Genomic DNA, 54,728 nt, shown 5'->3' with positions numbered 1-54,728 from the left:
CTCAGCGCGCTGCCGGCTCGTTCAGCTTCAGGGCGGTCAGCTCCTTGTGCTGGCGCCGATGGCCCCAGCTGCTGGGCTTGTCGTAGGTGCGCGGCACCCAGAGATCGTGATCGACCTCCAGGCCGCCCCAGCCATATTCGAGGCGGAAGCCGGACGGCGTGTACATGTAGAACGAAATCATGTGGTCGTTGCTGTGCCGGCCCAAGGTGGTCGTGATGGGAATCGCACGCTGCTCGCACAGGTCGTGCGCATGGCCGACGTCGTCGAGCGAGTTCACCTCGACCATCAGGTGCAGGAACGCCACTTCGCGGTTCGGCAAGGCGCTGATCGCCAGCGAATGATGGCGCCCGTTGATGTGATAGAAATGCGCTTCGAGCGGGCCATCGCGCACCGTGTCCGAGGGGTGAAAACCCATCACCTCGCGGTAAAAGCGGTCGCCCTCGTCCAGGTCGGTGACTGCGAGCACCACGTGGCCCAGGCCCTGCTCGCCCGTGCGAAAGCCCGAGATCGGCCGCCCCGGTTGGAACGCCGCAACCGTGTGGTATTGGCCCCAGCTCAGCTCGTGGCGAAAGCCGGACGGATCCTTGAACCAGTAAAAGCCCTCGACCTTGCGCTGCGCGCATTCCGCGGCGTTGGCGCGGGTCGCTTCGATGCCATGGGCCACGACCCGGCCGGCGATGGCCTTCGCGGCGGCCTCGTCCTGCACGCTCCAGCCGATGTAGGCGATCGCGTTGTGCGGGCCCGGGTGGATCGTGATGCGGTGTGCCGCCTCGTCCAGCCTCAGGTGTACGGCGCCGTCCGGTCCGCGTCCGGCAAGTTGCACGCCCAGCACCTCGGGGCCGAAACTTTCCCACTCCTCATAGTGGGGGGAATTTACTCCAAGATAAGCAAGTGACTTGATCACCAGTGTCTCCCATTTTTATTGAGCCTAGGCTCTGGAATATTGATTCAACGACGGCGCCAGCCTGCCGGGGCGCCGGCCTGTCGCTCAGGCGGCCGCTTTGGCGGCGACCGGGTTGCCCTCGATGAAGGAATCGATCACGCGGTTAAACTCGTCGGTGTGTTCCAGCTGCACCCAGTGGCCGCAACGGTTGACGATGTAGGCGCGCGAGTTGGCGATGGTGCGGGCCAGCACCAGGGCCGAATTGAAATGAACCGTACGGTCGTCACGGCCGTGCATCAGCAGGGTCGGCGCCGTGATCGTGGCCACGCGCTGCGGGTCGAGCCTGACCATCGGCTTGCCGTGGCCGCTCTTCCAGCCTTCGATGTGGTCGGGACGCGCCAGCGCGGCCTGCACCCGTTCGGCCAGCAGTTCGTCGGTGACATGGCGGGTGTCGAACGCCATGCCTTCGACGAACTTGCGCATGGTCTCGATCGACGGGTTGAAGTAGGCCGCTTCGAGCGCCTTGACGCCTTCGCTCAGGCCGGCCGGATCGAAGATGCCCGGCACGCCTGCCGAGGAACCCATCGTGATCAGGTGCGATACCAGTTCCGGCCGCTCGTAGGCCAGGCGGATGCAGGACGAACCGCCCATCGAGTTGCCGACGAAAGCCGCCTGGCCGATGCCGAGGGCCTCGAGGAACTCCGCCAGCGCGCCGCTGTTGTCGCGCTTGTCGTAGGTGACCGCCTGCGACTTGCCCCAGCCGGGCAGGTCGATCGCCAGCACGCGGTACTTCCTGGCCAGCGTGGCGATATTGGGGTTGTAATTGCTCCAGGCCGATGCGCCCGGCCCGCCACCGTGCACGAGGACCAGCGGATGGCCCTGGCCCGCCTCGTGATAGTGGATGTCCCAGCTCTTGGTCCTGATTCGCTTGCTTGTGTTTTCTTCGGTCACGATCGCCACGTCTTCCTCCATTTCAGCATCAATATCGATAGCCCGCTCGGCGCATCGAGAGGTGTTTTCAATGTTTTCACCCCTGTCCTTGCTCTACATCATGGCAATGCCTGCGCCAGCGTGGTAACACATATTAGCTGAATGCCCGTTCTAGAATCAATATTTTATTTTTGACGAAGCAACAGCTGTCGTGCGGCTGCGGACGCGCGTTACCAGCTGCGGCAAGCTGCCGCGGGCGGGGGGAAGGAAGGCGGCGCCGCGACCGGCGCCGGGACGTCAGGCCTTGGCCAGCGCGGCCTTGCGGCGCTTGCGCGCCGGGCCGGAAGCGGCCGCGGTGGCTAGCTCCGCCTGGGCCTGCCCGACCAGGTGCACCAGGCTCGAGGCAAGCATCGGACGGAACGCCTGGATCGATTCGCCCGAGGCGCCAGCGATCGCGTTGCCGTCCTGCAGGGCCAGCGTAAAACCGCTCAGGCGTTCCGGCAGGTCGGGATCGTGCTCGAGCAGCGCCGGAGGGAGGATGTTGCGCCACCAGGACGCGATCTCGGCACGCTGCAACTGGCGGATCTTGAGGAAGCGCTCGCGCGCGACCTGCTCGCGCACCGATTTTTCCACCGCCAGGATGACGCCAAGGCGCCAGAAGTCGGCCGCGTCGTACTGGCGGCCGGCGCCGGTGGTGCCGAACACGCGCCCGATATGCTGTTCGAAGGTCTCGCCCGGCACGGGACGGTGGGATGACGCGACCTGGGCATGCCAGCGCTCGAAGCTGGTCTCGATCAGCGCGGCCAGCAGCAAGTCCTTGTTCTCGAAATGCCAGTACACGCTCCCCACCGGCAGCTCGGCCTTCTTGGCGACCTTGGCCATGGTCGCGCCGCTATACCCCTCGTCGCAGATGACCTCGAAGGCAGCGTCGAGGATGCGCTCGCGCGAGGCGGCGCTGGTGCGATGTTCTCCGGAACGGCGGGGACGGTTCGTGATGGACATGGTCGGGTGGGCGCTCGGCTGACAGCGAATAGAAATGATAAGACGGGATATTGCAAGAAAACTCACTGCAGGGCAAGGCTGCCGGCCAGCGGCGCCGGCGCGCTGGCGGCGCCGCGGCCCGCCCCTGCTGCGGCGGCGCACATTGATGCCGCGGCAGCATAGCTGAAATGGCGGTTTTCGCGTTGCTCCGCTTGCCACGATCACAAAAAATAGCGTCACCCACCGGCTCTGCGTGCCGGGACAAGCGGCCGCCACAGCGGCGCGCGATGCCAGCTCGCGCGGCCCTGCCTCAACGTCAAGGAAACACATGAACAAACTGCAGCTCTCTGTGGCCATCGGCAACTACGACCGTTGCCGTCCCCTGATCGATGGCGCCGTCCAGATCGATGGCGTCGATCCCGTCTTCATGACGCTGGCACCGGAAGAGATCTTCTTCCGCGCGTTCCGCGCCGAGGAATTCGACATTTGCGAGCTGTCGCTCTCCAGTTCGACCGTCAAGGCCGCCGCCGGCACCCTGCCCTATGTCGGCGTGCCGGTGTTCCTGTCGCGCGCCTTCCGCCACACGGCCATCTACGTGCGCACCGATCGCATCAAGCGCCCGGAAGACCTGCGCGGCTGCCGCATCGGCCTGCCCGAATACCAGTTGACGGCCAATGTCTGGGTACGCTCGTTCCTGCAGGACGACCACGGCGTGGCGCCCTCGGATGTGACCTGGGTGCGCGGCGGCATCTCGCACGCGGGGCGGCCGGAGAAGATCAAGCTGGCGTTGCCGGACGACGTCAGGCTGGAAGACGCGCCCGACGGCGAGACGATTTCCAGCCTGCTGGCCAAGGGCGAGATCGACGCCTATGTGGCGCCGCGCCCGCCGGACGTGGCACCGGGCACCCCGCACATCGGCTGGCTGTACCCCGACCCGGTGGCCGCCGCCAAGGACTACTACCGCCGCACCCGCATCTTCCCGATCATGCACATCCTCGGCGTGCGCCGCACGCTGGCGGACAAGCATCCCTGGCTGCCGGGCGCGGTGTTCAAAGCCTTCAACCAGTCCAAGCACCTGGCGCTGGAACACCTGGGCGACACCTCGGCCACCAAGATCACCCTGCCGTTTGCCGAAGAGCGCCTGAAGGAGGCGCGCGAGCTGATGGGCGAGGACTTCTGGTCCTACGGCATCGAGGGCAACCGCCACGTGCTGGAGCACTTTTTCGACCACCACCACCGGCAGGGACTGTCGTCGCGCCGCGTGACGCCCGAGGACCTGTTCCATCCGGGCACCTTCGAATCCTTCAAACTGTAAGGCGCCGCCATGAGCCAGCCCAAACCCGACTCCTACGCCCAGTGGCATGCCGCCCATCTGGCGCCGCTGTGGGACAGCCCCAACGCCCACAAGCCGCCGCCCGCTCCGCTCGCCGCCCACATCTGGCGCTGGGCGGAAACCCGCCCGCTGGTCGACCTGGCCTTCCAGGAGACCTCGCCGGCCGTGGTCCAGCGGCGCGTGCTGCAGATGCTCAGCCCGCATGCCAGGTCGCTGGCCGATGAATTCACCTGCGGCAGCGTGCTCGCCGCCCTGCAATGCCTGCTGCCCGGCGAGACGGCGCGTCCGCACCGCCACACCATGAACGCGCTGCGCTTCCTGCTCGAGGGCAAGGGCGCAGTCACCCTGGTCGACGGCAAGGAATGCCCGATGGAATTCGGCGACCTGGTGCTCACCCCCGGCATGTGCTGGCACGAGCACCGGCACGACGGCGGCGAACCGGTGGTCTGGCTCGACGTGCTGGACGTGCCGCTGCACATGCACGCGGGCACGGTCGTGTTCCAGCCCGGGCCGATCGACCCGCCGCCGGTGACCATGCCGGACGCGGCCTTCGGCTCGCCCAACATCGTGCCGCAAGCCATCTGCGGCGGCCGCGACCACTCGCCGGTGTTTCGCTACCCGTATGCGGACGCGGTGCGCGCCTTGCAGCACGCGCCGTGCTCGCCCGACGGCGCGCGCCGCGTGCGCTACGCCAATCCGCTGAACGGCCGCGGCGCGATTCCCCTGCTCGACACCGCGATGCTGCAGCTCGACGCCGGCGTGCGCACGCTGCCGGCGCGCACCAACGCCAACCAGGTATGCACGGTGGTCAAAGGCCATGGAGAAACCCGTGTCGGCGACCAGACCATCGCCTGGGGCCCGCGCGACACCTTCACGCTGCCGCAGCATCACTGGGTCTCGCACCACAGCGAGGGCGAAGCGCAGCTGTTCATCGTGTCCGACGCCGACGTGCTGCGCCGCCTCGGCCTGCTGTCGGAAGAGGTCCAGGCAGTGCCCGCTCCCTGACACGCTTCACCTGAAAGAGAAACACCATGAAAATCTGCTGGTACAACCAACAACAGCTGGGCGCCATCGTCGACGGCAAGGTCCATGATGTCAGCGCGGCGCTGGAGGCGCTGCCTGCAGCGCGCTACCCGGCCGCGCCGGGCGACCTGCTGTGCGCCAACCTGGACACGCTGCGCGCCGCGATCGAGCGCCTGCTGCCGGGCGCCGCGTCGATCCCGGTGGCGCAAGCGCGCTTCCTGAGCCCGGTGGCCAACCCGGGCAAGATCATCGGCGTCCCGGTCAACTACGCCGACCACGTGGCCGAGGCGAATGCCGACCAGGCCACCTTCACCGACCGCTACAAAGGCCCGATCCGCGAACAGGGCCTGTTCCTGAAGGCGGCCAGCAGCCTGGTCGGGCCGGCCGAAGGCGTGGCGCTGCGCTTCCCGCAGCGCCTCACCCACCACGAGCTCGAGCTCGGGGTGGTGATCGGCAAGACGGCGGCCAATGTGCCGCTGGACCAGGCCCTGTCCTACGTTGCCGGCTACGCGATCGCACTGGACATGACGGTGCGCGGGCCGGAAGACCGGTCGCTGCGCAAGTCGGTCGACAGCTATTCGGTGCTCGGTCCCTGGCTGGTCACCGCCGACGAGATCGCCGATGCGCAACGGCTCGGCATGCGGCTCACCGTCAACGGCACGCCGCGCCAGCAGGCCAACACCGCCGAGATGATCATCGGGATCGCCGAGCAGATTGCCTGGGCCTCGAGCTACTACACCCTGTACCCGGGCGACATCATCATGAGCGGCACCTGCGCCGGGGTCGGCCAGGTCCTGCCGGGCGACCTCATCGAGTGCGCCATCGAAGGCGTCGGCGCCATGGCGGTGGCCGTGCGCGCGAGCGGGAACTGACATGTCCGCCGCGCCCACTCCCGCCGCCGGCCACGCCCGGCTCCAGCTGCGCCTGCAGTCGATCGCCTACGCGACCGGCGACATCCTGGTCTACGAATTCGCGCGCCCGGACGGCGCACCGCTGCCCGCGGCCAGCGCCGGCGCCCACGTCGACGTCCACCTGGCCAACGGCATCACCCGCTCGTATTCGCTGCTGCACGCCGGCGCGGCGCCCACGCGCTATGTCATCGGCGTCAAGCGCGACCCCAACAGCCGCGGCGGTTCGCGCTACATGCACGAGCAACTGCGGGTCGGCGCGCTGGTCGAGCTGTCGGCGCCGCGCAACCTGTTCCCGCTGGACGAGCAGGCCGCACACACGGTCCTGATCGCCGGCGGCATCGGCATCACGCCGATCCTGTGCATGGCCGAACGCCTCGAGCAGATCGGCGCCTCGTTCGAGCTGTGGTACGCCAGCCGTTCGCGCGCCGACCTGGCCTTCCTGCCCGAACTGGCGCGTTTCGGCGCGCGCCTGCACCTGCACGTGGACGACGAGGCCAACACCGTGCTGGACATGGCCGCGATCGTCGCCGCTGCGCCGGCACAGGCGCACTTCTATTGCTGCGGTCCGGCCCCGATGCTGGCCGCCTATGAAGCGGCCGCATCGGGCCGGCCGCCGGAGACGGTCCACCTGGAGCGCTTCGGCGCGGCCCAGCCGATCGCCACCGGCGGCGACGGCTACGTCGTGTCGCTGGCGCGCAGCGGGATCGAGCTGCGCGTGCCGACCGGCTCGACCCTGCTGCAAGTACTGACCAGCAATGGCATCGCCGTCGACTCCTCCTGCGAAGCGGGCATCTGCGGCTGCTGCGAAGTGGGCGTGCTGGAAGGCGAGGTGGACCACCGCGACGAGGTGCTCACGCCGGCCCAGCGCGCCGGCAACAAGTCGATGATGGCGTGCTGCTCGCGCGCCAAGGGCGAGCGCCTGGTGCTGGACCTGTAGTTCCCACAAGGCCGCGCCGCGGCCATTCCTGTTTCCTCCTTGACGCCGGGCCCTGTGCCCGGCGATTTTTTTGTGCCCTTCATCTGAGCCGGGTGGGCAAGGTCTTCCTGCCGGGCGCCGGGGCAAAGCAGGCGGGGCCGCAAAAGCAAGGGGCCCGCTGCGCAACCGCAGCGGGCCCCCCGATTGTCACCATTGGAACATGGCGCAGGCGCGCTGGATTACCTGGCCCCGTTGGTCTCCGCGGCGCCCAGTTTGCGGGCAGCTTCCTGCGCTTCTTCCGTGCCGGCGGTGTACACCGGCAGCTCCTGGTCGAAGCGCTCCGCGCTGAAGAAGTAGGCAATGGCGCTGATCACGCACAGACCGCCGAAGAAGACGGCCACGAGCACCGGGTCGGTTCCGCCGCGCATGGCCAGCAGGCCCGATGCGATCATCGGCGCCAGGCCGGAGCCAAGGGTCGAGGCCATCTGGAAGGTCACCGCGATGCCGCTGTAGCGCACGTCGGCCGCGAACTTCTCGCCCATCCAGGTATTCACGGGACCACCCAGCATCGCCTGGATCAGGGGCAGCGCCAGCACCAGCGCCAGCACCAGGGCGCCCAGGCTGCCCTGGTTCACCAGCAGGAAGATCGGCCAGGTCAGCACCGCGCCCAGGACCGCGCCAGTGATCAGGAGCGGGCGCCGGCCGAGACGGTCGGACAGTGCGCCGAAACAGGGCATCGTGAAGATGTGCAGGAAATTGGCCACCGTCATGGCAAGCAAGGCATTGGTGCGGCTATGCCCGGTGACGACCGCATAATTGAGCAGGAAGGCCGCGCCAAAGGTGGCGAAAGCCAGCGGCGCCAGGCCGCCGATCACGCCGGACAGCACCTGCGCGCGATTGTGGCGGAACACGGTCACGATCGGCAGCACGCTGACCTTGGTGCCGGCAGCCAGACGCTTCTTGCGTCCTTCCTCGAATTCCGGCGTTTCGTCCAGCTTCATCCGGATCGCGATGCCGAGCACCAGCAGCAGCGCGCTGAGCAGGAAGGGCACACGCCAGCCCCAGGCCAGGAATTCTTCGTTGGGCAACTTGGAGAACGCCCCCATCACCATCGTCCCCAGCAAAGCGCCGCTGGGGCCGCCCGAGGCGACGATCGACACCGCCAGTCCGCGTCCCTTGGGCTTGGCGTGCTCCATCGACATCAGGGTGGCGCCGCCCCATTCGCCGCCGATGGCGAAACCCTGGACCAGGCGCAGTACCACCAGCAGGACCGGCGCCATGACGCCGATCTGCTGGAACCCCGGCAGCAGCCCGATCAGCACGCTGGCGCTGCCCATCATCAGCAAGGTGATCATGAGGATCTTCTTGCGCCCCAGCCGGTCGCCGTAATGGCCGAACACGATCGCGCCGAGCGGGCGCGCAAAGTAGCCCACCGCCAGCGTCGCGAAGGCCGACATGGTGCCGAGCATCGGGTTCAGGCTGACGAAGAAAATGTGCGGGAACACCAGCGCTGCAGCAACCCCGTACAGCAGGAAATCATAATACTCGAGCGTGGTGCCGAGGTAGCTCGCAAGGACGGCGCGCCGCCTGCTCTTGGCCATCTGAGCCGGGTTGGAATGGTCAACCATGTTAGTTCCGCAAGTAAGTGAATTGAAAATCTACACACGCGTCAGCCCGCGGCGTCGCCGCCGCGGGCTGGTCCGCAGCGCGCCTTCAGCGCGTACCTTTGCCCGCTTCCTGTTCCGGGTCGCTGAAAATGGAAGGGAGCATCTTGAAATCCTCCAGCTTGCCCATGGGTGCGCGCATCTTGAGCATCGGCAGGTAATAGCGGAGATGCGCCAGCAACAGGATCACGTTCATGTACAGGCACCAGACCGCCATGTAGGTGCTGAAAATGCGGTCGTAACGGAAGTTCAGGGCGATCGAGTTATGGAACACCATGTACGAGACCGGCAAGGCGACGGCCAGCGCGAGCGGCACGAAGACGTTGAATACGAGGCACAGCCCGACGACCAGCTCGATGGTCTTGACGATATCGAACAGGCCGACTTCGATGAGCGCCACCAGCATCACGTTCGACGGGTGCATGTTGCCCAGCGGCTGCGGGAAGATCGGCGGATAGCCGAACACCGACAGCAGGTGGCTGGAGCCGCTGACGATCATCCAGGCGCCAAGCATGATGCGAAAGAAGATCAGTACGAGCTTGCCGACAAACCAAAGGTCGAGCTTGTTGGTGGTGGTGCCGATGGCGGCACGGTTGGTCACTGCCATGATGCTTGTCTCCAATACGATTGTTGTAGTCGAGCGCCCTGCCTGCCGGCAAGACGCGGGCCCCGCCGCACTCAGCCCGCCACGGGCTTGAGCCCGAGATCGACCCGTTTGGCCAGGCCGCTGGCGGCGCAGGTCGCTCCGTTCACGGGCTGCGCAATGGTCTTGCGCCAGACGATGCGTCCGTTGTTGGTGCGGAACATGTCGACCACTTCCTGCGCGCCCAGGCCGGCGCTGGCTTCCACGCAATGGTGGACCACGACGTTCAGGCCTTCGGCGATGACCTGGCGCACGGTCGAGTGCAACGGCGCCGAGTCGCTGCGGTAGGGAGCGTCCGGCGTCACGTCGACCGTCTTTTTGGTGTAGTACAGCTTGGCCGCCTCGGCGACCTGCCCTTTGCCATAGGCGACGTCCATGTAGCCGGCGACGACCGCGCGCGGCATCAGGCCGACGCCCGGCCCCTTGTCGCCATACCAGCGCGGATTGAAGTGCAGGTCTTGCGCCACGTAGGCGGTCAGCAGCAAGCCGGCGGCCACCGAGATGGCGTTCAGTTTCTTATCGCTGATCATTGGGGGTGCCTCCTGGTTGCGGGCCTGCCTGGTTGGGTTTCTGGTCCTGGGTCACGCGATGTCTCCTGTTTGTAAAAGCTCTTGATGTGGTTGCGGGATATGGGACGTTATTGCCTGGTCATTGCGCGCCGGCCTGCTGCTGGTAGAGCTGCCACAGCGCGACCTGGTGCTGGCTGAAGTAACGCTGGCGCATGGGCGCGGTCAGCGCGCGCAATTGTTCCACTGCGGACGGCGCCAGCGTGTTGACGGTCATGCCAAGTTGTTCCAGTTTTTCGCGCGCGCGGCGCGCGTCTTCGCGGGCCACGCGGCGCTGGAATTGTCCGGCCTCGAGCGCCGCCGCCTGCACGCTGCGCTGCTGCTGCGGGCTCAGGCTGTTCCAGGCCGCGGCGTTGGCCACCAGCACCAGCGCGCTGTAGGAATGATTGGTCAGGGTCAGCGCGGACTGCACTTCATGCAGGCGGCCGACCAGGATCTGCGAGGTGAAGTTGTCCTGCGCATCGACGCGCCGCGTCTTCAGGGCCTCGTACAGTTCCCCGAACGGCAAGGGGACCGGATCGGCGCCCATCGCGCGCGCGGCGTCGAGGAAGACCGGTTCGCCGATCACGCGCAGCTTCAGGCCGCGCAGGTCTTCGGCACGCCGGATCGGCGCGCCCGAGCTGGTGATCTGGCGAAAGCCGTTTTCCCACCATCCCAGGCCAACCAGGCCGGCCGGGGCCAGGCGCGCCAGCAGGGCGGCGCCGAAGGGGCCATCGAGCAAGGCGTCCGCCTGCTGCTCGTCACGCACCAGGAACGGCAGGTCGAGCAGCTCGAATTGCCTGGCGAGCCCCGCCAGGCCGGTGCCGGCCACCAGCATCAGGGCCGGTGCGCCCGCGGCGCCCGCCCGCAGCGCCGCCAGCTGTTTGGCCGGCGAACCGGGCAAGGCATCGGCGCGCACGCGCACCCGCAGCGTGCCGCCGGACGTGGCCTCGACCAGTTGCGCGAACCGGCGCATCCCCTGGCGTGCCGGATGGTCTTCCGGCAGATAGGCACGGTAGTCGGCGATGTCGAGCTCGTGCACTGCCGGCTGCGCCGCCGCCGCGCATGCCAGCATGCACGAGGCAAACAGCGGGACAATAAGGCGGGTCAGGAAAGCCGATGGGCGCGACGCCGGGCGACACGGCCTGGCCACGCGATTGAAAAGTGTCGCCAGCATGGATCCGTTCGTAACATTGCTCCCGAACATTATCATATCTACCCACTGTGCATTCAATTGCCTGCTACCCGATCGCCAGCGCGGCGTTCAGGGCGGCGACGTCGGGCTCCGCTTCCAGCTGCCGGAACCGCGCCACCAGCCGTTCGGCCTGGGCACGCTTCATCCCGGCCGCGTCGGCGCATTCGAATACCTTGTCCCGGTATTCGTCCGGCGTCATCGGGTTGCGCGGATCGCCCTTGGCAAACTTGACCAGCTTGTCGAGCTTCTTGCCGGCGCGCGTCACGAGTTCCACGCGCGCAAAGCCGGGCCCGCCGTCGGGACGCACCAGGCTCTTGTCCTCCACCGTGAACACGCGCCCGGCCAGCGCGCGCAGGTCGGCGCGCCGCAGCGCCGCTGCGGAGAAGTGGCGCAGCCCGACCGCGCGGTCCTGGATGGCCGCGGCGGCCATCCACGGGTTGCTGAACTGGGCTTCGACGATGGTCTGCGGGTTGCGCTTCTTTTCCAGCGGCGCGCCCAGCAGCATCATCTCGGCCGGCGGACTGTAGATCGTCACCGACTCGATGTCGCCCGCCTTCAGGTCGTTGGCCTTGACCAGCTCCAGGATGCCATCGATGGCCACATGCCCGCCCCGGCAGCAAGGGTAGGGCTTCGGTGCGATGTCCAGCCCGGCAAAGCGGCTGCCCAGCCCGCCGAGCAAGGCTTCTTCGGAGTATTTTCCGCCGTGGTATTGCTTGAACAATCCCTTCACGCCCTGCAGGACATGATCGGTGCCAATCACGCCGCGCTTGGCCAGGCGCGCCGACAACACCCCGCCGTAGGCGGCGAAGCCGGCCCCGAGGCGCTTGGCATCGGTGCCGTCCACCGCGGCCTGGGCGTTGCCCGACAGCTGGTGGTAGGCCAGGCCGACGGCCGCGACCATCTGCTCGCGCGTCAATCCCATCAGGCGCCCGGCCACCAGCGCGGCGGCCAGGATGCCGTACATCGGCGTCGGGTCCCAGCCGACCACGAAGGGCGACACGCCGGGCGAGCCGGCACGCGACAGGCGGCAGGCGGCGTCGGTGCCGGCGGCGACCGCGGCGATCAGCTCCTTGCCGCTGACGCGACCGGTGAAGTCGGCCACCGCCAACGCCACCGGGATGGTGACGCAGGAAGCGTGCATCAGCGCCGGCTCGTAGGTGTCGTCGAACTCCAGGGCCGCCGCCATCGCCGCATTCAGGCGCGCCGCCGTTTCGAGCGGCAGGCGCACATCCGTGCCGAGCACGCGGCTTTCGCCCCGGCCGCCGCTCTCGCGGCTGACCTCGTAGAGCTGGCGAATGCCGTCGGCGCCGAGCGCCGGCAGCGTGACCGCCACCGTGTCCAGGATCTGGGTCCTGGTCGCTGTCACGACCTCGGCCGGCAGCGCCTCGTAGCGCGTGTTGCGGCAGTGATCCACCAGCGCGTAGATCGCATCCGGCAGCGGGCCGGCGCCCGGTGCGCCGGCCTGGCCAGGGAAGGACCAGGCCGGGTTGGCGGCCCAGCCCGCGGCCATCAGGGCCGACAGCTTGACGAACTTCCTGCGGTTCGTTTCCATGAAGCGTCTCCTTGTTATCGTGGTCGCAAGCTGGGCAGCGTTCTCAGCCCGCGTGCTTCTTGTCGCGGATCAGCATGGCGATCAGGCCAAGCCAGGAACCTGCAAAGGCGACCAGGTCATAGTTGCGAATCGGCCGGAACTGCGTGTAGAACAGGCCGGTCGAGCCGATGTAGGCGGCGGCCGTCAGCGCCAGGCATGCAGCCACGGTAATCCATTTGCTCTTGTCCATCGATGCACCTCGCTGTCAATTGTTGTTTGCGTTCGTCTTGTCAAAGATGCGGCTGCCGATCGCGGGCCGGTAGGCGGCCGCACCGGTCCACAGCCACAGCGGCTCCAGTTTCGGGCGCACGGCCGCGAACATCCATCCGCTGTAGGCGAGCAGCAGGACGCCGTTCATGAAGAGCTCCTGCGGCCCGGTGAACAGCTGGCGCGGCGTGGCCACGATGAAGGTGTTGAGCCAGAAGATGTTCACGGTCGCGGGGAATTCCAGGATCAGGCCCAGCAGGGTGAAGCGGTTGAAGAAAATCATCGCGCCGGTGACGATCTCGAGGTACTTGATCATCTGGTACAGGTAGATGTTGGCGTTGGCCTGGACCCACTCGCCGCCCACGCCCGGAATTTCCGGAACATAGCCGGTCGCCGCGTAGCGGATACCGGAAAACAGCAGGTGGGCGCCAAAGTACAGGCGCAGCCAGTGGACGATGTAATACCAGGGTGATTTGTTGGTCATGTGCGTTCCTCAGTAGGAGATTTCAGCTTCCCGGGGCGTGCGCGACACCCGGGGCTGCGGTGTGCGGCGGGGCCGGCTCAGAAGCGCCAGGTCAGGCCGGTCGTGAAGGCGTCCACCGACTCGCCTGCCTTGGGGCGCGGGCTCTGGAACACCATGTAGCGTGCCGCGCTGTCCTGGGACAGGTGGGTCACGGCGGCCATCAGCTGCAGGCTGCGGCTGACCGCGTAGGTGTAGGCCACGCCGATATTGGCCGCATCGCTGTTGGCCGCGCCGCTGGCGTAGCGGCCATAGGTCATGCGCACGGCGCCGCGCGCGGACACCGGGATCACCAGGCCGACCAGCTTGACGTTCTCGCTGTGGTCGTTGAGGATGCCGCCGGCGCGCGCGCGCGTCGGGTCGGTCGAGGCGCGCCGGATGTAGGTGAAGTACGGCTGGACCGGACCGGCCTCGTACTTGGCCCCGAAGGCGATCTCGGAATTGGAGTCGGTGGCCAGCACCGTGCCGGCGCCCGGGGTGGCGCCGGCGCGCACGAACAGCACGCCCAGCTGCAGCGGACCGCGCACGTAATCCATGCCCGCCTCCAGCAAGGCCGGCTGGGTGGCCGCGCCTTCGTTCACGCTGTACGACAGCCGGCCCTGCACGCCGGCCAGGCGCGGCGAGATATAGCCGACCGTGTTCTCGGTGCGCGCGGTCGGGTTGATCAGGAAGCCACCGGGCGAGCCCGTTCCGCTCGGCGTGCCGGGCGCCGGAAAGCCGAGGGTGGTGACCACGCCCCAGGCATCCATCGCCGGCAACAGCATCGGATCGTAGCCGGGGAAGAAGTCGTAGGTCGGGCCCTGCTGGCGGCCCAGCCGCACGGCGCCGAACTGCTTGCTCGCGATCTCGACATAAGCCTGGCGCCCGAACACGCGGTTGGCCACGCCGTTGGTGGAACTCGAGGTGCCCGAATCCATGTTCACGCCGGCTTCGAGCCTGGCGCTGACCGTCCAGCCCTGCCCCAGGCCTTCACTTGCCAGAAAACCAATGCGCGAGCCGGAACCACCGGCGTGCATGGCGGTCTTGGACTGACCCGAGGTGCGGTAGTTGGCCAGCGCGAGATCGGCCACGCCATAGACTTTCAGGTTGCCGGCCTGCGCCGGGGCCGGGTTTGACGCTTCCTGGGCGAACGACACGGCCGACGCGCAGAATGCGGCCATGCCGACTACGAACTTCTTCATGTTGTCTCCATTGTTATATGCAAGGCCTGACGACGGCCCTCTCGCCGGCCCGTGCAGGCGCCGCAAGCGCCCCCTGCACGGGCCGGTACTGCGGGACCGCCGCGCCCCATCTGTGTGGGTTGGTTGCGCGGCGATCCGGTAATACGAAAGAAAGCAGGGATGCCCGGTGAGTTACCAGAGCGATTCCTCTGGAAGTTCTATTCTAGAATTCTCCACATATGCATTCCCGGGTGCAACCCGAATTTATGCATCGCTGCTATACGCCTTTTGCATCGGACGCGGCGGCGCGCTGCTTGAGCATGTCGAGGGCGACATCGACGATCATGTCTTCCTGGCCGCCCACCATGCGCCGCTTGCCCAGCTCGACCAGGATGTCGAAGGCGGGGATGCCGTACTTGGCCGCGGCCGCCTCGGCGTGGCGCAGGAAGCTCGAATACACGCCGGCAAAGCCCAGCGCCAGGGTCTCGCGGTCGACCCGCACCGGACGCTCCTGCAGCGGCCGCACGATGTCCTCGGCCGCATCGATCAGCAGCTTGACGTCGCAGCCGTGCGCAAGGCCCATGCGGTCGGCCGCGGCGATGAACACTTCCAGCGGGGCGTTGCCGGCGCCCGCGCCCATGCCGGCCAGGCTGGCGTCGATGCGGTCGCAGCCGTGTTCCAGCGCCACCAGCGAATTGGCCACGCCCAGGCTCAGGTTGTGGTGCGCGTGCATGCCGGTCTGGGTCTGCGGCAGCAGCACGTCCTTGAGGGCTTTGAAGCGCGCGGCGATGTCGTACATGTTCATCGCCCCGCCCGAGTCCACCACGTACACGCATTGGGCGCCGTAGCTTTCCATCAGCTTGGCCTGCTGCGCCAGCCCGGCCGGGGTGTTCATGTGGCTCATCATCAGGAAACCCACCGTGTCCATGCCCAGCTCGCGCGCGTACTCGATGTGCTGGCGCGAGACGTCGGCCTCGGTGCAGTGGGTGGCCACGCGCACCACGCGCGCGCCGGCGTCGTACGCGTTCTTCAGGTCGTGGATGGTGCCGATGCCGGGCAACAGCAAGGTGGCCACCTTGGCGTGCGTGATGCTGGCCGCCACCGCCTCGATCCATTCGAGGTCGCTGTGCGCGCCGAACCCGTAGTTGAAGCTCGATCCGCGCAGGCCGTCGCCGTGCGCCACCTCGATCGAATCGACCTTGGCCGCATCGAGCGCGCGCGCGATGCGCACCGCCTGCTCCAGCGAGTACTGGTGCCGCACCGCGTGCATGCCGTCGCGCAGGGTGACGTCCGAGACATAGATCTTCTTGTCGTTGTCAAACATGGTTTTCTCCGTCCAATCCTTATTGCGCCATGCCGGCCGCGATGCGTTCGGCCGTCGCCATCGCGGCGCTGGTCATGATGTCCAGGTTGCCGGCATACGCGGGCAGGTAGTGCGCAGCGCCTTCGACCTCGAGGAAGATCGACACCTTCAGGCCGGCCTGGCGGCCGATGCCCGGCACGTTGGGCGCGTTGTCCGGCCCCAGCGCCTCGAACTGCACCTCCTGCTTGAGGCGATAGCCGGGCACGTACGAGGCCACGGCGGCGGCCATCTCGCGCACCGAGGCGCGGATCGCGTCCTGGTCGGCGTCCAGCGCGGCCAGGCAGTACACCGTGTCGCGCATGATCAGCGGCGGCTCGGCCGGATTCATGATGATGATCGCCTTGCCCTGCCGCGCGCCGCCGACTTCGACGATCGCGCGCGACGTGGTTTCGGTGAACTCGTCGATGTTGGCGCGCGTGCCCGGCCCGGCCGACTTGCTGGCGATCGATGCGACGATCTCGGCGTAGTGGACCGGCGCGACCCGGGCCACCGCGGCGACCATCGGAATCGTGGCCTGGCCGCCGCAGGTGACCATGTTCACGTTCGGCGCGCCGACGTGCCGCTCGCCGTTGACCACCGGGATGCAGTACGGGCCGATCGCGGCCGGGGTCAGGTCGATCATGCGCAGCGACGGGCGCAGGCCGCGCAGGAAGGCGTCGTTGCTGACGTGCGCCCCGGCCGAGGTGGCGTCGAACACGATCTCGATCTCGTCGAACACCGGCAGCCGCGCCAGGCCCTCGACGCCTTCGTGGGTCACGGCCACGCCCATGCGCGCCGCGCGCGCCAGGCCGTCGGAGGCGGGGTCGATGCCGACCATCGCGCCCATCTCGATATGCTTGCCATGGCGCAGAATCTTGATCATCAGGTCGGTGCCGATATTGCCCGAGCCGATGATGGCCACCCGTTTCCTTGTCTGTTGAGTCATGCTGAAATCCTTTGTCAGTTGCCAAACACCGCGCGCAGTTCGCCCAAGCCGTCGATGCGCGCCACGAACTGGTCCCCCGGCGCCACCGCCGCCATCGGGCCCAGCGCCCCGGTCAGCAGCACGTCGCCCGCGCGCAGCGGCGTGCCGACGCGCGCCATCATGTCCGCCAGCCAGACCGCCGCATTCAGCGGATTGGCCAGGCAGGCCGCGCCGCTGCCGGCCGATACCGTCTCGCCGCCGCGCTCCATCGTCATCGCGCAGTTGACCAGGTCCAGGCGCGCCAGCGGCACCGGCCGGGAACCGAGCACGAAGGCGCCGGAGGAGGCGTTGTCGGCCACCGTGTCCAGCAGCTTGATGTTCCAGTTCTCGATGCGGCTGCCCACCACCTCGATGGCGGGCAGCGCATAGGCGGTGGCCGAGATGATGTCGGCGAAGGTATGGCGCTCGTGCGTGAGGTCGCGCCCGAGCACCAGCGCGATCTCGGCCTCGACCTTCGGCTGCAGCGGGGTGCGCGCCAACGGGATCGCCTCGCCATCGCCGTAGGCCATGTCGGCGAACAGCATGCCGAAGTCGGGCGAATCCACGCCCAGCTGCTTCTGCACGGCGGCCGAGGTCAGGCCGATCTTGCGCCCGACCACGCGCGCGCCGGCCTCGATGCGGCGCCGCGCGTTGTGTTGCTGCACCGCGTAGGCGCAGGCGAGCGGGTCCTCGCCGCCGGCCGCGGCCAGGATGCGCTCGCGCAGCGGCGCGCACGGGATACGTTGTTGTTCCGCCGTCCAGAGCAGGCCGGCGATCTGGCTGATCTCTTCTTGGTTCATGCTGTCTCTTCCTGAAATGCGCCGGGCATCAGCCGAGCTTGAATTCGGCGCGCAGCGCCGCGTCGTGTTCGCCGAGGAGCGGCGCCGGCCGTGCGGTGGGCCCGCGCTCGCCGTCGATGGTCACCGGGCGGTGGACCGCCACCATGGTCCCGCGTTCCGGATGCGCGGCCTGGTAGAAGGTGCCCGCCTGCCGCACCTGCGGGTCCTGCATGACTTCGGGGATGGTGTTCACCGGCGCGAACGGCACGTCGCTTGCGGCCAGCCGGGCGCACCACTGTTCGCGGGTGCGGGTGCGGAAGGTGCGCGCCACTTCCTCGTTCAGCGCCGCGTAATGGCGGGTGCGCAGCTCCGGGCCCAGGAAGCGGGCGTCCTCCAGCAGGTCGGGCCGCTCGATCACGGCGACGAAGGCCTGCCAGAACTTCTCCACCGACGACAGGTGCACCGCCACCAGCGCCCCGTCGGCGCAGGGGAAGGCATGCGACTGCGAGATCGCCACCCGGCTCTGCGGCGTGGCCACGGCGCCGAGCAGGCTGTATTGCGCGAAGCCCTCGGGCGAAAACGCGATCGAGGCCTCGAGCATGTTGACCTCGACCCGCGCGCCATTGCCGGTGCGGTGGCGCCGCATCAGCGCGCCCAGGATGCCGTAGCTGGCGTACATGCCGGTGACGTTGTCGGAAATGGTGGGGCCGGTCATCGCCGGGCGCGCCGGATCGAGCATCTGGCTGGCCAGCCCGGACAGTCCCAGCGCCACCGCGTCGTAGCACGGGCGGTCGCGGTACGGGCCCTCGGCCCCGAAGCCGGTGATCGAGCACCACACCAGGCGCGGATTGACCTGGGCGAGCGCGGCCTCGGTCAGGCCCAGGCGCGCCATCACGCCCGGGCGGTAGTTTTCCAGCAGGACGTCGGCGCGCGCCAGCAAGGTCAGGAGGTCGGCCTTGCCGGACTCGCTCTGCAGGTCGAGCTGGATGCTTTCCTTGTTGCGGTTGTAGGAAGCGAAGTGCGGGCTGTACAGCTTGCCCGCGTGGCGGCGGAACGGGTCGCCGCCGTTGGGATGCTCGACCTTGATGACGCGCGCGCCCAGGTCGGCCAGCATCATGCCGGCCAGCGGCGCGGTCAGGACCGTGCCCAGTTCGATGACCAGGATGCCTTCGAGTGCGTTATTCATGCGTGGCTCCCCGGATCAGCTGTAATGTTTGAGGATCTGGCGCGCGAGCGTGGTGCGCAGCACCTCGGTCGGGCCCTCGGTGATGCGGTAGCTGCGCAGGTCGCGCCAGAAACGCTCGATCGGCGTGTCCTCGGTCAGCCCCATGCCGCCATGCAGCTGCATGCAGGTGTCGACCACGCGCCACAGCGCCTCCACGCCGAAGGTCTTGATCATGAAGGTCTCGGTACGCGCTTCCATGCCGGCGTCGGTCTTGCGCGCCGCGTCGTACACCAAGAGGCGCGTGCAATACAGTTCGGTGAAGGCGTCCGCGATCATCCACTGCACGCCCTGGCGCTCGGCCAGCACCTGGCCGAAGGTCTTGCGCTGGTGCGCGTAGGCGGCGGTCAGTTCCAGGCAGCGCGCCGCCGCGCCGCAGGCATGCGCGCCCTGGCGCACCCGGCCATAGTTGATGTAGCCCTGCGCCAGCGCGAAGCCGCGCCCTTCCTCGCCCACCAGGTTCTCGAACGGGACCTCGACATCCTCGAAACTGATTTCGCACGGAGCGTCGCCCATCAGCGTCTTTTCCGAGCTCGCCAGCGTCACGCCGGGCGCGTCCAGGTCGACGATGAAGCAGGAGATGCCGCCGCGCGCGCCCTTCTCGGGATCGGTGACCGCCATGACGATGGCGAAGTCGGCCACCTTCGCGCGCGTGATGTAGCGCTTGACGCCGTTGATCCGGTAGCCGGTTGCGGTGCGCACGGCGCGCGTGCGCATCATCGACGGGTCGGAGCCGGCGTCCGGTTCGGTCTGGGCAAAGCAGGAGCGCTTGCTGCCGTCAAGCACGGGCTGCAGATAGCGCGCGCGCTGCGCCTCGTTCAGGCCGAGCAGGATCGGGCCGACCATCGGGCCGAACAGGCCGTGGTCGCGCACCCAGGAGGCGACCGTGCTGCGCCCGACCTCTTCCCAGAACACGGCCAGCGCCAGCAGCGGCAGGCCCTGGCCGCCGAATTCCTCGGGCACGTCCATCAGCCAGAAGCCGGCCTGCCTGGCGCGTTCGCGCAGGGCCTCGGCCTGCTCGGGCGGCAGCATGCCGTTGGCGCCGAGGGCGTGTTCGAGCGGGATGAGTTCGCGGTCGACGAAGCGGCGGATCGAGTCGCGAAACTGCAGCAGCTCCTCGGGAAGCGAGTCATGGGGGATCAGATCAAGCATAAGTGACAGGTGAAATCAAAGACGGGGCGGCGCGGCCGGTGCCGGCGCCGCCCGGGTGGTTCAGGACGCGGCTTCCTGGCCGGGCTGCTTGGGCAAGGGCGAGCCGTCGTGCAGCGAGCGCCAGGCCTTGGTCGGCTGGCCCGCTTCCTGCAGCTCCAGCTCGCGGAAGAACAGCTTGCGCAGCGTGACGATGCCCAGGTCGGAGCGGCCGAGGATCTCGTCCTCGCGCGCGGTGATGCGCGCCTGGCCGCGGATCGACAGATAGTCCTGGGCCGCGGTCAGGCCGACGAAGCTGTCCTCCGGATTCTTCCACTCGCGCGAGGCGAACAGCTCGTCGTGGTGCTCGGCCGGGTCGTACTTGCCGTACTTGGCGAAGTAGTCGCGAAAGCGCGCGCGCGCTTCTTCGCTGGCGCCGGGCTGCTGGCCGTAGATCATGAAGCGGGTCGTGTTCAGCTCGTCGTTCGGGACCATCCAGACGAACACGTCGATCCAGGGATCGTCCGGGGTCAGGCCGGGCACGGTCACGTGGTTGTTGTTCGGGAAGGTCCAGTCGCTGACGCGCACGTTCTTCTCCGAACGCCTGGCGGTCTGACGGATGCCGGCGCTGGTTTCCTCGTACGACAGCTCGGGAATCGCGTCGGTCACGGCCTGGCCGAACGGGCCGACCTTCAGCGCCATGTGCACGAAGCTCACGTGGACCGCGTCGAGCGAGTTTTCCACTTGCTGGAACCAGTTGTTGTCCCAGCGTTCGCGGCCGTTGGCGATGACCGTGCCCTCGCGCTCGAGCTGCAGCTTGCGCGGCAGGTCGAATTCCGGCGCCGCGCCCTCGCCCAGGTAGGCGAACACCAGTCCCATGTACTCGCGCACCGGATAGGCCGGGATGGCCGTGCGCGGCATGCCGGTATTGGCTTCGGCAGGACGGCTGGTGCAGGCGCCCTTGCCGTCGAATTGCCAGCCGTGGTAGATGCAGCGGATTTCCTCGCCCACCACCCAGCCGGTGTGCAGCTGGGTGCGGCGGTGCGCGCAGCGTCCGCCCACCAGGTGCAGGGCCCCGCTCTCGCCGCGGTACAGGGTCAGTTCCTCGCCCATGATCACGAGCGGAATGGCGCCGCCCGCCGCGACGTCCTCGGCCAGCGCGACCGGCTGCCAGAACTTGCGCAGCAGGCGCCCCATCGGCTTGCAGCGGCCGCATTCGGTCAGTTGCTTGAAGTGTTGGGCGCGCTCTTCGCGCCGCTGGTCCAGAATGTTATCCATCGTGTCTCCGTGTGGTGTTTACGAGCGGTCGATCGGGTCGCCGAGAAGGTCGGTGAGGTTTTCCTGCGCCTCGCCGTAGCGCGTCACTTTGGTGGCGCGCGCGTAGTCGTTGATGTCGCGCGGATCGTGCCGGCCCGGGGTCCAGGTCGGGTACTTGAAGCGCAGGCCGGCGTCGACCGGCAGGTCGGCTCCGGTCATGCACGACGATTCGTCCGAGGCCAGGAACACCGTGGCCCAGGCCAGGTCGGACGCGCGCGGGAAGCGCCGCAGCGGCAGCTGGTCGAGGTATTCCTGGCGCGAATAGAAGCCGCGCCGCGCCGGCGGCTGCCAGTTCGGATCGAACATCTCGTCGCGCATCGTGGTCCAGAGCTGGTGCTCCATCGAGCACGGCGTGACGGTATTGACGCGGATTCCGTGGTGGGCCAGGTCCATCGCCGCGGAACGGGCAAAGTTCAGCAGCGCGGCCTTGGCCGCGCAGTAGGCCGCGCCGTCGGCCTCGCCGAAGTGGGCCGCGGTCGACAGCAGGTGAATGATGCTGCCTTGCGCCCCGCAGGCGAGCATGGCGCGCGCGGCGTGCTGGGTGGTCAAGAGGCCGGCGGTGGCGAAGCTGGCGACCGAATCGTGCCAGTCGTCCAGCTTCATGCTCAGCACGTCGTCCCAGTGCACCCGCCCCGCCATATTGACCGCGACGTCGAGGCGGCCGTAGCGTTCGACGGTGGTGGCGACGATGCGCTGGACGTCGGCGTCGTTGCGCGCGTCGCCCACCAGGCTCATCGCTTCCCAGCCGCGCGCACGGATGAAATCGGCCGCCGCGGCCGCGGCGCTTTCGTTCACGTCCGTGACGCACACTTTGGCGCCTTCGCGCGCCAGGAAGTGGGCGATGGTGCCGCCGATATTCGGTCCCGCGCCAAACACGATGGCGACTTTGTTGTTCAATCTGTCCATGGCTCTACTTGTCTCAAGGTTGCCTGACCAGCATTTCCGGGCGGTCAGCGTAGAGCATTGTTAGCGTTGCGCTGCGGCGATACAAGCCGAATACCTTCAAGGCTACTATGCGCAAACTGCATGAATCGGCGCCGATGAAATTTCTTGAATTCTTATTCTAGAACAATATAATAGGCCAAACGGCCGCCCGTCCCGACGCGCGCGGCGCGACAAGAATCTTCCATAACAAGACAGCGAGACACTCATGCAAGCCCCTACCCCAGCCATGCAGTTCGACGGCGCCCGCTTCCGCGAGGTGCTTGGCAGCTATCCGACCGGTGTCGCCATCGTCACCTGCACCGACGACCACGGCACGCCGGCCGGCATGGTGATCGGCACCTTCACCTCGGTCTCCCTCGATCCGCCGCTGATCGGCTTCCTGCCGATGAAGACCTCGCGCACCTTCGCGCGCATGCGTGGCTCGCCCACCTTCTGCGTGAACATCCTGGCGGCCGACCAGCAGGCGGTCTGTCAGCATTTCGCCTCGCCGGCCGAGGACAAGTTCTCCGCGCTGGCATGGCATCCCAGCCCGGCCGGCAACCCGGTGCTGGACGGCGTGGTGGCCTGGATCGACTGCGACTACACCAGCGTGAATGAGGTGGGCGACCACTACATCGTGCTGGGCGGCGTGCTCGGCATGCAGCTGGAACGCGACACCGCGCCGCTGCTGTTCTTCCAGCGCGGCTACGGGCGCTTTTCGCCCGGACCGCTGGTGGCGGCAGCCGAGCGCGGGACCATCGAGGCAGTGCAGCTGGCCGAGATCGGGCGCGACCAGATGCAGGCCGTGGCCGCGGAACTGAACGCCGAATGCAGCCTGATCGCGGCGGTCGGCGGCGACGTGGTCTACGTGGCGGTGGAAAACCAGTCGCCGCACTGGCGCCTGCGCAGCCGGCTCGGCTTCCGGGTGCCATGCGCGCCGCCGCTCGGCCCCCTGTTCGTGGGCCACCCGGGGGCGCCGGACGACGCCGAGTGGCTCGAGCGGCTGGGCCGCGCGGACCAGGAGACGCAAGACAGCGCGCGCGCGCAGCTCGAACGGGTGCGCAGCCGCGGCTGGTCGATCGCGCTGCAGGGCCAGGACGACGACGAGAACCTGGAAGAGATGGTCGCGCTGTACTCCAACCCGCACCGCACGCCCGGCCAGGAGCGGCGCCTGCTGGCGGCGGCCAAGGCGCGCGCCGGCCTGCACGAGCCGGCCGAACTGCAAGACGATGCGACCTACGACGTGCGGCACCTGTCGGTCCCGGTGCGCGACGCCGCGCGGCAGGTCGTGCTGGTGCTGCGGCTGAGCGCGCTGCCGCCGGCGGCGTCCCTGGGCCAGATCCGGCAATGGCTGGCGCGCCTGCAGCTGGCGGCCGACAGCGTGGCACGCGCGATCGCGGCGCGCCGCCCCAACTGACGCCCGGCACACCGCCGCCCCAGAACCGGCGCGCGCCCCGATGGGCCATGCCCTAGCGCGCCGTCGTGCCACTTCACCAGGATAGCCGAGCAAACATGGAGATTACCCAGATCCGCCACTTCGTGCGCATCGCCGAGACCGGCAGCTACATCAAGGCCGCCGACCTGCTCGACATCGGCCAGTCGACCCTGAGCCGCCAGGTGCGCGCGCTCGAGGTCGAGCTGCGCGCCAGCCTGTTCTACCGCCACGGGCGCGGCGTGCTGCTGACAGAGGCCGGCAAGAAGTTCCTCGAATATGCGCGCGCGGTGCTGCACCTGATGGATTCGGCCACCATCGCGGTGCGCGATTCGGAGTCGGCGTTCTCGGGCCAGCTCGCGATCGGCATGGCGCCCAGCATCGGGCGCGCCTGCATCCCGCTGCTGCTGCCGGAACTGGTGGAGCGCTACCCGCGCGCGGCGATCAGCGTCGTCGAAGGCCTGTCCGGCGCACTGTACGACGCGGTGCTGCTGGGCCAGCTCGATTTCGCCTTGCTCTACAACCCGGCCGCTTCGCCGAACATCAAGATCACGCCGATCGTGGCCGAGCCGCTGTACCTGATCGGCGCCGCGCCGGTGGGTGAGGACCGTGACCAGGTCACCCTGGCCGCCGTGGCCGAGCTGCCGTTGATCCTGCCGCACGGGAATCACTCGGTCCGGGTTGCGGTCGAATCGGCTGCCGCGCGCCTTGGACTGGGGGTGAACGTCAAGCTGCAGGTCGATTCGTCCTACTCGACCATGCAACTGGTGGCGCAGGGAATCGGCTATTCGATCATGCCGCGCCTGGTCGGACGCGGCGCCGGACTGCCCGCACTGTCCTGGCAGAAGATCGAGAACCCGGCCCTGGAAGCGACGCTGTGCATGGTGCAGCCGGCGCAGCAGCCGAGCAATCCGCTGGTGGCCGCCGCCGCCGAGGTGGTGCGCGCCAGCCTGGCGCAGCTTCTGGCCGCATAAACCTGGCGGGCGCCGCCGCGGCCCGGTTCAGTCCGCAAACAGGTTGGCCACGCTCTGGCGCAGCCAGCGGTTCGACACGTCGGCATGATAGCGCTCGTGCCAGTGCTGCTTGACCTGGAAGCGGGGCAGCTCGACCGGAAGCGGCAGCAGGCGAACCGCCTCGCTGGACGCCACCTCGCTGGCATAGCGAAACGGCACGATCGCCAGCAATTCGGTCTGCGCCACGATGCGCGCAACGCTGAGGAAGCTGGGCAGTTTCAGCGCGATCTTGCGCTCGATCCCTTCGGCGGCCAGGATCTTGTCGACGATCGCGTGTCCCGTGCCCGAGGTCAGGACGCGGATGTGCGATTCGCGCAGCAGCGCCTCGCGGCTGAGCGCGGCGCCGACGCGCGGATGGCTGGCTGCGGCAAGGCACACGAAATGCTGGTCGAACAGCACCTGCTGGTAGAACCCGGCTTCCAGGTGCGGCATGAAACCGACGGCCAGGTCGACGCCGCCGTCGGCCAGTCCGGCCGGCGTGTCTTGCGAAATCTTCGAAATCTCCACCCGAATGCCGGGACCGGTCTGGCGCAAGTGGTTGAGCAGATGCGGCAGCAGCACGACCTCGCTGATGTCGGTCATGCAGATGCGGAATTCCCTCGTGCTGGCGGCCGGGTCGAACACGGGCTGGTCGGCCAGCGCGTGCTGCAGCGCCTGCACCGCGCGGCGCACCTCGGCGATCGCGTTCTGCGCGCGCGGGGTCGGCACCATGCCCTTGGCCGTGCGGCTGAACAGCCGGTCGTTGAAATGGCTGCGCAGCCGGCCCAGCCCCAGGCTGACCGTCGACTGCGGCAAACCCAGGTTGGCGGCAGCGCGCGTCACGTTACCGGTCTTGTAGATCTCGTCAAAGATCAGCAGCAGGTCGAGGTCGAAGCCCATCGCGTCCAGATTATTTGGTTTTCTGATTATTCTAATCAGCTTTGATCGGTTTCTCAAATAGAGATGAACGGGCACACTGGCGCCATTCATCCAACAAGAGGAGACCACCATGCATTCATCCGACCGCGAGAGCGCGCGCGCGCTGCCCTCGGTGATCGTCGCCGGCGCCGGCATCGGCGGCATCGCCGCCGCGCTGGCGCTGGCAAAACAAGGCCTGCACGTGACCGTGCTGGAACAGGCGGCCGAGCTGGGCGAAATCGGCGCCGGCCTGCAGCTGGGCCCGAACGCCTTTGCCGCGCTCGATGCGCTGGGCGCCGGCGAGCGCGTGCGCGAGCTCGCGGTGTTCACCGAGCGCCTGGTCATGATGGACGCGGTCGACTGCGGCGTCGTGGCCAGCTTCGACGTGGGCGACGCCTTCCGCGCGCGCTTTAACAATCCGTACGCGGTGATCCACCGCGCCGACATCCATACCGCCATCCTGGAGCAGGTGCGCGGCAATCCGCTCATCGAACTGGTGACCTCCTGCCGGATCGAATCGATCGGCCAGGACGAGCAGGGCGTGACCGTCACCGACAGCACCGGCCGCGCCTTCCGCTCCGGCTACCTGATCGGCTGCGACGGCGTGCGCTCGATCGCGCGCGAGACCGTGGTCGGCGACGGCGTGCGCGTGTCCGGACACGTGGTCTATCGCGCCGTGGTGCCGGTTGCCGCCATGCCCGAGGAGCTGCGCATGAACGCCCCGGTGGTCTGGGCCGGCCCGAACTGCCACCTGGTGCACTACCCGCTGCGCGGCGGCGAGCTGTACAACCTGGTGGTCACCTTCCACAGCCGCGAACAGGAGACCTGGGGCGTGACCGAGGGCAGCCAGGAAGAAGTGCTGTCCTACTTCACCGGGATTGCCGAGCTGCCGCGCAAGCTGTTGTCCCTGCCGTCGAGCTGGCGCCGCTGGAGCACCGCCGACCGCGAGCCGGTGGACAGCTGGACGCGCGGGCGCATCACGCTGCTCGGCGACGCCGCCCACCCGATGATGCAATACCTCGCGCAGGGCGCCTGCATGGCGCTCGAAGACGCAGTCACCCTTGGCGAGGCCGTGCGCCACTGCGAATACGACATGCAGGCGGCGTTCGCGCTGTACCAGCGCTCGCGCATCGCACGCACCGCGCGCGTGGTGCTGTCGGTGCGCGAAATGGGTCGCCTGTACCACGCCGCCGGCGTCGAGCGCCTGGTGCGCAACGAACTGTGGAAAGGCCGCAGCGCCGCCGGCTTCTACGAGGCGCTGGCCTGGCTGTACGACTGGAACGTGGCCAACTGCCTGGCCAAGGACGCTTGAAAATCCAAGGAGAACCGAACATGACCAACGACCTGCAAGACGCGCGCCGTGCGCTGTACGAGGACATGCGCGCGCTGCACCTGTCGCCGTTGTGGGAATCGCTGCACACGCTGGTGCCGCGCCAGCCCGCGCCCGATTACGAGGCCGCGCTGTGGCGCTACGAGGATATCCTGCCGCACCTGAAGCGCTCCGGCGAGGTGATCTCGGCCGAGGAAGCCGTGCGCCGCGTGCTGGTGCTAGAAAATCCGCGCATGCCCGGCAGCGCCTCGATCACCACGTCGCTGTACGCGGGCCTGCAGCTGATCCTGCCCGGCGAAATCGCGCCCGCCCACCGCCATACCCAGTCGGCGCTGCGCTTCATCGTCCAGGGCAAGGGTGCCTACACGGCGGTCGATGGCGAGCGCACCATGATGCACCCGGGCGACTTCATCCTCACACCGTCCTGGACCTGGCACGACCACGGCAACCCGGGCATCGACGGCGTGAGCGAACCGGTGGTCTGGCTCGACGGGCTGGACATCCCGCTGACCCGCTTTTTCAACGGCGGCTTTGCCGAGAACGGCGACAGCGCGGTCCAGCCGATCGCGCGCCCGGAAGGGCGCAGCCTGGCGGCCTACGGCTACAACATGGCGCCGGTGCGCCAGCTGCACCAGCGCAGCAGCTCGCCGATCTTCAACTACCCCTACGAGCGCTCGCGCGAGGCGCTCGAAACGCTGCGCCGCCAGCAGGAGATCGACGCCTGGGTCGGGGTCAAGCTGCGCTACGTGAACCCCCTCAACGGCGGCGCGCCGATGCCCACCATCGGCGCCTGCATGCAGTTGCTGCCGGCCGGTTTCCGCGGCCTGCCCCACCGCAGCACCGACGGCACCGTGTACAGCGTGGTCGAAGGCCACGGCGTGGCCACCATCGGCGGGCGGCGCTTCGACTTTGCGCCGCGCGACACCTTCGTGGTCCCGTCCTGGTCCACCCTGGCCCTGGACGCCGCCGAGGACGTGGTGCTGTTCAGCTTTTCCGACCGACCCGTGATGCAGGCGATCGGCCTGCTCCGCGAAGAACTCCTGCCCCAATAATCAAACGACTGTGAGCGAACAACCATGAGCGACAACTTCATCTTCCCGGCCCAGAACATCGTCGGCCTGCCGGTCAATGGCAGCGCAGCGCGCTTTCCGGTGCGCCGCATCTACTGTGTCGGCCGCAACTACGCGGCCCACGCCCGCGAAATGGGCTTCGATCCCGACCGCGAGCCGCCATTCTTCTTCTGCAAGCCGAACGACGCCGAGTCGGTCGTGCCGGTGCCGGCCGGCGCCAGCGTCGCGCTGCCCTACCCGCCGCGCACCGAAAATTACCACTACGAGATCGAGCTGGTGGTCGCGATCGGCAAGGCCGGCCGCGATATCGCCGTCGACGACGCCGCCAGCCATATCTTCGGCTACGCGGTGGGCCTGGACATGACGCGCCGCGACCTGCAGATGCGCATGCGCGAACAGGGCCGTCCGTGGGAGATCGGCAAGGCCTTCGACTACTCGGCGCCGATCGGCCCGATCACGCCGCAGGCCGACAGCGGCCTGCTCCAGGCCGGCGCGATCGCCCTCAGCGTCGACGGCAAGACCGTGCAAAGCAGCGACCTGGCCAAACTGATCTGGAACGTGAGCGAAACCATCGCCCAGCTCTCGACCCTGTTCGAACTGCGGCCGGGCGACCTGATCATGACCGGCACGCCCGAAGGCGTGGGCGCGGTGCTGCCCGGCCAGCGGATGGTCGGCACGATCGACGGCCTGACGCCGATCACGGTCGACATCGTCTGAGCCCTTCCACCTTCCACCGGCATTCTCATCATGAAGCTGCACACGTACTACCGTAGTTCCGCGTCCTACCGGGTTCGCATTGCGATGAACCTGAAAGGCCTTCACGCCACCGAGGCGTATGTGCACCTGTCGCGCAACGGCGGCGAACAGTTCGGCCCGGCCTTCGACGCGCTCAATCCGCAGCACCTGCTGCCCGTGCTCGAAGACGACGGCCTGGTGCTGACGCAATCGCTGGCCATCGTCGAGTACCTCGACGAGACGCACCCCGGCATTGCCCTGCTGCCGGCCGATGCGCGCGGCCGCGCGCGGGTGCGCGCGCTGTCACAAGCCATCGCCTGCGATATCCACCCGATCAACAACCTACGGGTGCTGAAATACCTGGGCGGCGAGCTGGGAGTCACGGACGAGCAGAAGAATGCCTGGTACCGGCATTGGGTGGCGCTGGGCTTTGGCGCGCTGGAACGGCAGCTGGCGCACGATGGCGGCGCCGGCCTGTTCTGCCATGGCGATACGCCCACGATGGCCGACTGCTGCCTGGTGCCGCAGCTCTACAATGCGCGGCGCTTTGGCTGCGACCTGGCGCCCTATCCGACCCTGGTCGCCATCGGCGAGCGGTGCGAGGCCCTGGCTGCGTTCGAAAAAGCGCGGCCCGAAGCGCAGCCCGACGCCGACTGACGCAGGGTGGGGCGCGCAGGCCGCTTGGCTCCCGGGCATCGGGACCGCGTCAGGTGCTGCTTGCGTCGCCCAGCAGGCGGCCGGCTACCACCACTTCCCGTAGCTGGTCACCTTCGCGCAGCACGAACAGCGCATCGATGCCCTTTTCCCTGGCCAGGGCGACGCCATCCTGCTCGCCCAGCACCATCAGCGCCGTTGCCCAGGCATCGGCCAGCATGCATGTCGGCATGAGCACCGTGACCGCCGCGAGGCCATTCGATAATGGCTGTCCCGACCTGGGGTCCATCGTGTGGGCGTAGCGCTTGCCATCGATCTCGACCCAGTGGCGGTAATCCCCGGACGTGGCAATGGCCGCGTCGTTCAACTCCATCACGCCGGCGACTTCGCGCTTGCCAAAGGTCGGCTGCTCGATCGCGACGGCCCAGGCCTCGCCGCCAGGCTTGTCGCCGCGCGCGCGCATTTCGCCGTCAATGCCGACCAGGTAGCTGGAGATGTTCCAGCGGTCCAGGCAGTATGCGAGCTGGTCCACGCCATAGCCCTTGGCGATGCCGCACAGGTCCAGCTTCACCGGACCACGCTTGCGCACCTGGTGGCGTGCGCGGTTCACCTCCAGCGTGTCGACGGAGCGCGCGGCCGGCTGTTCCTGCGGCACTGCGTCGTGCGCCGGCAGGGTCCGCCCGGCCGGGCCGAAACCCCATGCATCGACCAGCGCCCCCACGTTCATGTCAAAGGCGCCATGCGATTCCCGGCCTACCGTCAGGCCCGTCTCGAGCACATGCGCCAGCTCCGGCGGCACCTCGATCCAGCTGTTGCCCGGCGCGGCGTTCAGGCGGCACAGGTCGGACTCGGGTATCCAGTTCGACATTTGCCGGTCCACCTTGTCCACGGCGGCAAACAGGCTGGCGCCGATGGCGGCGGTATCAAGGCCCGCCGGCGCGTAAAAGATGGCCGTGTAGCGCGTCCCCATCGTGTTTCCATTGAGGCTGTAGCGCTGCAAGGCAGGCTGTTCAGAAGACGTCTTCACGGTAGCGTCCATTCGTTTTGAGCGTCAGCACGCTCAAGTGGATGGGAGCGAGAATCTCGTCCAGCGCCATGCGCACGCTGCCGGCCATCGCGCTGCTGCCGCACACCAGCACCTGGCCGCCGTTTTCGATCAGCTTGCGCATGTTGTCGGCATCCTCGGTCAGCCTGGTCTGCACGTGCACGCCGTTGTGCACGCGCGAGAACGCCGTGTGCAGCTGGGTGAGCCGGCGGTCGGCCAGATAGTTCTTGAGCTCGGGCTCGTAGAGGAAGTCGGACTCGGGGTTGCGGCCGCCCCAGTACAGGTACATCGGGTACTTGCCCGTATTGTTCCGGATGAAGCCGGCGAGCGGGCCGATGCCGGTGCCGGCGCCGATCAGGATCACCGGCGCCTTTCCGGAGGCCGGGCGGAACTGCGGATTGGGCTGGATGAAGGCGTCGATGCGCTCACCGGTTTGCAGTCCATGCAGGTAGGTCGAACACACGCCGTGCGGTTGCTTGCGCACGCAGATTTCGAGCACACCGTTGCGCGAGCCGCTGGCCAGCGAGTAAAAGCGCGGCATCGGGCTGCCCGGCGGGATGATTCCCACCAGGTCGCCTGCCTCGAAGTGCGGCAGCCGGTGCCGCCTGAACAGGCGTTGCAGCGGTCCGGCAGGGGCCGGCGACGCCCCGGCGTCAAAGCGCAACACAACGGTGGGCTCGGACTCCTCGATGCCATAGTCGATCCGTTCGCGCAGGTACAGCGGGAAGGTTTTGGGATGTGCCGGCGTGTGTTCGAGGTCCAGCGCCAGCCCAAGCAGCGGGCCGACGGCCAGACCCCAGCGCGCGAATTCCTGCGACGACTGGCGGTTGATCGTCGCCAGATCCAGCAAGCGCTGGCAACCAAGCGCACCGAGCGCCGCGTCCACGTCTTTGCCGAACTGGCAGAATCTGGGGAATTGGCGGTCGCCGAAAGCAAGCACGGCGAATTTCGTCGCCGGGTCGGGAGCTCGCCGCGCCAGCTGCGCCAGGAACTGGTTGGCGGACGAAGGAGCCTCGCCATCGCCATAGGTCGCGGTGAGAATGAACACCAGGCGCGCGGGGCTGCGCTGGAACGGCGCCTGGTTCATCGGCGCCGTATGCACCCGCTGCCCGGCCTTGCGCAGCGCGTCGTGCAGCACGCGCGCGAATCCCCATGTGCTGTTGTTTTCGCTGCCGACCAGGATCAATGTCTCGGCCGACTGTGCAGGGCTGTTGCCGGCAATACGCGGCTTGGCGCGTTGCCGTTGCCACCAGACGATTGCGCCGGTTGCCGCCAGCCAGGCCGCGCCGAGCGCGCACAGGCCCAGCAGCAGGCCCAGCCACCACAGGCCCTCGCCCGTGTGCAGCTTGTAGATCAGTTCGTACGTATCGCGCACGCCGCTGTGCGCGCGAAAGACCAGCAACTTGCCGCTCGACTGGTCCACATAGCCGTCCCCCTGGCTCGTGCGAAGGGTATAGACAGCGGCGCTGTCGCGGGGGTCCGGCAACACCAGTTCGCGCAGCTGCGCAAGGTCCGTCGCGGCCAAAGCCGGCAAGCGGGCCACCGGGGCCGGCGGGCCGCCTGATGTAGTTGCAGGAAAGTCGGGCTCGTCCTGCGTGCCATCGGAGACCAGGCTGAACGTGGCGGCCGACATGTAGGTGCCTGTCAGCGCCGACAACAGCAAGCCGGCAATGGCGATGCGGCCCACCTCGGCATGCCAGCGCTGGCTGCGATTGCCACGCAATGGCCCTGCCACCTGGCGCCATCCGCCAACCCGCTTGACCAGCAGCAGCAGGCCCGACACGCACAGCACCAGCATCACGATGGCCGTGATGCCGGTGGTGGCGCGCCCGGTGGTGTCGAGCAGCAAGGACCTGTGCAGCTGCTTGGTCCAGCGCGCGAATGCCGAAGGAACATAGGGTTCGATGCGGCTGCCGGTAAGCGGATCGACGCGGTCCGCGCCGGCGCCGCTGTCGCTGCGGTAGTAGACGATGATCCCGCCCGAGGGCGTGCGCTGGATCTGTTCGGCCCCGGGGTAGTGCGCCACCACGCGGCCGGCCAGTTCGGCCACGCTCAGGTGTGCCGGGATGCTGGTACCGAGCCGGTCAATGGCGGGATCGAGCGACAGCACTGCTCCCGTGATCCCGAGGAGCATGACGAGCAGTGCGGCGATGAGCCCCGGGAGCGAGTGAATCTTGCGCAGCATGCGTCAGGGGGTCACAGGTCGTACTTGAAGGTGCTGACGTAGCCCTTGCCCTTGACCGGCTTGCCGGCGCCCGATTTCGTCAGCGGCACGCGCACCTCGGCCGGATTGTCGCGCCCGTCTTCCACCGCGCTGTCGATCCGGATTTCGTAGCCGGCGTCGATCAGCACGTCGGCCAGGTCCACCGTGACCTTGAGCGATTTGCCGCTGCCGACGCTGGCCCCGGTAACGCCGTCGAATTCGCTTGCCTTGAGCCCACTGCCGCGCGACCAGGCGCTCAGGTGCTTGTAGTACTTCGATTTCTTCCCGGCGACCCACAAAGTCTTCTTGTATTGGCCCGCAGCGTCAGTGAGGTAAATTGCCAGGTAAGCGCCATTGCCGCCGTAATTTTGCAGCTGGGTATTGAGCGTGACCGGTCTCGCCTGCGCCAGCACAGGCAGCGTCAAGGCGCCCGCGACGCACATATAAGTCGTCAGTTTTTTCATGGAGTATTTCCTTTTCTCATTCGTCCATCGCCCCGGATATGGGTGTCTTGCTGGACGGGCGGGATGTAATCCGAGGCATCGGCATCGGGCCCGAACTCTACTTGCAGGCTACGAATCTTCAGGGATGCAGGGGAAAACTTCGCCTTCACTTTGTTGCCCTTGCGGTCGGTCGCCCTGACCTGGTAGCAACCATCGTCCACCTTGATGCGCTGCACCGCCCAGCCGCGCTGCTCGACCTCTTGCCGCAAGGTTTCGTGTGGTTTCCATTGCGCGATCGGGTCCGTGCAATCGGTATCGGCGAAGGCCGCGCCGCTGGCGACCAAGGCGGCCAGCACAGCGCAGGTACGAAGAAGTGTCATGATGAAATCCTCGAGATCGTGCGGGGAGCGGCGGCGCGGCCCGGCGCGGCCCGGCGCGGCCGGATGATTGCTGCTTCACGCGCGGATGATAAGCCGATAGAGAAGACTGATTAAAAAAGGATTGTTACGAATCGTCGCGTTAAACATGCGCCACTTAAATCTTAATGTCAAGAAGCGTGGCAAGCCCCGTCCCGGCTTTAACATGTGTCTGCACGACGTTTGGGTGCGGAAACGGAACCGCATGCCGCTCATCCCCTGTGTAGAATCAGGCTCGTGGAGGCGCCGAGCCTCGCTTCACCAGCGCCCGCCCTTGCGGCGCTGGCTCCAGCCATGACAGACTACCGTGACAACCGGGTCCCGGGCGGGACGTTCTTCTTCACGGTGCGGCTGCTCGACCGTGGCAGCAGCCTGCTGACCGATCACTTCTCCGCCTTTGGCGAAGCCATTCGCCAGGCGCGCGTGCGCAAACCCTTCCATGTGGACGCCTGGGTGGTGCTACCCGACCACGCGCATGCGATCTGGACCTTGCCGCCCGGCGACCATGACTGCGCCAGCCGCTGGCGCGCGGTCAAGATTGCATTTTCCAAGGCGCTGCGCAAAGCCTTCGTGCCGGGCGCGCTCGACGGCGCGGTGTGGGAGCCGCACTACCGCGACTACCGCATCGGCAACGACGAGGAATACGCCGCGCTGGTCGATTACGTGCATGGCAATGCGCTGCGCCATGGCCTGTGCCAGCGCGCGCGCGACTGGCGCTGGTCATCGCTGCACCGTTTCATCTCGGCCGGCTGGTGTGCCGCCGAGCTGGCCCCTGCGCTGCCGCCGTGGGCCCGGCGTACCGGCCTGCCCTCTTCCCCGTAATGCCCCAAGTGTGTGACAAACCACGCATTTCTCACCGTCATCAATCACGTATAGTCTCCGCTACCCGGACCTGGAACAGCCGTCCTGTCCGAACCGTGCAAAGGAGACTGGAAGATGAAACAGGTCTGCAACGCGATACTGGCCGCCGTGCTGATGACCGGCCCGGCCGCGGCCTGGGCTGCCGCCCCGGCCGCATCGCAACAGGCGAGCGCGCTCGCGCCGGAGCAGCAGGTGGACGCGCTGTTCGCAAAGTGGAACAAGCCCGACACACCCGGCTGTGCGGTCACCGTGATCCGCGACGGCAAGGTGTTGCTGCGCAAGGGCTACGGCATGGCCGACATCGAGCGCGCCGTCCCGGTGTCACCCGCCACGGTGTTCAACGTGGGATCGATGTCCAAGCAGTTCACGGCATTTTCGATCTACCTGCTCGCAAAGGACGGCAAGCTGTCGCTCGACGACGACGTGCACAAGTACCTGCCCGAGGTGCCGGACTTCGGCAAGACCATCACGCTGCGGCACTTGCTGCAGCACACCAGCGGCCTGCGCGACGCGATGAACCTGATGGTGCTGGCGGGCTGGCGCCTGGACGACGTGATGACGATGGATGACATGCTGGGCATCATCCGCCGCCAGCGCGCCCTGAACTTCGCGCCGGGGCAGGAGTACATGTACAGCAACACCGGCTACACGCTGCTGGCGGCCATCGTGCAACGCGTTTCCGGCAAGCCGCTGGCGGTGTTCGCGAAGGAACGCATCTTCGACCCGCTCGGCATGACGCATACCGCATTCCAGAAGGACTACGGCACCCTGGTCCCGCGCCGCGCCTTGTCGTACCAGGCGGCGCCGGACGGCAGCTTCAAATACCTGGCGGTGGGCGAGTCCACCGCCGGCCCCGGCGGGCTCCTGACCACGGTCGAGGACCTGGCGCTGTGGGATGCCAATTTCTACGACGGCCGCGTCGGCGGCAAGGACCTGCTCGCGCAAATGCAGGTGACCGGCGTGCTGAACAACGGCAAGCCGATCCAATACGCATCCGGCCTCATGGTCGAGAACTACCGCGGCGCACGGCTGGTCGAGCACTCGGGCGGTATTGGCGGCTATGCGTCCCAGATGTCGCGCTTTCCGGAGCAACATTTCACGGTCGCCGTGCTGGCCAACACCCCGGGCGTGAGCCCGACCGTCATGGCACGCCGGATCGCCGACATTTACCTGGGTGCGGAACTGGCGCCGAAAGCCGCGCCTGCCGACAGTGCAATGCCGGCCGAAATCGCGCTCGACCCCGCGCGCCTGGATGCGTTCCTTGGCTATTACGCGCTGTCACCGACCTTCGGCGTCACGTTCACCAAGGAAGATGGTCATCTGGTAGGCCAGGGCACCGGACAAGCGAAAGGACAACTGTTCGCCTCGGGCGAACGCGAGTTCTTCGCGAAAGTGGTGAACGCCCGTTTCAGCTTCGAGGAACCGGACAAGGACGGCATCGTGCAGGGTTTCGTGCTGCACCAGAACGGGCGGGACATCCCGGGCAAGCGCACCGCCAAGCCGACCGCGCCTCCCGCCAGCCTGAAGGCGTATGCCGGCGAATATTACAACGACGAGTTGCACGTCCTCTATACCGTCTTCGAGCAGGACGGCAAGCTGATGGTCGCGCATCCGCGCACCACCATCAAGCTCGATTACGTGGGCAAGGACGCCTTCGTGAGCGATTTCTTCGGCACCGAAATCAGGTACCAGTGCTCCCCGGATGCCGGCTGCACCGGCTTCACGCTCAACTTCCCGCGCGCGCGCAACCTGCAATTCTCGAAGGTGGCCATCGTGGCGCCCGGCGCGCGCGCGGCGGCGGACACCGGCATCTTCCTGGAGCCGGACAGCACGGCGGTGGCCAAGGCCGGCAAGGCCAGTCCAGCTTCCTGAGGCCGGCGCCAACAACAAAAGGGCCCCGCGGGGCCCTTTTGTTTTTACCTGGGAGTGTTGCGACGTTGGGGCGCTCAGAAGTTGTAGCGCGCGCCCACGGTCCAGACGTCCGCCTTGGCGCCGAAGTCCTTCGACTTGCCATAGCGCTCGTACTCGGCGTTCAGCGACACTTCCTTGGTCAGGTTGTATTGCAGGCCCACGGCGCCATACACGCCGGTATCGTTGCTGCTGCCCGACAGGCCGGTGGTGGTGTTGTAGAAGCGGTGGCTGTTTTCCACGCCCAGCTTGCCGTACACGGCGAACTGGTCGTTCAACGGTGCGGTGGCCTTGCCGGCGATGTAGGCGGCGTGGCCATCCGAACGGCCGTTGCCGGTGCCGCTGGCATTGCTGAAGCTGAAGTCGGACTTGCCGAAGTCGGTGTAGCCTGCCTCGACGCCGAAGGTTTTGTTGAACTCATAGCCGCCGAACACTTTGGCCGAGGCCTTGTAGCCATCCTTGTCGGTGACGCCGCTCAGCGAATAGTCGTGGTCGGCGGTGGCCACACCCAGGCCGACGTAGCCGCGCGGCGCGTCGGTGGTGGTCGTGGTGGTCTGGGCTTGGGCAGCACCCGCGACGGCGGCGCTTGCGATCAGTGCAAATACGAGCTTCTTCATATCAGTTCCTTTTCTTCCTCTTGATGCCTTTTCGCAATTCACAATGAATCGCGACGTGGCCAAGATAGCACTGGCATATCTTCAACACCGTGCCTAATCAGTAAGAACTGTAATCAAATGTAAGATAACTGACTTCCGGTTCAGATAAATTACCGTAAAAATGATGTGGAATAAGGATGTGTTAGCCGATGTAGCGGAAAGTTAGATTCACCCGGGCGCCAAGTGGGCGAGCGGACTTATTTATGCCATGCAACCAGTTGTGCTGCAGCACGCCGGCCATCAGCAACAGGCTCCCGTCGGTCAGGTCGAGCTTGACCGTCTGTTTCGTGCGTTTGTGGCGCAGGACAAACGTGCGCGCCTGGCCAAAACTGACCGAGGCGATCACCGGGCGCGGTCCCAGCTCGGGCTCGTCGTCGCTGTGCATGCCCATGCTGTCGCGCCCGTTCCGGTAATAGTTGAGCAGCACGCTGTTGAAATGGTGCCCGGTGGCCTCTTCAACGGCGCCGCGTATCGCCTGCAGCAGCGGGGTGAAGGGCAATGGCTCGAGCCGCAGGCCGGAATAGGTGTAAGCGGCATCGCCATGCCAGGCGGTCAGGCGCGGCTGCAGGTGACGCTTGCCGTACACCACGACAGTCTCCGCGCGCCACGCCGTTTCCTCGACCAGGCGGCGCAGGATCTGGTCGTTGGGCCAGGGCAGCGGCAGCTGTGGCAGGAAGGCCAGCTCGCCATCGGCAACCGGGATCGGCGTCAGCGTTGTACTTGAAGCAAAAAGTTCCACGGGCAAAATTTGCGGCTATGATGGCAGGACATCATCGACGGGACATTCTCGCATGAACAAACGCCAATTCCTCGGCGCCGCCGCGCTGGCGGCGGTGGCCGCACCCGGCGGCGCCAACGCTGCGCCCGTGGCGCGTGGACCGGTCCTGCTCACCATCAGCGGCAACATCGCGCGCAGCAACCGCGGTCCCGTGGACCCGGCGCTGGACCAGATGATGCACAAGCAGCAGGTGAAGTTCCAGCGCGCCTGCACCTTCGATTTTGCAGAGCTGCTGCGCCTGCCGGCGCGCACGATCCGCCCTACCCTGGAATACGACGCCAAACCGCACACGCTGCGCGGCCCGCTGCTGGCCGATGTACTGGCGCGGGCCGGCGCCCAGGGCGGCGAGCAGGCGAAGGTGGTGTTGCGTGCGGTGGATGGCTACGCGGTGGCAATGACGGTCAAGGAAGCGCGGGCGCAGGGTTTCATCGTCGCCACGCACCTGGACGGGGAACCGATGGCGCTGGGCGGGCTGGGCCCGCTGTGGGCGGTCTATGATGCCGATCGCGTGCCGGAGATGGCGGCCAAACCGCTGGCCCAGCGGTTCGGCGCTTGCCCGTGGGCCCTGTACCACATCGAGGTGCAGGGCCAGGGCTGAGGGTCAGGCGTAGGCTTCGGCCAGGCTCATCACCCGCGGCGCGACCTTGATGCCGATCCCATTGAACAGGTTGTCGATGGCGGTGAGGTTGGCTTCGCACTCCTCGGTCTTCCAGCCGTTGAACAGGTCGGTGCCGTTCTTGTGGAAGTGAATGTCGAGCACCTTGCCCTTGTCCTTGTGCGTGTAGGCCTGCTGGTAGGAGCGGTAAAAGCCGAGCTTTTCCAGCTCCGCCAGGACCGAGGACGGCGGGTTGTCCGGATCGGTGGCCATGAAAATCCCGAAAGTCTTCCCGGGCGGCTTGGCGGCGACATCGACTTCATAGATGCCGGGAGCCTTGGTCACGCTGGTGCTCTTCAAAAACAACATGCTGGTTTTCCTCCATCCTGGCATCGGCTCGGCGGCCGATGCGGCGCGCTCTCCGATTGATCTGTTGGCTAGCAAGGTTATTGCTATTCAGGAACTTTGTCGATAGCTAGGGCACACTTTTTTGCTCTAGTGCATTATTAAGCCAACAACAGCACCAACAATCAGGAGGGCGCTCGCCACCATGCCGGTCACGAAGCCGAGCTCGCGTTTCTTGGGATCGCGGTAGTAGCCCAGCGCATACAGCACCCGGCCCAGGCACCACAGCGCGCCACCGGCCGCGGCCCAGGCATCGCCCAGGAACACCGCGCACAGCCACAGCGGCACCAGCATCATCGGCAGCTGTTCGAGCGTATTCATCTGCACCCGCTGGCGGCTCTGGAACTCGATCGGGCCGTCCATGCTGGGCGCCGGCACCTTGTATTTGACGCGCGCCGCGCCGGCGTTGGCAAAGGTCCAGAAATAGACCGCGAGCGCGGCCAGGGTGATCCAGGCAGTCAGGTGCATCGATGCTCCTTTGTCGTTGAAAATCTCATGCGCCGCCGCGCTTGCGGCGCGCCAGGTCCGTCGTCGCCTCGGCCAGCGCCGCGTACAGCGCGCCGGTGGCCTCGTCCCATGTGGTGACCGCTTGCTGCTGGCGCGCGACGGTGGCCATGTCGCCACGCGCGATCGGCCCGGACAGCGCGCTTTCCGGGCCGAGCCGGAACACGTTGGACAGGGTTTCGGTGGCCAGCGGACGCGCCAGTTCGCGCGCGACCTCGGGCTCGATGCCGGCCGCCTGGTAGGCGCGCAATGCGGCGTCGAGCACCGTGACCAGGTAGTTGGAGGCGAATACGGACGCGGCGTGATAGACCGTCTTTGCCGCCGCATCGATGGGCACCAGCCGGGCGCCGATCGCTTCGAACGCCGCGCCGAGCAGCGCCAGCGCGTGCGGCTCGCCCTCGATGCCGCAATACGTGCCGTCAAAGGCCGCGGCCACCGCGGCCGGATCGGCAAAGCTGCGCACCGGGTGCACGCTGGCGGCCAGCGCGCCGGCCCTGGCCGCGGCATCGAGCTCGGCGGAGGACTTGGCGCCGCTGCAGTGGAACACCACCGCGCCGTCGACCAGCCCGGCCTTGGCCAGCGCCGAGGCCACCTGCGCGATCTGGTCGTCGGCCACGGCCAGCATCCACACGTCGGCGTGGCGCAGCGCTGCGATCTCGTGCACCGGGTCGCCGGCGCCGATGAAATCGACAGCGTGGCGCGCGCTGTGCAGCGAACGCGTCATCACGTCCTGGATCACGAACAGGCCGCTGCGGGCAAACAGGCGCCCGAGCGCCCGGCCGACGTGGCCGCCGCCGACAATGTTCAGGGTCGGGCGCACGCTCAGAATCCGGCGCCGGGCTGCATCAGGTACTCGGCTTCTTCCGGCGTGTTGGCGCGGCCGAGGATCGGGTTACGGTGCGGGAAGCGGCCGAAGCGCGCGATCACCCCGCGGTGACGGTGCGCGTAATCGAGCGCATCGGCAAACCCTTCGTGCTCGTTCGCCAGCGCCGTGAACAGCTCGACCGCCTGCTCCTGGGCGCGCGCGTCCTCGGCGTGCTCGAACGGCAGGTAGGCAAACTGGCGCTGCACGGGCAGCAGTTCGCGGTGTGCGCCTGAATCGACCAGCTTGCGCGCGGCGGCCAGCGCCAGCGCGTCGCCTTCGAACGCGCCCGGGGTGCCGCGCCGGGCGTTGCGGGTGAACTGGTCGAGCACGATGAGCCGGGCCAGCAGCCCTTGCGGGCCTTCGGTATCCCAGTCGCGCAGGCCGCCGGACACCGCCTGCGCGATCGTGTCGCCAAAGCGCGCGCGGATCTCGCCGTCGAAGCGCTCGTCCTTGCGGAACCAGGCGGCGCGCTGCTTGCCGTAGTCGGCGCTGCCGGGCGCGCCGAACCAGAAATCGAGTACGTCCTGTGCGTTCATGCTTGTCGTCCCTTTTGTTCTTGTGTTTTTAGTTGCGGGCGTGCGACAGCTGGAAGCCGTCGATCCCTTCGAACGCGGCCAGTTCGTCGGCCAGTTCGGACAGCGGCGCCCCGCTCTTGCGCGACAGTGCGAGCGCGACGAAACGCCACTCCTGCCCGCCAACGTCGCCGCTGATGGTGAGCGAGCCGCCCGCGATTTCGTAACCGCGTTCGAGCGCAATGCGCCGCAACACTTCCTCGCGCGGCTTGTACCCCGGCTTGAAGCGCATGCGCACCGCCACCGCATGGCGCGACGGCAGCACGGCTTCGATCCGGTTCAGGTAGATCATGATGATGGCCGAGAAAAACGCCAGTCCCATCGCCGACAGGTAGAAGCCCACGCCGATCAGGACGCCGATCACCGACGATGCCCAGATCGAGGCCGCGGTGGTCAGGCCGCTGATGTTGAAGCCCTCGCGCATGATGACGCCCGCGCCAAGGAAGCCGATGCCGGTCACCACGCCCTGGATGATGCGGGTCGGGTCGATCGCCGCGCCCATATCGAAGTGGCCGCCGAACCAGAAGTTCGGGTAGCCGGCGATGACGGTCAGCGCGCACGAAGCCATGCACACCAGGCCGTAGGTGCGCATGCCGGCCGCGCGCCCGTGGTAGGAACGCTCGTAGCCGACCATCAGGCCAAGCAGCAGCGCGCCGAGCAGGTTCAGCAGGATCAGGCCGTTGGTGGCCAGTTCGTTGTGCGACCAGTATGCGGTCAACAGTTCATGCGAAGGCACGGCATCCCTTTCGACGGCGCGGATGTCAGGTCGGCTTTTTCTTGACCAGCTGCTTTTCGAACGCCAGGTCGTGCTTGGTCACGCGCTTTTGTTCCTGCGGGCCCAGGCCGTTGACGAAGGCGACGAACTCGTCCAGCTCGAGCGGCGCGCACAACGGCGGCGCGCCCGGCTGTTCGGACAGGAAGAACAGGCCGTCGCCAGTGCGCGCCATCGAATAGCCCGGGTGGCCGGTGCGCTTTTTCAGCCGCTCCACGGCGGCGCTGGCGCGGGTGGAACGCACGCCTGCCATCAGATCGGCCTCGTGCGGGTGTCGAGCCAGCGCCTGGCCGCGCCATCGACGTGCGGCGAAACGCGTGCCGCGACCTGTGCGTGGTAGTCGTTGAGCCACGCGATTTCATCGGCGCGCAACAGCGACAGGTCCAGGCAGCGGGTGTCGATCGGGCACAGCGTCAGCGTCTCGAAGCCGAGGTACTCGCCGAACTCGGTGGTCGCTTGCGTGCGGTTCAGGACCAGGTTCTCGAGGCGGATGCCCCAGTGGCCGGGACGGTAGATGCCCGGCTCGATCGAGGTGATCATGCCCGGCTCCATTGCCGTGTGCGGCTCGGGTGCCGTGGTGGGCGAGATCGACTGCGGGCCCTCGTGCACGTTGAGGAAGTAGCCCACGCCGTGGCCGGTGCCGTGGCCGTAGTCGATGCCGGCGGCCCAGATCGGCGCGCGCGCGATCGCGTCGAGCATGGGGGATTTGGTCCCGCGCGGGAAGCGTGCCGACGACAGCGCGATCAGGCCCTTGAGCACCAGCGTGAAGTCGCGCTTTTGCTCGCTCGACGGTGTGCCGACCGGGACCACGCGCGTGATGTCGGTGGTGCCGCCCAGGTACTGGCCGCCGGAGTCGATCAGCAGCAGGCCGTCGCCCTCGATGGTGGCGCAGCCAGGCCGCTGGGCGCGGTAGTGCATGATCGCGCCGTTCGGATTGAAGCCGGCGATGGTGGCAAAGCTCGGGCTCACGAAACCGGGGCGGCGCGCGCGTGCGGCGGTGATGTGCTCGTCGATCGCCACTTCATCGAGCGGCGCGCGGTGCGGGTCGGCCAGGGTTGCTTCCAGCCAGGCGTAGAACTCGCACAGGGCCGCGCCGTCCTGCTCCATCGTGGCGCGCACATGGACCGCCTCGCCTTCCAGCTTGCGCGACTTGGCGAACGTGGTCGGGTTCACCGACTCGACCACGCGCACGCCGGCCGGCACCGCGGCGCGCATGCCGGCGGTGATGCGGCGCGGGTCAACCAGCAGCGCGGCGCCGGACTCCAGCGCCGCGAGCGCAGTCCGGGCCTCTTCGTACGGCGCGACCTGCACGCTGTCCTCCAGCAGCCTGTCGCGCAGCGCGGGCGGCACCTTGCCATCGCCGACGAACAGCGTTGCCGTCTCGGGCTCGACCAGCGCGTGCGCGACGAACACCGGGTTGAAGTTCACGTCCGACCCGCGCAGGTTGAACAGATAGGCGATGTCGTCCAGCGTCGAGATGAAGTGGCGGTCGGCGCCCAGCTCGCGCATGGCGGCGCGCGTGGCGGCCAGCTTGTCGGCGCGCGGCAGCACCGCGTAGGGCGCCTCGTGTTCGAACACCGGGGCGGCCGGCAGTGCCGGACGATCGGCCCACACTTCGTCGAGCAGGTCCAGGTCGGTGCGCAGCTTGATGCCGCGCGCGGCCAGCGCATCGGACAGCAGGCGCGCGACCGCAAGGCCGAGCACGCGCGCATCCACCGCCACCGTCTGCCCCGGCTGCAGCGTCGCGACGAGCCAGTCGATGTGCTGCAGGCTCGCGGCCGCCGGGATCTTCATCAGCTCGATGCCGGAACCAGCCAGCTCATGCTCGGCCTGGGTCCAGTAGCGGCCATCGGTCCAGACGCCGGCGAATGCGGCAGTGGCGATGAAGGTGCCGACCGAACCGGTGAAACCGGACACCCATTCGCGCCCCTTCCAGCGGCCAGGCAGGTACTCGGACAGATGCGGGTCGCTCGATGGAACGATGAAGGCGTCGACCTGGTGGCGGGCCATCGCGGCGCGCAGGGCGCCAAGGCGCTCGCCGCGGGCGCGCTGGAAGTCCTGGTTTGACATGGGCTGCTAGGTATCTCTGTTATTCAAGCCGCCTATGATACGCCGCTGCGTGGCCAATGGGGCAAGCGTTTCTTGCGCTGCGACATCAATTCGTCAACATGCGGCACAACGGGACCACCGCAGTTGCGGATATGCCGCATAATCACCGGGTTTCTTTTTTTGTCGAATAGCCATGCAAGAATTTCACCACGACCGGGCCCGCGCCCTCCTCGAACACGCCGAACAGGTCGCCAGCGCCGAACAGGTACAGCAGGCGGTGCGCCGCGTTGCGGACGAGCTCAACCAACGCTTCGGCAATCCTGACGAGCAGGCCTTCCCGCTGGTGCTGGGCGTCATGGGCGGCGCGGTCGTTTTCACCGGCAACGTGCTGCCGCAACTGGACTTCCCGCTCGAATTCGACTACATCCACGTGACCCGCTACGGCGACGAGGACCAGGGCGGGCAGGTGGTGTGGAAGGTGATCCCGCGCCAGAGCGTGGCCGGCAAGACGATCATCGTGCTGGACGACATCCTGGACGAAGGCGAGACGCTGGCGCAGGTCAAGCAGCGCCTGCTGGACATGGGGGCCAAGGAGGTCATCATCGCGGTCTTCGCGGACAAGGACCTCGGCCGCAAGAAGCCGGTGCAGGCCGATATCGTCGGCCTGTCGCTCCCGAACCGGTTCGTGGTCGGCTTCGGGATGGACGTGTACGGCTACTGGCGCAACCTGCCGGCGCTGTGGGCGATCAGCCCGGAGGACCTGAAGGCGGCGCAGCCGTAAAACCCGGGCGCATCATCGCCAAATGAGCGTCGTCCCGGCTCAACCGCACAGGCGCGCGCGCGCCGCGTCGTATTCGGCCTTGAGCCGCCCGACCATCTCGGCCACGGTGGGCACGTCGTCCATCAGGCCCACGCCCTGCCCCGCGCCCCAGATGTCGCGCCAGGCCTTGGCGCTGCCCGAGCCGAAGCTCATCTTGCTCTTGTCCGACTCCGGCAGCGCGTCCGGGTCCAGCCCTGCGGCGACGATCGACTTGCGCAGGTAGTTGCCGTGCACGCCGGTGAACAGATTGGTATAAACGATATCCGCAGCCGACGATTCGATGATCGCGTCGCGGTAGGCGTCGCTCACGTTCGACTCGCGCGTGGCCAGCCAGCGCGAGCCGATGTAGGCGAAATCGGCGCCCATTGCCTGCGCCGCCAGGATCGCGCCGCCGGTCGCGATCGAGCCGGACAGCGCGACCGGCCCATTGAAAAAGCGCCGCACCTCGCCCACCAGCGCAAACGGCGACAGCGCGCCCGCGTGGCCGCCGGCGCCGGCCGCCACCAGGATCAGCCCGTCCACACCTGCCTCCAGCGCCTTGTGCGCGTGGCGGATCGAGATCACGTCATGCAGCACGATGCCGCCGTAGGCATGCACCGCGTCGAGCATTTCTTTGGGCGGCGCGCGCAGCGACGAGATGATGATGGGCACCCGGTGCCGCACGCACACCTCCACGTCGTGCGCGAGCCGGTCGTTCGACTGGTGCACGATCTGGTTGACGGCGATCGGCCCCACCCTGGCTCCCGGATTGGTCTCGCGCCAGGCGGCCAGCTCGTCCTGCAGCTCGGTGAGCCAGGTGTCGAGCAGTTCGGCCGGGCGCGCGTTCAGCGCCGGGAACGAGCCGACGATGCCGGCCTTGCACTGTGCCGCCACCAGCTTGGGACCGCTGGCGATGAACATCGGCGACGCGATCACGGGAAGGGTCAGGTCTTGCAGCACGGCGGGCAGGGTCATCAGGCTCTTTCGCGAAAAGTTGAACGGACAGGCGTGCAACGATTATAGGGTCAAAAAAGCACGACCGTGCTAGACGTGGCGCTCTAAACGGCATTCATGTGAGCAGCACGCCACCGTCTACCCGCGCAGCGCCCGCGCGCACCAGCGCGCGCACGGCCCAATCGGCCAGTTCGGCGTACTCCATGCCCAGGTATTGCAGGCGTGCGCGCTCGACCAGCGGGATCGAGGCCAGCAGTTGCGGCACGGCGGCCAGCGCCACCTGGCGCCGTTCCAGCAGCAGGAACTGGAGCATGACCTTGACCGCGTTCTCTGCAGTGCGGCGCGGATCCTGCGCCAGGTAGTCCAGCCGTGAACGGGCGCGCGCCAGTGCCTGCGCGGCGTCGCCGAAGATTGCGCCATGGCCGGGGATGACGATGCGCGCGTGAAGGCTGTCGATGAGGTCGAGCGTGGCCGCCTGCTCCTGCAGGCCCGGTTCGCCCGCCAGCTCGGGGAACAGCACGCCAAAGCCGTTTTCCCACAAGGCGTCGCCGGAGATGAGGATGCCCTCGGCGGCGCAATAGAACAGCAGCGCATGCGGATCATGCCCGGGCGCGGCCAGCGCCTGCCACGACAAGCCACCCAGCTCGATTGTGTCGCCCGCGGCCACGGCGCCGTCGAAAGCGAAGCGCGGGCATTGCTGGCCGGTGGCGCGAAAGCTCAGCGCGTCCTCGTCCCACGCGCGCACCTTGTCCGCTTCGGCCGCGGGGATCAAGGTATGGCAGCGGTAGCGCGCCTGCAGCGCCGCATTGCCGCCGCAGTGGTCCGAATGCAGGTGCGTGTTGAGCAGGTGCGCGAGCGGACGGCCCTCAAGCGCATGGTCCACCAGCGCCAGCGTCTGCGCGGTGTGGGTGACGTAGCCGCTGTCCACCAGCGCGCTTTGCGGCCCGGTGAACAGCACGTTGTTGGACGACAGCCAGCCGCGCTCGAACACGCGCATGGTGGCGGGCAGGCGCAGCGCCATCTAGCGAAACAGGCGCTCTTCGCGCCGGCGGATTTCGCGCCACACGGCGCGCTTGGCCTCGTCGCTCGCGCTGCCCCACGTCGCGATCTCGTCGATGGTGCGCAGGCAGCCGCGGCACAGGCCCGTGTCGGGCGCGATTTCGCACACATTGATGCATGGGGACGGGACCGGCGTTTGCTGCTCGGGATTCATGCCGCCGCCTTCGCGCCCTTTTGCGCGAGCCTGGCCGCAAAACGTTCGGGGTCGATCACGCAGCGCTCGTGGATGCCCTCGCAGATGCGGTCCACGTCGTCCCATGCCTCGACCTTGAAGCGCACGCGCCGGCCATCCACTTCGATGACCTCGCCCGTTATGCGCAGCGTCATGCCGGGCGGCGTGGGCGCGAGGTGAGCGAAGCTGACCATCGTGCCCAGGCTCTGCTCGCGCGGCCAGTCCATGTAGGGCATCATGCCGTGCACGCATGCCAGTTCCATCATGCCGACCATGTAGCCGGTGGCCAGCACGTCGGGCATGTCGAGGCAGAACGCGGTGTCGTGATACAGCTGCGGTACGGTGGCGCGCGACGGCACGGTGTACTGCCATTCGAAGCGCACGCCGGGTTTCAGGTCTGGACTCATGGGCAGAAGATTAACGTATTCAATCGGATCGCGCTTGACCCTCGGTTTCAAGCGCGTAGACTACCATCCAGTCAGATGGTGGATGGATGGCGGGTGCGATGGGCGCGGGCGAACTGAAGCAAAAAACGCAGGATTCCGAAAAGATCACGATCAACCTCGGGCCAATCGACCTTGGCCAGATCGACCTCCTGGTGAGCGAAGGCTTTTACGCCAACCGCACCGATTTCATCCGCACGGCGATCCGCAACCAGCTCGGCCAGCATGCCGACGTGGTGCGCCAGACCGTGGCGCGCCGGAGCCTTGTGCTGGGCATGCATCACTATTCGCGCGCCGACCTCGAAGCCGCGCGCGCCGCCGGGCAGCGCCTGCAGATCCAGGTGCTCGGCATGGCCAGCATCGCGGACGACGTCTCGCCCGAGCTGGCGCTGGCCACGATCGAATCGATCTTCGTGCTCGGCGCGCTGCACGTGCGCAGCGAACTGAAGGCGGCGCTGGCCGACCGCATCATCTGATATTCCCAACCTCAGGAGAGCCCATGAAACTGAACCAGAAACTGTTTACGCAAATGCGTGCCGCATCGCGGGCGCTGATGCGCAAAGGTCCGGCCGCGGTCACGACCAGCGCCGTTCAGCAGGCGCTCCACAACGCGTCGGCGCTGCAGCAGGCGGCGCGCAAAATGATGGAGCCGACCGCGATGCCGATGCCGGCCGACCTGCTGGCCGCGATCGACCTGCCGGCCGGCGCCCTCAAGCCACAGCCGGGGCCCACGCTGCCAGGCACGTTCAGCGACGGCGTTTATACCAACGACGCCGGCAGCCGCGATTACAAGCTGTACGTGCCCAGCACCTGCCACGGACAGCCGGTGCCGCTGGTGGTGATGCTGCACGGCTGCACGCAAGACCCGGACGACTTCGCGCGCGGCACCCAGATGAACGCGCTGGCCGAGGACATGCCCTGCCTGGTCGTGTATCCGGCGCAGTCGCAGCAGGCCAACCCGTCGCGCTGCTGGAACTGGTTCGACGAGACGAACCAGCAGCGCGACCGCGGCGAACCGTCGATCATCGCCGGCATCACGCGGCATGTCATGGCCACGCACGCGGTGGACCCGGCACAGGTGTACGTGGCCGGCCTGTCGGCGGGTGGCGCGATGGCGACCATCATGGGCACCGTGTATCCGGACCTGTACGCGGCCGTGGGCGTGCACTCGGGCCTGCCGTTCGCGGCGGCTGACGACCTGCCCTCGGCGCTGGCGGCAATGAAGGGCGACTTCAAGCGCCGCCACACGCCGGGCCAGACGCTGCCGATCATCGTGTTCCACGGCGACCAGGACCAGACCGTGCACCCGGCCGCGGCCGACGAACTGATTGCGCAGGGCACGCTGGCGGTGTCGAAAGGGATCGTGGTCGAGCCGGGCCGCGTGCCGAACGGGCATGCCTACACGCGCACGCTGCACCAGCGCGACGATGGCAACGTGCATGCCGAGCAGTGGGTGGTGCATGGCGGCGGCCATGCGTGGTTTGGCGGCAGCGCGCACGGCAGTTACACCGACGGCCGCGGGCCGGATGCGAGCCGGGAGATGCTGCGTTTTTTCCGAACGCGGCGGTGAGCTGAACCCAGCGAATGATCAGTTCGGCCAGAAATCCTCGTCAAGCGTCTCGCTGACCGACCAAATCCAAGTTCCTGGAAACATCAGGTTAGTCTGTGCCCGCGCCAGCGCCACGCCGTCCTTCCAGCATAGGCCGAGCCATGCATCGTCCGCCAAAGCATGCTTGAGGCTCGGCGACCTCTGCAGCGCGATGTGGATCGCGGTGCGTTGTTCGCGGATCGTCGCTTCCCAGCTGTGACAGCGGCGCTTGGGCTGGTACTTCCATTTCAGCAAATGCGCGAGGAGGACTGTCATCCTGCTGCCGAGTTGTCGCTGCTCGCGCCTGCTCACCCTTCCAACCTCCCCGGCAAAACGAAACTTGTCGAATCCGCTTGCGTCCGGGCGACGCAACCTAGCCGCCGCCGCGTTGGCGGTGACGCCCACATCGTCTTTTGTCCAACCGTCCATGTCAGACCGGGAAAAAGTCGTCATCCAGTACCTTGCGCACAGGCCAAGGACAATGCTCGGGAAAGTCCAACCCGATCTCATCCCGCAAGCGACGGACCGCGTCGCCCCACACAACGTCGAGCCACCCCTGGTCTTCAAACAACTTACTCAGGCTTGGCGCTTCGCCCAGATAGTAGCTCACAGCCTGACGCTTTGCGGCGATCGTTTCGCGCCAGTACCCGCAACGCCAGGCTGTTTGGTATTGCCACTTCAGCAGATGCATCAACAAGGAACCGAATCGCCGCCCGAATTCGCGTTGCTCGTCATGGGCAACGCCTTCGATCTCCTCAGCGATATTCATCACGTCAATTGCGTCGAGCTTGCCAGAACGGAGCAAAGCCGCCTGCTCGCTGGCCCAAGCGACGACATCGTTGTCGTAGGAAGTGTCCATCGCAGCTCCTTCAGCTAACAGAGCTTAGACCCGGAACACGCAGCGCGTATCCGCTCAGTTCAAAGGCGGAGCCGGAACTTCCGGCGTGGCGTCGGATCGGCCGGCCACATGCCGCTCGAGGCAAGCCGGGCACCAGCAGCCGGCCGGCACATCCGGCACCGGCACGATGGCCGGCAGCGCCGTGCACCAGCAGGGCTCGGCCCCGCCATCGGCCATCGCGCACCCAAACGGTGCACCGCAGCGCGTACAAATGCTCATCGATCGGCCCGCTAAGTGAGGTAAGTAACCAAAGTTAACGGATGGAGCCGGAAAATTCAACAAGAGAGCCCTATAATGCGCACAGGCCCTGCCCGGTTGCCTGTAAAATCCTGCAAAATTCTTTTGGACCATCGATGAACGCCCAGCTGACCAATCCGCCCGCCGACGACCAGAATTTCGACCTGACCAAGGTCTCACCACAAATCAAGGCCCAGATCCTGGCGGAAGCGCTGCCGTACATCCGCAATTTCCACGGCAAGACCATCGTCATCAAATACGGCGGCAATGCCATGACCGACGAGCGCCTCAAGCACGGCTTCGCGCGCGACGTCATCCTGCTCAAGCTGGTGGGCATGAACCCGGTGGTGGTGCACGGCGGCGGTCCGCAGATCGACAACGCGCTCAAGAAGATCGGCAAGCAAGGCACCTTCGTGCAAGGCATGCGCATCACCGACGAGGAAACCATGGAAGTGGTGGAATGGGTGCTGGGCGGCGAGGTGCAGCAAGACATCGTCATGCTGATCAACCACTACGGCGGCCAGGCGGTCGGCCTGACCGGCAAGGACGGCGGCCTGATCCGCGCACGCAAGATGTCGATGCCGGACCGGGACAAGCCGGGCGAGTTCCTCGACATCGGCTTTGTCGGCGAGATCGAAGCCATCAACCCGGCCGTGGTCAAGGCACTGCAGGACGACGCCTTCATCCCGATCATCTCCCCGATCGGTTTCGGCCAGGACGGCCAGGCCTACAACATCAACGCCGACGTGGTGGCAGGCAAGATTGCCGAGATCCTGAAGGCCGAAAAGCTGATCATGATGACCAATATCGCCGGCGTGCAGGACAAGAACGGCAACCTGGTCACCGACCTGTCGGCGCGCGAGATCGACGAGATGTTTGCCGATGGCACCATCTCGGGCGGCATGCTGCCGAAGATCTCGTCGGCGCTCGATGCCGCCAAGTCCGGCGTGAACACGGTGCACATCATCGACGGTCGTATTGAACACTCATTGTTGCTTGAAGTCTTGACCGAACAGGCTTTTGGCACTATGATCCGCTCTCACTGAAAAATTCATGTGGACGCGACACCCGCCCGGGTGTGCATTGCATGCGTCCCCATGTCTTCCTGCCCTTGTAGCTCAGTGGTAGAGCACTCCCTTGGTAAGGGAGAGGCCACGTGTTCAATCCACGTCAAGGGCACCAAGAATTCCCCCTCATGCCAATGAACCTGCAGTGGATTGCCGCTGCGGGTTGCCGTTGTCATGTCGTCGCGCTGGCGTAAAGCCGGCCGCCGCCGGCCTTACGCTCAGAACCGAATCAGAACAACCACAACCCCGCATTGCCGAACTGCGCGTGCTGCACGTCGTCCTGGGCGATCCAGGTTGCGATCAGCTCGGCACGGCTGTGGTGGCCCAGGTAGTCCTGCCACGACTGCATGCCGCCCGCTTTCGACGCATCCAGCCCCGAGTTGGCGTACAGCGCCTGGACAAAGGCCGCATCGCTGGTGCCGCCAAAGCGCGACTGGAACTCGGACGTGGCCACCAGCGCCCTGGCCATTCCCGGCGCATCGGTATTGAGCGCCAGGAAGGATTTGAGGGCGTCCAGGCCGGCGGCGTGATGGAACACCGTCTGGAACATCAGGCCCACGCGGTCCAGCTGCCCCACGTCCTTGCCAAGCGCGGTCAGGTCGACTTTGCCGTCCTTGAACTCGGCCACCTCGATGCCGGACAGCGTGTCCAGGCTGTCGCTGCCGGTGTCGGCAACGCGCAGCAGGCCATCGGTCCCGATCAGGACGTGGTACTGCGCCTGGTTGCCGCCATAGACCGCCGTGTCCACGCCGTCGCCGCCCACCAGCAGGTTGTGCCCGGTGCCGCCCTCCAGGCGGTCGTCGCCGCTGCCGGAAAACCAGGCGGTTTCCTGCGCCAGGCTGCCCTGCGCGATGGTGTAGCCGTCGGCCGCCAGCATCTTGCCCTTGTGCTCGTCGCTCAGCGCGACGGCCACCAGCACGTCCGCCCGGCCGGACGGCGCCCTGCCGTCGCTGCCGGACAGGCGCGCGCTCCAGTACTCCATCGCCGCGCTTTCCGGCTCGCGGCCCAGCACCTGCAGGTACATGCCGCGCACGAAGGTCGCATTGTCGGCGTGGGCCAGCGCGCTGCCGCCGAATTCGGCCGAGGCCAGCACGCCATTGGCCACGTCGGCAAGCGACACGCCGGCACGGGCCCAGAAGGTGAGCCCGGCGACGTCGGGCGCGCGGTCCAGTCCCGCGTACAGCATGGCGATCCCGGCCAGCTGTTCCGGGGCGGCCTTCAGGAAGCCCAGCTCCGAAACCGTGGCGTCCAGCTCGGCTCCCTGCACCACTTCGGTTCCCGCCGCGGTGAATACGGCCTTGTCGTGCGTGGCGCTGATCGCACCGGCTGCAGTCATGTGGAAGGTCCAGTCGCCCACCGTGCTGCGGCCGCCGTTGAGCATGTCGTCGCCCGCGCCGCCGATCACGGTATCGTTGCCGATGCCGCCCGCGACCAGGTCGTTGCCGTCGCCGCCATCGAGATGGTCATCGCCGCCCGCGCTGCCGATGAAATCGTCGCCGCCGCCGCCGCTGAGCACGTCGTCGTCCGGGCCAAGATAGATGGTTTGCGACGCGCCATCGCCCACCACGTAATTCTTGCCCAAACCGCCGATCAGGCGCACGTCGCCGATCACGGCGGCGAAATCGACGTTATCGAGCTGCAGCGTGGAGCCGGCAGGCAGGCCAGCGCCGTCGATGACCAGGCCGACCACCGGTGCGTTCGGCCCGTTGCCCGTTCCCGCGCCGCTGATGACGATCGGCTGGCTGGGCGCAGTTCCTGACGACACGGTCGGAACGATGGTCCGCGATTCGACCTGCCCGTTGGCGCCCAGGCTGTTCAGGAAGCCCTGGCCCTGGCTGGTCATGTCCGTCTGGCTCGCCGACCCGCTGGTGGTCTTGTCCTGGATGCGGTGGATCAGGTCCGTCAGCGCATCGCTCGTGCTCAACGGGGCCGCCGGGCCTTCCACCTGCAGGCCCGTGCCAACCGGCAGGCTGGCCGTCAGCGCAGGCGCGCCGCCCGGGGCCGGGTTCGATACGAGCGGAATGTCGGCCAGCTTCTGGTTCGGCGTGTTCGGATCGTCCACCCGTCCGGCCGGCACCTCCGGAATCAGCAGTACCTGCTGCACGCGTCCGGTGTTGGGATCGGTCGTGGACTGGCTGACCACCTGAACGCCATCGACCGTACCGATCGCCGAGCCGGCCGGGGCAACCACGTAGTGCGCGCTGACGGAGCCGATACCGGCGTTGCCGATGGCCGTCCTGACTCCGCCCAGGTCAATCGCGAGCGAGCCCGGCGACGCGGCCTTGCCGCCGGTATCGGCGGTCAGGGTGGCGGTCCAGGTCGTCCCGCCATCGTTGGAGGCAAGTGCGGACAGGGTCGCGTGCGAGACGGTGAGGTCGGCACTGTCGAAGCCAAGGACGGGTTGGGAGAACTTGATGGTGACCTGCGTATTGGCGCCCGGCGCCAGCACCTTGGTGTCCACCGTGATGCTCGCGGTGGGGCGGATCGTGTTGACCGTGTAGTTTGCCGAGGTGCTCTGGCCTTCGCCGCGCTGGCCCTGGGCACCGATCACCCCGCTGTTGTCCACCTTGATCAGGTTGGAGGTGTCGTCGATGTTGGTCGTCGGAGTGAACAGCGCGGTCCAGGTGCTGCCGTTGTCGGTGCTCGCCAGGTTGGACAGCTTGCCGTTTTCGGCAACGAGGTCGGCGAGCGTGAAGCCGGTGACGGCTTCGCCGAACCGGATGGTGACCACGGCGGTTTCACCCGCCAGCAGGCTGGTGTCGGACAGGTCGATGGCAGCGGCCAGCCTGCCGGTCTGCACGGTGTAATTGGGCGACGTGCTCGATCCGATTCCCCTGTTGCCGACGCCGTCGGTGACTCCGGTGTTGTTCACGTTGATGACGTTGGAGGCCGACGACACGCCCGGGTTGGGCGTCATCAGGGCAGTCCAGGTGCGGCCGCCATCGCTCGAGGACAGGTTCGACAAGGTGGCATTGGACGCGCTGATGTCGTTCAGGTCAAAGCCCACTACCCGCTCGTTAAAGCTGATCGTCACCGTCGCGGTCTCGCCCGAGGTGAGCGCGAGGTCGTTCAGCGACACGCTCGATGTCGGTCCCGACGTATCGAGTGTGAATGAGAGCGGGTTGCTCGCGACGCTCGTGTTGCCGGCACCGTCGGTCTGGTGCGCCAGCACCGTCGCCGACCCTTCGGTGGTGACGATGAACTCGGTGCCGCTGCCATTCTGCCAGTGCGCGCCGCCGTCCACGCTGTACTGCCAGCTTGCCCCCGCCTCGATGCCGCTCACGGTGATCTTGCCGTAGCTGACGACGCTGCCGGGCGACCCGCCGCTGGTCAGCGCAATCGATGGCGCGGCCGGGGCTGCACGGTCGATGGTGACGCTGGACGCGGCCGAGGCGGGACCAGTGTTCCCGCCAGTATCGGTGGCGACCGCGGCGATGTTGGCGATGCCCTCCGCCAGTCCGCTCACGTCGATCGCCCAGGTGCCGCCCGCCGCAACCCCGGTGCCCAGTACCGCATTGGTGGCGGGGTCGATCAGTTTCACGGTCGCGCCATCTTCGGCAGTGCCCGTGAAGCGCAGGGTAGCCGCATTGGTCAGCCCGTCGGAATTCGACACCCCGCTGTCGCTGGCGGCATCGAGGACCGGCACGGACGGCGCGGATGGCGCGAGCGTGTCGAAGGTCAGGGCCGGCGTGGCGCCCGCGCCGCCGGCGTTGCCGGCCGCGTCGGCGTAGGCGCCGGCCGCAACGGTGATGCTGGCCGTTTTGTTGTTCATGTTGGCGTCCGGCGTGAAGGTCGCCGTGCGCGTCGTTCCGGTGCCCGACAATGCACCGAGCGTACCGCCGCTCACCGCCACGTCTCCCGCGTCAAAGGTCGCGCCCGGGTCTTCGCTGAAGGTGAAGGTGATCGTCGCCGTCTCGCCAATCTTGAGCGCGGCCTTGTCGCTGGTGATGGCTACCGTCGGCGCCAGCGTGTCGAAGCTCACGCCCGGCGTGACGCCGGCGCCGCCGTTGTTGCCTGCGCCATCCGTGTAAGCGCCGCCTGCCACGGTAATGCTCGCCGTGCCCGCGTTGGTGTTTGCCGTGGGCGTGAAAGTCGCCGTGCGCGTCGTTCCCGTGCCCGACAACGTGCCC

At 67.3% G+C, this 54,728-nt stretch carries 57 protein-coding genes and 1 tRNA gene (1 of these 58 only partly in view); 18 read left to right on the top strand and 40 right to left on the bottom strand.

Features of this window, described 5'->3' with window-relative positions; genetic code table 11:
* Position 1: 1 nt before the first annotated feature.
* The 3 genes from NX773_RS17260 to NX773_RS17250 all read right to left on the bottom strand — a co-directional run bounded on the left by NX773_RS17260 (position 2) and on the right by NX773_RS17250 (position 2,815).
* Positions 2–904, bottom strand: coding sequence for a VOC family protein (locus NX773_RS17260; RefSeq protein WP_258857543.1), 903 nt, complete (start codon positions 902–904; stop codon positions 2–4).
* 84 nt (positions 905–988) lie between these two features.
* Entirely contained in the window at positions 989–1,843 is an 855-nt protein-coding gene (locus NX773_RS17255) for an alpha/beta fold hydrolase (protein WP_258857542.1), read from the bottom strand.
* Positions 1,844–2,110: 267 nt separating this feature from the next.
* The gene (locus tag NX773_RS17250) at positions 2,111–2,815 is read right to left on the bottom strand and encodes a TetR/AcrR family transcriptional regulator (RefSeq protein WP_258857541.1); all 705 of its coding nucleotides are present in this window, start codon (positions 2,813–2,815) and stop codon (positions 2,111–2,113) included.
* Between the two features lie 307 nt (positions 2,816–3,122).
* On the opposite strand from NX773_RS17250, the gene NX773_RS17245 reads away from it, so the two are divergent.
* Genes NX773_RS17245 through NX773_RS17230 form a run of 4 tightly spaced genes read left to right on the top strand, consistent with a single transcriptional unit; the run spans position 3,123 to position 6,998 of the window.
* Complete coding sequence (locus NX773_RS17245; protein ID WP_258857540.1) at positions 3,123–4,109, top strand: substrate-binding domain-containing protein; 987 nt, start codon at positions 3,123–3,125, stop codon at positions 4,107–4,109.
* Positions 4,110–4,118: 9 nt separating this feature from the next.
* The gene (locus NX773_RS17240; RefSeq protein WP_258857539.1) at positions 4,119–5,132 is read left to right on the top strand and encodes a cupin domain-containing protein; all 1,014 of its coding nucleotides are present in this window, start codon (positions 4,119–4,121) and stop codon (positions 5,130–5,132) included.
* Between the two features lie 26 nt (positions 5,133–5,158).
* Positions 5,159–6,022, top strand: coding sequence for a fumarylacetoacetate hydrolase family protein (locus NX773_RS17235; RefSeq protein WP_258857538.1), 864 nt, complete (start codon positions 5,159–5,161; stop codon positions 6,020–6,022).
* Between the two features lies 1 nt (position 6,023).
* A complete protein-coding gene (locus NX773_RS17230; protein WP_258857537.1) occupies positions 6,024–6,998 on the top strand; it encodes a PDR/VanB family oxidoreductase in 975 nt (324 codons plus the stop codon).
* Between the two features lie 218 nt (positions 6,999–7,216).
* Here the strand turns inward: NX773_RS17230 and NX773_RS17225 are convergent, their stop codons facing one another.
* The 15 genes from NX773_RS17225 to NX773_RS17155 all read right to left on the bottom strand — a co-directional run bounded on the left by NX773_RS17225 (position 7,217) and on the right by NX773_RS17155 (position 22,160).
* Entirely contained in the window at positions 7,217–8,605 is a 1,389-nt protein-coding gene (locus tag NX773_RS17225) for an MFS transporter (RefSeq protein WP_258857536.1), read from the bottom strand.
* An 85-nt stretch (positions 8,606–8,690) separates the two neighbouring features.
* The gene (locus NX773_RS17220) at positions 8,691–9,248 is read right to left on the bottom strand and encodes a DoxX family protein (RefSeq protein WP_258857535.1); all 558 of its coding nucleotides are present in this window, start codon (positions 9,246–9,248) and stop codon (positions 8,691–8,693) included.
* Positions 9,249–9,319: 71 nt separating this feature from the next.
* A complete protein-coding gene (locus NX773_RS17215; RefSeq protein ID WP_258857534.1) occupies positions 9,320–9,814 on the bottom strand; it encodes a hypothetical protein in 495 nt (164 codons plus the stop codon).
* A 118-nt stretch (positions 9,815–9,932) separates the two neighbouring features.
* A complete protein-coding gene (locus NX773_RS17210; RefSeq protein ID WP_258857533.1) occupies positions 9,933–11,006 on the bottom strand; it encodes a DctP family TRAP transporter solute-binding subunit in 1,074 nt (357 codons plus the stop codon).
* 64 nt (positions 11,007–11,070) lie between these two features.
* Positions 11,071–12,576 carry an MmgE/PrpD family protein gene (locus tag NX773_RS17205; RefSeq protein WP_258857532.1) on the bottom strand — a complete coding sequence of 502 codons (1,506 nt, stop codon included), beginning with the start codon at positions 12,574–12,576 and terminating at the stop codon, positions 11,071–11,073.
* A gap of 43 nt (positions 12,577–12,619) precedes the next feature.
* Positions 12,620–12,805 carry a hypothetical protein gene (locus NX773_RS17200; protein WP_258857531.1) on the bottom strand — a complete coding sequence of 62 codons (186 nt, stop codon included), beginning with the start codon at positions 12,803–12,805 and terminating at the stop codon, positions 12,620–12,622.
* Between the two features lie 15 nt (positions 12,806–12,820).
* On the bottom strand, positions 12,821–13,306 hold the full coding sequence (locus NX773_RS17195) for a hypothetical protein (protein WP_258857530.1): 486 nt from the start codon (positions 13,304–13,306) through the stop codon (positions 12,821–12,823).
* Positions 13,307–13,383: 77 nt separating this feature from the next.
* Positions 13,384–14,523 carry a porin gene (locus NX773_RS17190; protein WP_258857529.1) on the bottom strand — a complete coding sequence of 380 codons (1,140 nt, stop codon included), beginning with the start codon at positions 14,521–14,523 and terminating at the stop codon, positions 13,384–13,386.
* A gap of 256 nt (positions 14,524–14,779) precedes the next feature.
* Positions 14,780–15,826: a 4-hydroxy-2-oxovalerate aldolase gene (dmpG, locus tag NX773_RS17185; RefSeq protein ID WP_258857528.1), complete on the bottom strand. Its 1,047-nt coding sequence runs from the start codon at positions 15,824–15,826 to the stop codon at positions 14,780–14,782.
* A 19-nt stretch (positions 15,827–15,845) separates the two neighbouring features.
* Entirely contained in the window at positions 15,846–16,790 is a 945-nt protein-coding gene (locus NX773_RS17180; RefSeq protein WP_258857527.1) for an acetaldehyde dehydrogenase (acetylating), read from the bottom strand.
* A 14-nt stretch (positions 16,791–16,804) separates the two neighbouring features.
* Entirely contained in the window at positions 16,805–17,608 is an 804-nt protein-coding gene (locus NX773_RS17175) for a 2-keto-4-pentenoate hydratase (RefSeq protein WP_258857526.1), read from the bottom strand.
* Between the two features lie 28 nt (positions 17,609–17,636).
* Positions 17,637–18,773 carry a CaiB/BaiF CoA transferase family protein gene (locus NX773_RS17170; protein WP_258857525.1) on the bottom strand — a complete coding sequence of 379 codons (1,137 nt, stop codon included), beginning with the start codon at positions 18,771–18,773 and terminating at the stop codon, positions 17,637–17,639.
* A gap of 15 nt (positions 18,774–18,788) precedes the next feature.
* Positions 18,789–19,961 carry an acyl-CoA dehydrogenase family protein gene (locus tag NX773_RS17165; protein ID WP_258857524.1) on the bottom strand — a complete coding sequence of 391 codons (1,173 nt, stop codon included), beginning with the start codon at positions 19,959–19,961 and terminating at the stop codon, positions 18,789–18,791.
* A 60-nt stretch (positions 19,962–20,021) separates the two neighbouring features.
* Complete coding sequence (locus tag NX773_RS17160) at positions 20,022–21,215, bottom strand: Rieske 2Fe-2S domain-containing protein (RefSeq protein ID WP_258857523.1); 1,194 nt, start codon at positions 21,213–21,215, stop codon at positions 20,022–20,024.
* Positions 21,216–21,233: 18 nt separating this feature from the next.
* Positions 21,234–22,160 carry an SDR family NAD(P)-dependent oxidoreductase gene (locus tag NX773_RS17155; RefSeq protein ID WP_258857522.1) on the bottom strand — a complete coding sequence of 309 codons (927 nt, stop codon included), beginning with the start codon at positions 22,158–22,160 and terminating at the stop codon, positions 21,234–21,236.
* A gap of 244 nt (positions 22,161–22,404) precedes the next feature.
* On the opposite strand from NX773_RS17155, the gene NX773_RS17150 reads away from it, so the two are divergent.
* Together NX773_RS17150 and NX773_RS17145 are read left to right on the top strand one after the other, a co-directional pair.
* Positions 22,405–23,595 (top strand): flavin reductase, encoded by a 1,191-nt coding sequence (locus tag NX773_RS17150; RefSeq protein ID WP_258857521.1) that lies wholly within the window; start codon positions 22,405–22,407, stop codon positions 23,593–23,595.
* A gap of 95 nt (positions 23,596–23,690) precedes the next feature.
* Positions 23,691–24,584, top strand: coding sequence for a LysR family transcriptional regulator (locus tag NX773_RS17145; RefSeq protein ID WP_258857520.1), 894 nt, complete (start codon positions 23,691–23,693; stop codon positions 24,582–24,584).
* 27 nt (positions 24,585–24,611) lie between these two features.
* Here NX773_RS17145 and NX773_RS17140 read toward each other — a convergent pair whose 3' ends face one another.
* Positions 24,612–25,502, bottom strand: a complete 891-nt coding sequence (locus NX773_RS17140; protein ID WP_258857519.1) for a LysR family transcriptional regulator — start codon at positions 25,500–25,502, stop codon at positions 24,612–24,614.
* 109 nt (positions 25,503–25,611) lie between these two features.
* Between NX773_RS17140 and NX773_RS17135 the strand changes: the two genes are divergently transcribed.
* From NX773_RS17135 to maiA, 4 genes are read left to right on the top strand one after another with little or no spacing between them, the layout of a single operon-like run.
* On the top strand, positions 25,612–26,832 hold the full coding sequence (locus tag NX773_RS17135; RefSeq protein ID WP_258857518.1) for a 3-hydroxybenzoate 6-monooxygenase: 1,221 nt from the start codon (positions 25,612–25,614) through the stop codon (positions 26,830–26,832).
* Between the two features lie 20 nt (positions 26,833–26,852).
* On the top strand, positions 26,853–27,902 hold the full coding sequence (gene gtdA, locus NX773_RS17130; RefSeq protein WP_258857517.1) for a gentisate 1,2-dioxygenase: 1,050 nt from the start codon (positions 26,853–26,855) through the stop codon (positions 27,900–27,902).
* 24 nt (positions 27,903–27,926) lie between these two features.
* Entirely contained in the window at positions 27,927–28,637 is a 711-nt protein-coding gene (locus tag NX773_RS17125) for a fumarylacetoacetate hydrolase family protein (RefSeq protein WP_258857516.1), read from the top strand.
* Between the two features lie 30 nt (positions 28,638–28,667).
* Entirely contained in the window at positions 28,668–29,312 is a 645-nt protein-coding gene (maiA, locus tag NX773_RS17120) for a maleylacetoacetate isomerase (protein WP_258857515.1), read from the top strand.
* Between the two features lie 49 nt (positions 29,313–29,361).
* Here the strand turns inward: maiA and NX773_RS17115 are convergent, their stop codons facing one another.
* From NX773_RS17115 to NX773_RS17100, 4 genes are read right to left on the bottom strand one after another with little or no spacing between them, the layout of a single operon-like run.
* On the bottom strand, positions 29,362–30,336 hold the full coding sequence (locus NX773_RS17115; protein WP_258857514.1) for an FAD:protein FMN transferase: 975 nt from the start codon (positions 30,334–30,336) through the stop codon (positions 29,362–29,364).
* Positions 30,320–32,539: a PepSY domain-containing protein gene (locus NX773_RS17110; RefSeq protein ID WP_258857513.1), complete on the bottom strand. Its 2,220-nt coding sequence runs from the start codon at positions 32,537–32,539 to the stop codon at positions 30,320–30,322. Before NX773_RS17110 ends, NX773_RS17115 begins: the two co-directional genes overlap by 17 nt.
* 11 nt (positions 32,540–32,550) lie before the next feature.
* Positions 32,551–33,021, bottom strand: coding sequence for a DUF2271 domain-containing protein (locus NX773_RS17105; protein WP_258857512.1), 471 nt, complete (start codon positions 33,019–33,021; stop codon positions 32,551–32,553).
* Complete coding sequence (locus NX773_RS17100; protein WP_258857511.1) at positions 33,018–33,380, bottom strand: PepSY domain-containing protein; 363 nt, start codon at positions 33,378–33,380, stop codon at positions 33,018–33,020. Before NX773_RS17100 ends, NX773_RS17105 begins: the two co-directional genes overlap by 4 nt.
* 330 nt (positions 33,381–33,710) lie before the next feature.
* On the opposite strand from NX773_RS17100, the gene NX773_RS17095 reads away from it, so the two are divergent.
* Both NX773_RS17095 and NX773_RS17090 read left to right on the top strand, forming a co-directional pair.
* Positions 33,711–34,238: an REP-associated tyrosine transposase gene (locus NX773_RS17095; protein ID WP_258857510.1), complete on the top strand. Its 528-nt coding sequence runs from the start codon at positions 33,711–33,713 to the stop codon at positions 34,236–34,238.
* A 114-nt stretch (positions 34,239–34,352) separates the two neighbouring features.
* Positions 34,353–36,149, top strand: coding sequence for a serine hydrolase (locus tag NX773_RS17090; protein ID WP_258857509.1), 1,797 nt, complete (start codon positions 34,353–34,355; stop codon positions 36,147–36,149).
* A 74-nt stretch (positions 36,150–36,223) separates the two neighbouring features.
* Here NX773_RS17090 and NX773_RS17085 read toward each other — a convergent pair whose 3' ends face one another.
* Together NX773_RS17085 and NX773_RS17080 are read right to left on the bottom strand one after the other, a co-directional pair.
* Complete coding sequence (locus NX773_RS17085) at positions 36,224–36,802, bottom strand: outer membrane beta-barrel protein (RefSeq protein ID WP_258857508.1); 579 nt, start codon at positions 36,800–36,802, stop codon at positions 36,224–36,226.
* Between the two features lie 181 nt (positions 36,803–36,983).
* A complete protein-coding gene (locus tag NX773_RS17080; RefSeq protein ID WP_258857507.1) occupies positions 36,984–37,580 on the bottom strand; it encodes an alpha-ketoglutarate-dependent dioxygenase AlkB family protein in 597 nt (198 codons plus the stop codon).
* Positions 37,581–37,632: 52 nt separating this feature from the next.
* Between NX773_RS17080 and NX773_RS17075 the strand changes: the two genes are divergently transcribed.
* Entirely contained in the window at positions 37,633–38,217 is a 585-nt protein-coding gene (locus NX773_RS17075; RefSeq protein ID WP_258857506.1) for a putative pterin-binding protein, read from the top strand.
* A gap of 3 nt (positions 38,218–38,220) precedes the next feature.
* Here the strand turns inward: NX773_RS17075 and NX773_RS17070 are convergent, their stop codons facing one another.
* From NX773_RS17070 to NX773_RS17040, 7 genes are all read right to left on the bottom strand, one after another.
* Entirely contained in the window at positions 38,221–38,583 is a 363-nt protein-coding gene (locus tag NX773_RS17070; RefSeq protein WP_258857505.1) for a hypothetical protein, read from the bottom strand.
* Between the two features lie 126 nt (positions 38,584–38,709).
* The gene (locus NX773_RS17065; RefSeq protein WP_258857504.1) at positions 38,710–39,087 is read right to left on the bottom strand and encodes an MAPEG family protein; all 378 of its coding nucleotides are present in this window, start codon (positions 39,085–39,087) and stop codon (positions 38,710–38,712) included.
* Positions 39,088–39,112: 25 nt separating this feature from the next.
* Positions 39,113–39,943, bottom strand: a complete 831-nt coding sequence (locus NX773_RS17060) for a Rossmann-like and DUF2520 domain-containing protein (RefSeq protein ID WP_258857503.1) — start codon at positions 39,941–39,943, stop codon at positions 39,113–39,115.
* A gap of 2 nt (positions 39,944–39,945) precedes the next feature.
* Entirely contained in the window at positions 39,946–40,524 is a 579-nt protein-coding gene (locus NX773_RS17055) for a DUF924 family protein (protein WP_258857502.1), read from the bottom strand.
* Positions 40,525–40,552: 28 nt separating this feature from the next.
* Entirely contained in the window at positions 40,553–41,296 is a 744-nt protein-coding gene (locus tag NX773_RS17050; RefSeq protein ID WP_258857501.1) for an MgtC/SapB family protein, read from the bottom strand.
* Between the two features lie 25 nt (positions 41,297–41,321).
* Positions 41,322–41,585, bottom strand: coding sequence for a hypothetical protein (locus NX773_RS17045; RefSeq protein WP_258857500.1), 264 nt, complete (start codon positions 41,583–41,585; stop codon positions 41,322–41,324).
* The gene (locus NX773_RS17040) at positions 41,585–43,402 is read right to left on the bottom strand and encodes an aminopeptidase P family protein (RefSeq protein WP_258857499.1); all 1,818 of its coding nucleotides are present in this window, start codon (positions 43,400–43,402) and stop codon (positions 41,585–41,587) included. The genes NX773_RS17045 and NX773_RS17040 overlap by 1 nt, the downstream gene beginning before the upstream one ends.
* A 172-nt stretch (positions 43,403–43,574) precedes the next feature.
* On the opposite strand from NX773_RS17040, the gene NX773_RS17035 reads away from it, so the two are divergent.
* Positions 43,575–44,162, top strand: coding sequence for a hypoxanthine-guanine phosphoribosyltransferase (locus NX773_RS17035; RefSeq protein WP_258857498.1), 588 nt, complete (start codon positions 43,575–43,577; stop codon positions 44,160–44,162).
* Positions 44,163–44,201: 39 nt separating this feature from the next.
* On the opposite strand, the gene NX773_RS17030 is transcribed toward NX773_RS17035, so the two are convergent.
* The 4 genes from NX773_RS17030 to NX773_RS17015 all read right to left on the bottom strand — a co-directional run bounded on the left by NX773_RS17030 (position 44,202) and on the right by NX773_RS17015 (position 46,772).
* Complete coding sequence (locus NX773_RS17030) at positions 44,202–45,155, bottom strand: NAD(P)H-dependent flavin oxidoreductase (RefSeq protein WP_258857497.1); 954 nt, start codon at positions 45,153–45,155, stop codon at positions 44,202–44,204.
* Positions 45,156–45,249: 94 nt separating this feature from the next.
* Positions 45,250–46,155, bottom strand: coding sequence for an MBL fold metallo-hydrolase (locus NX773_RS17025; RefSeq protein WP_258857496.1), 906 nt, complete (start codon positions 46,153–46,155; stop codon positions 45,250–45,252).
* Positions 46,156–46,347 (bottom strand): DUF1289 domain-containing protein, encoded by a 192-nt coding sequence (locus tag NX773_RS17020; protein WP_258822858.1) that lies wholly within the window; start codon positions 46,345–46,347, stop codon positions 46,156–46,158.
* Positions 46,344–46,772 (bottom strand): thioesterase family protein, encoded by a 429-nt coding sequence (locus NX773_RS17015; protein ID WP_258857495.1) that lies wholly within the window; start codon positions 46,770–46,772, stop codon positions 46,344–46,346. The genes NX773_RS17020 and NX773_RS17015 overlap by 4 nt, the downstream gene beginning before the upstream one ends.
* A gap of 98 nt (positions 46,773–46,870) precedes the next feature.
* Between NX773_RS17015 and NX773_RS17010 the strand changes: the two genes are divergently transcribed.
* Positions 46,871–47,284, top strand: coding sequence for a ribbon-helix-helix domain-containing protein (locus NX773_RS17010; protein WP_258823362.1), 414 nt, complete (start codon positions 46,871–46,873; stop codon positions 47,282–47,284).
* A gap of 23 nt (positions 47,285–47,307) precedes the next feature.
* Complete coding sequence (locus NX773_RS17005; protein ID WP_258857494.1) at positions 47,308–48,378, top strand: extracellular catalytic domain type 1 short-chain-length polyhydroxyalkanoate depolymerase; 1,071 nt, start codon at positions 47,308–47,310, stop codon at positions 48,376–48,378.
* Positions 48,379–48,396: 18 nt separating this feature from the next.
* Here the strand turns inward: NX773_RS17005 and NX773_RS17000 are convergent, their stop codons facing one another.
* The 3 genes from NX773_RS17000 to NX773_RS16990 are packed head-to-tail and all read right to left on the bottom strand — an operon-like array spanning position 48,397 to position 49,513.
* Positions 48,397–48,849 (bottom strand): DUF29 domain-containing protein, encoded by a 453-nt coding sequence (locus tag NX773_RS17000; protein WP_258857493.1) that lies wholly within the window; start codon positions 48,847–48,849, stop codon positions 48,397–48,399.
* Positions 48,827–49,255: a DUF29 domain-containing protein gene (locus tag NX773_RS16995; RefSeq protein WP_258857492.1), complete on the bottom strand. Its 429-nt coding sequence runs from the start codon at positions 49,253–49,255 to the stop codon at positions 48,827–48,829. Before NX773_RS16995 ends, NX773_RS17000 begins: the two co-directional genes overlap by 23 nt.
* Positions 49,256–49,309: 54 nt before the next feature.
* Positions 49,310–49,513, bottom strand: a complete 204-nt coding sequence (locus NX773_RS16990; RefSeq protein ID WP_258857491.1) for a cysteine-rich CWC family protein — start codon at positions 49,511–49,513, stop codon at positions 49,310–49,312.
* 134 nt (positions 49,514–49,647) lie between these two features.
* Between NX773_RS16990 and argB the strand changes: the two genes are divergently transcribed.
* Positions 49,648–50,577, top strand: a complete 930-nt coding sequence (argB, locus tag NX773_RS16985) for an acetylglutamate kinase (RefSeq protein WP_258822853.1) — start codon at positions 49,648–49,650, stop codon at positions 50,575–50,577.
* A gap of 61 nt (positions 50,578–50,638) precedes the next feature.
* Positions 50,639–50,713: transfer RNA gene (locus tag NX773_RS16980), tRNA-Thr, on the top strand.
* Positions 50,714–50,827: 114 nt separating this feature from the next.
* On the opposite strand, the gene NX773_RS16975 is transcribed toward NX773_RS16980, so the two are convergent.
* Positions 50,828–54,728 carry the end of an Ig-like domain-containing protein gene (locus NX773_RS16975; RefSeq protein ID WP_258857490.1) on the bottom strand. It continues 7,514 nt past the right edge of the window, so only the last 3,901 of its 11,415 coding nucleotides appear in the window; the start codon falls outside the window, past its right edge; it ends in the stop codon at positions 50,828–50,830.

This window comes from Massilia solisilvae (genome assembly GCF_024753215.1).
GTDB lineage: Bacteria > Pseudomonadota > Gammaproteobacteria > Burkholderiales > Burkholderiaceae_D > Telluria > Telluria solisilvae.
The sequence above is the reverse complement of the archived record's forward strand: the minus strand, read 5'-3'. Positions and strand labels throughout refer to the sequence as shown.

What these genes read in the sequence shown, in the direction of transcription:
- NX773_RS17250 (WP_258857541.1), bottom strand. Translation starts at nt 2,815, where the DNA reads ATGTCCATCACGAACCGTCCCCGCCGTTCCGGAGAACATCGCACCAGC.
- NX773_RS17245 (WP_258857540.1), top strand. Translation starts at nt 3,123, where the DNA reads ATGAACAAACTGCAGCTCTCTGTGGCCATCGGCAACTACGACCGTTGC.
- NX773_RS17240 (WP_258857539.1), top strand. Translation starts at nt 4,119, where the DNA reads ATGAGCCAGCCCAAACCCGACTCCTACGCCCAGTGGCATGCCGCCCAT.
- NX773_RS17235 (WP_258857538.1), top strand. Translation starts at nt 5,159, where the DNA reads ATGAAAATCTGCTGGTACAACCAACAACAGCTGGGCGCCATCGTCGAC.
- NX773_RS17230 (WP_258857537.1), top strand. Translation starts at nt 6,024, where the DNA reads ATGTCCGCCGCGCCCACTCCCGCCGCCGGCCACGCCCGGCTCCAGCTG.
- NX773_RS17225 (WP_258857536.1), bottom strand. Translation starts at nt 8,605, where the DNA reads ATGGTTGACCATTCCAACCCGGCTCAGATGGCCAAGAGCAGGCGGCGC.
- NX773_RS17220 (WP_258857535.1), bottom strand. Translation starts at nt 9,248, where the DNA reads ATGGCAGTGACCAACCGTGCCGCCATCGGCACCACCACCAACAAGCTC.
- NX773_RS17215 (WP_258857534.1), bottom strand. Translation starts at nt 9,814, where the DNA reads ATGATCAGCGATAAGAAACTGAACGCCATCTCGGTGGCCGCCGGCTTG.
- NX773_RS17210 (WP_258857533.1), bottom strand. Translation starts at nt 11,006, where the DNA reads ATGCTGGCGACACTTTTCAATCGCGTGGCCAGGCCGTGTCGCCCGGCG.
- NX773_RS17205 (WP_258857532.1), bottom strand. Translation starts at nt 12,576, where the DNA reads ATGGAAACGAACCGCAGGAAGTTCGTCAAGCTGTCGGCCCTGATGGCC.
- NX773_RS17200 (WP_258857531.1), bottom strand. Translation starts at nt 12,805, where the DNA reads ATGGACAAGAGCAAATGGATTACCGTGGCTGCATGCCTGGCGCTGACG.
- NX773_RS17195 (WP_258857530.1), bottom strand. Translation starts at nt 13,306, where the DNA reads ATGACCAACAAATCACCCTGGTATTACATCGTCCACTGGCTGCGCCTG.
- NX773_RS17190 (WP_258857529.1), bottom strand. Translation starts at nt 14,523, where the DNA reads ATGAAGAAGTTCGTAGTCGGCATGGCCGCATTCTGCGCGTCGGCCGTG.
- dmpG (WP_258857528.1), bottom strand. Translation starts at nt 15,826, where the DNA reads ATGTTTGACAACGACAAGAAGATCTATGTCTCGGACGTCACCCTGCGC.
- NX773_RS17180 (WP_258857527.1), bottom strand. Translation starts at nt 16,790, where the DNA reads ATGACTCAACAGACAAGGAAACGGGTGGCCATCATCGGCTCGGGCAAT.
- NX773_RS17175 (WP_258857526.1), bottom strand. Translation starts at nt 17,608, where the DNA reads ATGAACCAAGAAGAGATCAGCCAGATCGCCGGCCTGCTCTGGACGGCG.
- NX773_RS17170 (WP_258857525.1), bottom strand. Translation starts at nt 18,773, where the DNA reads ATGAATAACGCACTCGAAGGCATCCTGGTCATCGAACTGGGCACGGTC.
- NX773_RS17165 (WP_258857524.1), bottom strand. Translation starts at nt 19,961, where the DNA reads ATGCTTGATCTGATCCCCCATGACTCGCTTCCCGAGGAGCTGCTGCAG.
- NX773_RS17160 (WP_258857523.1), bottom strand. Translation starts at nt 21,215, where the DNA reads ATGGATAACATTCTGGACCAGCGGCGCGAAGAGCGCGCCCAACACTTC.
- NX773_RS17155 (WP_258857522.1), bottom strand. Translation starts at nt 22,160, where the DNA reads ATGGACAGATTGAACAACAAAGTCGCCATCGTGTTTGGCGCGGGACCG.
- NX773_RS17150 (WP_258857521.1), top strand. Translation starts at nt 22,405, where the DNA reads ATGCAAGCCCCTACCCCAGCCATGCAGTTCGACGGCGCCCGCTTCCGC.
- NX773_RS17145 (WP_258857520.1), top strand. Translation starts at nt 23,691, where the DNA reads ATGGAGATTACCCAGATCCGCCACTTCGTGCGCATCGCCGAGACCGGC.
- NX773_RS17140 (WP_258857519.1), bottom strand. Translation starts at nt 25,502, where the DNA reads ATGGGCTTCGACCTCGACCTGCTGCTGATCTTTGACGAGATCTACAAG.
- NX773_RS17135 (WP_258857518.1), top strand. Translation starts at nt 25,612, where the DNA reads ATGCATTCATCCGACCGCGAGAGCGCGCGCGCGCTGCCCTCGGTGATC.
- gtdA (WP_258857517.1), top strand. Translation starts at nt 26,853, where the DNA reads ATGACCAACGACCTGCAAGACGCGCGCCGTGCGCTGTACGAGGACATG.
- NX773_RS17125 (WP_258857516.1), top strand. Translation starts at nt 27,927, where the DNA reads ATGAGCGACAACTTCATCTTCCCGGCCCAGAACATCGTCGGCCTGCCG.
- maiA (WP_258857515.1), top strand. Translation starts at nt 28,668, where the DNA reads ATGAAGCTGCACACGTACTACCGTAGTTCCGCGTCCTACCGGGTTCGC.
- NX773_RS17110 (WP_258857513.1), bottom strand. Translation starts at nt 32,539, where the DNA reads ATGCTGCGCAAGATTCACTCGCTCCCGGGGCTCATCGCCGCACTGCTC.
- NX773_RS17105 (WP_258857512.1), bottom strand. Translation starts at nt 33,021, where the DNA reads ATGAAAAAACTGACGACTTATATGTGCGTCGCGGGCGCCTTGACGCTG.
- NX773_RS17100 (WP_258857511.1), bottom strand. Translation starts at nt 33,380, where the DNA reads ATGACACTTCTTCGTACCTGCGCTGTGCTGGCCGCCTTGGTCGCCAGC.
- NX773_RS17095 (WP_258857510.1), top strand. Translation starts at nt 33,711, where the DNA reads ATGACAGACTACCGTGACAACCGGGTCCCGGGCGGGACGTTCTTCTTC.
- NX773_RS17090 (WP_258857509.1), top strand. Translation starts at nt 34,353, where the DNA reads ATGAAACAGGTCTGCAACGCGATACTGGCCGCCGTGCTGATGACCGGC.
- NX773_RS17085 (WP_258857508.1), bottom strand. Translation starts at nt 36,802, where the DNA reads ATGAAGAAGCTCGTATTTGCACTGATCGCAAGCGCCGCCGTCGCGGGT.
- NX773_RS17075 (WP_258857506.1), top strand. Translation starts at nt 37,633, where the DNA reads ATGAACAAACGCCAATTCCTCGGCGCCGCCGCGCTGGCGGCGGTGGCC.
- NX773_RS17070 (WP_258857505.1), bottom strand. Translation starts at nt 38,583, where the DNA reads ATGTTGTTTTTGAAGAGCACCAGCGTGACCAAGGCTCCCGGCATCTAT.
- NX773_RS17065 (WP_258857504.1), bottom strand. Translation starts at nt 39,087, where the DNA reads ATGCACCTGACTGCCTGGATCACCCTGGCCGCGCTCGCGGTCTATTTC.
- NX773_RS17055 (WP_258857502.1), bottom strand. Translation starts at nt 40,524, where the DNA reads ATGAACGCACAGGACGTACTCGATTTCTGGTTCGGCGCGCCCGGCAGC.
- NX773_RS17045 (WP_258857500.1), bottom strand. Translation starts at nt 41,585, where the DNA reads ATGGCAGGCGTGCGTTCCACCCGCGCCAGCGCCGCCGTGGAGCGGCTG.
- NX773_RS17040 (WP_258857499.1), bottom strand. Translation starts at nt 43,402, where the DNA reads ATGTCAAACCAGGACTTCCAGCGCGCCCGCGGCGAGCGCCTTGGCGCC.
- NX773_RS17035 (WP_258857498.1), top strand. Translation starts at nt 43,575, where the DNA reads ATGCAAGAATTTCACCACGACCGGGCCCGCGCCCTCCTCGAACACGCC.
- NX773_RS17030 (WP_258857497.1), bottom strand. Translation starts at nt 45,155, where the DNA reads ATGACCCTGCCCGCCGTGCTGCAAGACCTGACCCTTCCCGTGATCGCG.
- NX773_RS17025 (WP_258857496.1), bottom strand. Translation starts at nt 46,155, where the DNA reads ATGGCGCTGCGCCTGCCCGCCACCATGCGCGTGTTCGAGCGCGGCTGG.
- NX773_RS17020 (WP_258822858.1), bottom strand. Translation starts at nt 46,347, where the DNA reads ATGAATCCCGAGCAGCAAACGCCGGTCCCGTCCCCATGCATCAATGTG.
- NX773_RS17015 (WP_258857495.1), bottom strand. Translation starts at nt 46,772, where the DNA reads ATGAGTCCAGACCTGAAACCCGGCGTGCGCTTCGAATGGCAGTACACC.
- NX773_RS17010 (WP_258823362.1), top strand. Translation starts at nt 46,871, where the DNA reads ATGGGCGCGGGCGAACTGAAGCAAAAAACGCAGGATTCCGAAAAGATC.
- NX773_RS17005 (WP_258857494.1), top strand. Translation starts at nt 47,308, where the DNA reads ATGAAACTGAACCAGAAACTGTTTACGCAAATGCGTGCCGCATCGCGG.
- NX773_RS17000 (WP_258857493.1), bottom strand. Translation starts at nt 48,849, where the DNA reads ATGACGACTTTTTCCCGGTCTGACATGGACGGTTGGACAAAAGACGAT.
- NX773_RS16995 (WP_258857492.1), bottom strand. Translation starts at nt 49,255, where the DNA reads ATGGACACTTCCTACGACAACGATGTCGTCGCTTGGGCCAGCGAGCAG.
- NX773_RS16990 (WP_258857491.1), bottom strand. Translation starts at nt 49,513, where the DNA reads ATGAGCATTTGTACGCGCTGCGGTGCACCGTTTGGGTGCGCGATGGCC.
- argB (WP_258822853.1), top strand. Translation starts at nt 49,648, where the DNA reads ATGAACGCCCAGCTGACCAATCCGCCCGCCGACGACCAGAATTTCGAC.